The organism is Sandarakinorhabdus cyanobacteriorum, assembly GCF_002251755.1.
Taxonomy (GTDB): domain Bacteria; phylum Pseudomonadota; class Alphaproteobacteria; order Sphingomonadales; family Sphingomonadaceae; genus Sandarakinorhabdus; species Sandarakinorhabdus cyanobacteriorum.
In genome coordinates, this window is sequence record NZ_NOXT01000110.1 from 1 (window position 1) to 56,096 (window position 56,096).

50 protein-coding genes, 2 tRNA genes and 1 other RNA gene (1 of these 53 running past the window's edge) are annotated in these 56,096 nt (G+C 67.2%); 20 read left to right on the forward strand and 33 right to left on the reverse strand.

Translation table 11 applies throughout. The features are described from left to right. A partial coding sequence (locus tag CHU93_RS17740; RefSeq protein WP_207759258.1) for a hypothetical protein occupies positions 1-234 on the reverse strand: 234 nt, incomplete at its 3' end. Positions 235-360: 126 nt separating this feature from the next. After that, positions 361-445 (reverse strand) — tRNA-Leu (locus CHU93_RS09095). Positions 446-624: 179 nt separating this feature from the next. On the opposite strand from CHU93_RS09095, the gene CHU93_RS09100 reads away from it, so the two are divergent. The 3 genes from CHU93_RS09100 (at position 625) to rsmD (ending at position 5,425) form a co-directional block, all read left to right on the forward strand. After that, a complete protein-coding gene (locus CHU93_RS09100) occupies positions 625-3,699 on the forward strand; it encodes a TonB-dependent receptor domain-containing protein (RefSeq protein ID WP_165768674.1) in 3,075 nt (1,024 codons plus the stop codon). A gap of 110 nt (positions 3,700-3,809) precedes the next feature. Beyond that, complete coding sequence (locus CHU93_RS09105) at positions 3,810-4,892, forward strand: pseudouridine synthase (RefSeq protein WP_243375469.1); 1,083 nt, start codon at positions 3,810-3,812, stop codon at positions 4,890-4,892. After that, positions 4,892-5,425, forward strand: coding sequence for a 16S rRNA (guanine(966)-N(2))-methyltransferase RsmD (gene rsmD / locus CHU93_RS09110; RefSeq protein WP_094473775.1), 534 nt, complete (start codon positions 4,892-4,894; stop codon positions 5,423-5,425). Before CHU93_RS09105 ends, rsmD begins: the two co-directional genes overlap by 1 nt. A gap of 159 nt (positions 5,426-5,584) precedes the next feature. Here the strand turns inward: rsmD and CHU93_RS09115 are convergent, their stop codons facing one another. Beyond that, positions 5,585-6,481, reverse strand: a complete 897-nt coding sequence (locus CHU93_RS09115) for a prephenate dehydratase (protein ID WP_094473776.1) — start codon at positions 6,479-6,481, stop codon at positions 5,585-5,587. Positions 6,482-6,609: 128 nt separating this feature from the next. Between CHU93_RS09115 and CHU93_RS09120 the strand changes: the two genes are divergently transcribed. Beyond that, entirely contained in the window at positions 6,610-7,230 is a 621-nt protein-coding gene (locus tag CHU93_RS09120; RefSeq protein WP_243375473.1) for a c-type cytochrome, read from the forward strand. A 74-nt stretch (positions 7,231-7,304) separates the two neighbouring features. Here CHU93_RS09120 and CHU93_RS09125 read toward each other — a convergent pair whose 3' ends face one another. The 4 genes from CHU93_RS09125 to CHU93_RS09140 form a co-directional block, all read right to left on the reverse strand. Beyond that, complete coding sequence (locus CHU93_RS09125; protein ID WP_094473778.1) at positions 7,305-7,610, reverse strand: hypothetical protein; 306 nt, start codon at positions 7,608-7,610, stop codon at positions 7,305-7,307. A 104-nt stretch (positions 7,611-7,714) separates the two neighbouring features. Further along, entirely contained in the window at positions 7,715-8,593 is an 879-nt protein-coding gene (locus CHU93_RS09130; RefSeq protein ID WP_094473779.1) for an amidohydrolase family protein, read from the reverse strand. 45 nt (positions 8,594-8,638) lie between these two features. Beyond that, a complete protein-coding gene (locus CHU93_RS09135) occupies positions 8,639-9,490 on the reverse strand; it encodes an LOG family protein (protein WP_094473780.1) in 852 nt (283 codons plus the stop codon). Between the two features lie 55 nt (positions 9,491-9,545). Then, the gene (locus CHU93_RS09140) at positions 9,546-10,346 is read right to left on the reverse strand and encodes an SDR family NAD(P)-dependent oxidoreductase (RefSeq protein ID WP_094473781.1); all 801 of its coding nucleotides are present in this window, start codon (positions 10,344-10,346) and stop codon (positions 9,546-9,548) included. 60 nt (positions 10,347-10,406) lie between these two features. Between CHU93_RS09140 and CHU93_RS09145 the strand changes: the two genes are divergently transcribed. From CHU93_RS09145 to CHU93_RS09170, 6 genes are all read left to right on the forward strand, one after another. Further along, a complete protein-coding gene (locus CHU93_RS09145) occupies positions 10,407-11,741 on the forward strand; it encodes an APC family permease (protein WP_094473782.1) in 1,335 nt (444 codons plus the stop codon). Beyond that, on the forward strand, positions 11,734-12,588 hold the full coding sequence (bla, locus tag CHU93_RS09150; RefSeq protein ID WP_094473783.1) for a class A beta-lactamase: 855 nt from the start codon (positions 11,734-11,736) through the stop codon (positions 12,586-12,588). The genes CHU93_RS09145 and bla overlap by 8 nt, the downstream gene beginning before the upstream one ends. 117 nt (positions 12,589-12,705) lie before the next feature. Beyond that, entirely contained in the window at positions 12,706-13,827 is a 1,122-nt protein-coding gene (locus tag CHU93_RS09155; RefSeq protein WP_094473784.1) for a phosphoserine transaminase, read from the forward strand. Between the two features lie 127 nt (positions 13,828-13,954). After that, positions 13,955-15,535 carry a phosphoglycerate dehydrogenase gene (gene serA / locus CHU93_RS09160; protein ID WP_094473785.1) on the forward strand — a complete coding sequence of 527 codons (1,581 nt, stop codon included), beginning with the start codon at positions 13,955-13,957 and terminating at the stop codon, positions 15,533-15,535. Between the two features lie 126 nt (positions 15,536-15,661). Next, entirely contained in the window at positions 15,662-16,759 is a 1,098-nt protein-coding gene (locus CHU93_RS09165; RefSeq protein WP_094473786.1) for an ATP phosphoribosyltransferase regulatory subunit, read from the forward strand. Then, a complete protein-coding gene (locus CHU93_RS09170) occupies positions 16,756-17,646 on the forward strand; it encodes a 50S ribosomal protein L11 methyltransferase (protein ID WP_094473787.1) in 891 nt (296 codons plus the stop codon). Before CHU93_RS09165 ends, CHU93_RS09170 begins: the two co-directional genes overlap by 4 nt. A gap of 29 nt (positions 17,647-17,675) precedes the next feature. On the opposite strand, the gene CHU93_RS17550 is transcribed toward CHU93_RS09170, so the two are convergent. Both CHU93_RS17550 and ligA read right to left on the reverse strand, forming a co-directional pair. Next, positions 17,676-17,825: a hypothetical protein gene (locus CHU93_RS17550; RefSeq protein WP_165768675.1), complete on the reverse strand. Its 150-nt coding sequence runs from the start codon at positions 17,823-17,825 to the stop codon at positions 17,676-17,678. 130 nt (positions 17,826-17,955) lie between these two features. Then, complete coding sequence (ligA, locus tag CHU93_RS09175; RefSeq protein ID WP_165768676.1) at positions 17,956-20,016, reverse strand: NAD-dependent DNA ligase LigA; 2,061 nt, start codon at positions 20,014-20,016, stop codon at positions 17,956-17,958. Between the two features lie 79 nt (positions 20,017-20,095). On the opposite strand from ligA, the gene CHU93_RS09180 reads away from it, so the two are divergent. The 3 genes from CHU93_RS09180 to CHU93_RS09190 are packed head-to-tail and all read left to right on the forward strand — an operon-like array spanning position 20,096 to position 22,367. After that, a complete protein-coding gene (locus tag CHU93_RS09180) occupies positions 20,096-20,815 on the forward strand; it encodes a J domain-containing protein (RefSeq protein WP_086116656.1) in 720 nt (239 codons plus the stop codon). Then, positions 20,812-21,696 carry a DMT family transporter gene (locus tag CHU93_RS09185; RefSeq protein WP_094473788.1) on the forward strand — a complete coding sequence of 295 codons (885 nt, stop codon included), beginning with the start codon at positions 20,812-20,814 and terminating at the stop codon, positions 21,694-21,696. The genes CHU93_RS09180 and CHU93_RS09185 overlap by 4 nt, the downstream gene beginning before the upstream one ends. Further along, complete coding sequence (locus tag CHU93_RS09190; RefSeq protein ID WP_094473789.1) at positions 21,693-22,367, forward strand: N-acetylmuramoyl-L-alanine amidase; 675 nt, start codon at positions 21,693-21,695, stop codon at positions 22,365-22,367. Before CHU93_RS09185 ends, CHU93_RS09190 begins: the two co-directional genes overlap by 4 nt. Positions 22,368-22,587: 220 nt before the next feature. Here CHU93_RS09190 and CHU93_RS09195 read toward each other — a convergent pair whose 3' ends face one another. Continuing rightward, on the reverse strand, positions 22,588-22,881 hold the full coding sequence (locus CHU93_RS09195) for a DUF6522 family protein (RefSeq protein ID WP_133064362.1): 294 nt from the start codon (positions 22,879-22,881) through the stop codon (positions 22,588-22,590). 49 nt (positions 22,882-22,930) lie between these two features. Here CHU93_RS09195 and rnpB point away from each other — a divergent pair. Next, positions 22,931-23,338: RNase P RNA component class A (gene rnpB / locus CHU93_RS09200), an RNA gene on the forward strand. 1 nt (position 23,339) lies between these two features. Here the strand turns inward: rnpB and CHU93_RS09205 are convergent. The 9 genes from CHU93_RS09205 to CHU93_RS09240 form a co-directional block, all read right to left on the reverse strand. Then, a complete protein-coding gene (locus CHU93_RS09205) occupies positions 23,340-23,777 on the reverse strand; it encodes a cupin domain-containing protein (protein WP_094473791.1) in 438 nt (145 codons plus the stop codon). Between the two features lie 8 nt (positions 23,778-23,785). After that, positions 23,786-25,036: an ATP-dependent Clp protease ATP-binding subunit ClpX gene (gene clpX / locus CHU93_RS09210; RefSeq protein WP_094473792.1), complete on the reverse strand. Its 1,251-nt coding sequence runs from the start codon at positions 25,034-25,036 to the stop codon at positions 23,786-23,788. A gap of 184 nt (positions 25,037-25,220) precedes the next feature. Then, positions 25,221-25,850 carry an ATP-dependent Clp endopeptidase proteolytic subunit ClpP gene (gene clpP, locus CHU93_RS09215; RefSeq protein WP_094473828.1) on the reverse strand — a complete coding sequence of 210 codons (630 nt, stop codon included), beginning with the start codon at positions 25,848-25,850 and terminating at the stop codon, positions 25,221-25,223. Between the two features lie 155 nt (positions 25,851-26,005). Next, positions 26,006-27,580, reverse strand: a complete 1,575-nt coding sequence (tig, locus tag CHU93_RS09220) for a trigger factor (protein WP_094473793.1) — start codon at positions 27,578-27,580, stop codon at positions 26,006-26,008. A gap of 68 nt (positions 27,581-27,648) precedes the next feature. Further along, positions 27,649-27,733 (reverse strand) — tRNA-Leu (locus CHU93_RS09225). 134 nt (positions 27,734-27,867) lie between these two features. Beyond that, positions 27,868-28,191 carry a superinfection immunity protein gene (locus CHU93_RS09230; RefSeq protein ID WP_106408485.1) on the reverse strand — a complete coding sequence of 108 codons (324 nt, stop codon included), beginning with the start codon at positions 28,189-28,191 and terminating at the stop codon, positions 27,868-27,870. 172 nt (positions 28,192-28,363) lie between these two features. After that, the gene (locus CHU93_RS17745) at positions 28,364-28,477 is read right to left on the reverse strand and encodes a DUF2474 domain-containing protein (RefSeq protein WP_207759259.1); all 114 of its coding nucleotides are present in this window, start codon (positions 28,475-28,477) and stop codon (positions 28,364-28,366) included. Continuing rightward, entirely contained in the window at positions 28,470-29,486 is a 1,017-nt protein-coding gene (gene cydB / locus CHU93_RS09235) for a cytochrome d ubiquinol oxidase subunit II (protein WP_094473795.1), read from the reverse strand. Before cydB ends, CHU93_RS17745 begins: the two co-directional genes overlap by 8 nt. A gap of 4 nt (positions 29,487-29,490) precedes the next feature. Then, positions 29,491-30,912: a cytochrome ubiquinol oxidase subunit I gene (locus tag CHU93_RS09240; protein WP_094473796.1), complete on the reverse strand. Its 1,422-nt coding sequence runs from the start codon at positions 30,910-30,912 to the stop codon at positions 29,491-29,493. Positions 30,913-31,002: 90 nt separating this feature from the next. Between CHU93_RS09240 and CHU93_RS09245 the strand changes: the two genes are divergently transcribed. Then, positions 31,003-32,694 carry a formate--tetrahydrofolate ligase gene (locus CHU93_RS09245; RefSeq protein ID WP_094473797.1) on the forward strand — a complete coding sequence of 564 codons (1,692 nt, stop codon included), beginning with the start codon at positions 31,003-31,005 and terminating at the stop codon, positions 32,692-32,694. Between the two features lie 62 nt (positions 32,695-32,756). Further along, positions 32,757-33,110: a hypothetical protein gene (locus CHU93_RS09250; RefSeq protein WP_086116667.1), complete on the forward strand. Its 354-nt coding sequence runs from the start codon at positions 32,757-32,759 to the stop codon at positions 33,108-33,110. Positions 33,111-33,125: 15 nt separating this feature from the next. Here CHU93_RS09250 and CHU93_RS09255 read toward each other — a convergent pair whose 3' ends face one another. The 3 genes from CHU93_RS09255 to CHU93_RS09265 form a co-directional block, all read right to left on the reverse strand. After that, on the reverse strand, positions 33,126-34,871 hold the full coding sequence (locus tag CHU93_RS09255) for a tetratricopeptide repeat protein (RefSeq protein WP_243375475.1): 1,746 nt from the start codon (positions 34,869-34,871) through the stop codon (positions 33,126-33,128). Between the two features lie 73 nt (positions 34,872-34,944). Further along, the gene (locus CHU93_RS09260) at positions 34,945-36,315 is read right to left on the reverse strand and encodes a phospholipase D-like domain-containing protein (RefSeq protein WP_094473799.1); all 1,371 of its coding nucleotides are present in this window, start codon (positions 36,313-36,315) and stop codon (positions 34,945-34,947) included. Further along, the gene (locus CHU93_RS09265; protein WP_094473800.1) at positions 36,312-37,004 is read right to left on the reverse strand and encodes an endonuclease/exonuclease/phosphatase family protein; all 693 of its coding nucleotides are present in this window, start codon (positions 37,002-37,004) and stop codon (positions 36,312-36,314) included. The genes CHU93_RS09260 and CHU93_RS09265 overlap by 4 nt, the downstream gene beginning before the upstream one ends. A gap of 63 nt (positions 37,005-37,067) precedes the next feature. Here CHU93_RS09265 and CHU93_RS09270 point away from each other — a divergent pair, with 63 nt between their 5' ends. Continuing rightward, a complete protein-coding gene (locus CHU93_RS09270) occupies positions 37,068-40,499 on the forward strand; it encodes an indolepyruvate ferredoxin oxidoreductase family protein (protein WP_094473801.1) in 3,432 nt (1,143 codons plus the stop codon). A gap of 18 nt (positions 40,500-40,517) precedes the next feature. Here CHU93_RS09270 and CHU93_RS09275 read toward each other — a convergent pair whose 3' ends face one another. The 8 genes from CHU93_RS09275 to CHU93_RS09305 all read right to left on the reverse strand — a co-directional run bounded on the left by CHU93_RS09275 (position 40,518) and on the right by CHU93_RS09305 (position 49,530). Continuing rightward, positions 40,518-40,973 carry a BLUF domain-containing protein gene (locus tag CHU93_RS09275; protein ID WP_094473802.1) on the reverse strand — a complete coding sequence of 152 codons (456 nt, stop codon included), beginning with the start codon at positions 40,971-40,973 and terminating at the stop codon, positions 40,518-40,520. Continuing rightward, on the reverse strand, positions 40,970-42,358 hold the full coding sequence (locus CHU93_RS09280) for a putative bifunctional diguanylate cyclase/phosphodiesterase (protein WP_094473803.1): 1,389 nt from the start codon (positions 42,356-42,358) through the stop codon (positions 40,970-40,972). The genes CHU93_RS09275 and CHU93_RS09280 overlap by 4 nt, the downstream gene beginning before the upstream one ends. A gap of 333 nt (positions 42,359-42,691) precedes the next feature. Continuing rightward, positions 42,692-43,933 carry an SPOR domain-containing protein gene (locus CHU93_RS09285; RefSeq protein WP_165768677.1) on the reverse strand — a complete coding sequence of 414 codons (1,242 nt, stop codon included), beginning with the start codon at positions 43,931-43,933 and terminating at the stop codon, positions 42,692-42,694. A gap of 11 nt (positions 43,934-43,944) precedes the next feature. Beyond that, positions 43,945-45,177: a dihydroorotase gene (locus CHU93_RS09290; RefSeq protein WP_094473805.1), complete on the reverse strand. Its 1,233-nt coding sequence runs from the start codon at positions 45,175-45,177 to the stop codon at positions 43,945-43,947. After that, positions 45,174-46,160 (reverse strand): aspartate carbamoyltransferase catalytic subunit, encoded by a 987-nt coding sequence (locus tag CHU93_RS09295; RefSeq protein WP_094473806.1) that lies wholly within the window; start codon positions 46,158-46,160, stop codon positions 45,174-45,176. Before CHU93_RS09295 ends, CHU93_RS09290 begins: the two co-directional genes overlap by 4 nt. Positions 46,161-46,212: 52 nt before the next feature. Continuing rightward, positions 46,213-47,919 (reverse strand): spermidine synthase, encoded by a 1,707-nt coding sequence (locus CHU93_RS09300; RefSeq protein ID WP_341476574.1) that lies wholly within the window; start codon positions 47,917-47,919, stop codon positions 46,213-46,215. Between the two features lie 12 nt (positions 47,920-47,931). Then, the gene (locus tag CHU93_RS18170) at positions 47,932-48,255 is read right to left on the reverse strand and encodes a hypothetical protein (RefSeq protein WP_341476575.1); all 324 of its coding nucleotides are present in this window, start codon (positions 48,253-48,255) and stop codon (positions 47,932-47,934) included. 12 nt (positions 48,256-48,267) lie between these two features. Beyond that, the gene (locus CHU93_RS09305; RefSeq protein ID WP_165768678.1) at positions 48,268-49,530 is read right to left on the reverse strand and encodes an MgtC/SapB family protein; all 1,263 of its coding nucleotides are present in this window, start codon (positions 49,528-49,530) and stop codon (positions 48,268-48,270) included. Positions 49,531-49,592: 62 nt separating this feature from the next. Here CHU93_RS09305 and CHU93_RS09310 point away from each other — a divergent pair, with 62 nt between their 5' ends. Both CHU93_RS09310 and CHU93_RS09315 read left to right on the forward strand, forming a co-directional pair. Further along, complete coding sequence (locus CHU93_RS09310; RefSeq protein ID WP_094473808.1) at positions 49,593-50,393, forward strand: glycosyltransferase family 2 protein; 801 nt, start codon at positions 49,593-49,595, stop codon at positions 50,391-50,393. A 51-nt stretch (positions 50,394-50,444) separates the two neighbouring features. Continuing rightward, positions 50,445-51,653: an acyl-CoA dehydrogenase family protein gene (locus CHU93_RS09315; RefSeq protein WP_094473809.1), complete on the forward strand. Its 1,209-nt coding sequence runs from the start codon at positions 50,445-50,447 to the stop codon at positions 51,651-51,653. On the opposite strand, the gene CHU93_RS09320 is transcribed toward CHU93_RS09315, so the two are convergent. From CHU93_RS09320 to CHU93_RS09330, 3 genes are all read right to left on the reverse strand, one after another. Further along, on the reverse strand, positions 51,654-51,977 hold the full coding sequence (locus CHU93_RS09320; protein WP_094473810.1) for a hypothetical protein: 324 nt from the start codon (positions 51,975-51,977) through the stop codon (positions 51,654-51,656). Positions 51,978-52,045: 68 nt separating this feature from the next. Beyond that, positions 52,046-52,831 (reverse strand): enoyl-CoA hydratase/isomerase family protein, encoded by a 786-nt coding sequence (locus CHU93_RS09325; protein WP_094473811.1) that lies wholly within the window; start codon positions 52,829-52,831, stop codon positions 52,046-52,048. Between the two features lies 1 nt (position 52,832). Then, positions 52,833-54,173, reverse strand: coding sequence for an L-serine ammonia-lyase (locus CHU93_RS09330; protein ID WP_094473812.1), 1,341 nt, complete (start codon positions 54,171-54,173; stop codon positions 52,833-52,835). A gap of 137 nt (positions 54,174-54,310) precedes the next feature. On the opposite strand from CHU93_RS09330, the gene CHU93_RS09335 reads away from it, so the two are divergent. After that, on the forward strand, positions 54,311-56,096 hold the 5' portion of the coding sequence (locus CHU93_RS09335; protein WP_094473813.1) for an acyl-CoA dehydrogenase family protein. The gene runs 176 nt beyond the window's last position; the window shows 1,786 of its 1,962 coding nt (coding positions 1-1,786); the start codon lies at positions 54,311-54,313; its stop codon lies beyond the right edge, outside the window.

Below are 56,096 nucleotides of genomic sequence, written 5' to 3' on the forward strand. Positions count from 1 at the left end.
TGATCGTCGCGTAGTTCTCACCTTGATCGTCGCGCTACACCCATCTTTGCCCAGCGCATGGCGGATCGGCGCAATGAGGCCGAATCCCTCAAGACGCGGATTGCCCAACTCGAGCGGATCACAAAGAGCAAAGCCCCTCCAATCTCTGACGAATTGCTGGAGAGGTTTTCGACGGCGGTCCGGAACAAGCTGCGTGGCGACGACAAGCGACTGAAGGCGTTTTACGTCGAACAACTCGTCGCTGATGTGACGGTATCAGCGGCAGGCATCCGCATACGAGGTTCCAAGGCCGCACTTGAACATGCGGTTCTCGGTGCCGATGGAGGCACGAAGACCGCAGTTACCGGTTTTGACCGAGAGTGGTGCCCCTGGCCGGACTCGAACCAGCACGGATTGCTCCATCCGATTTTGAGTCGGACGCGTCTACCAATTTCACCACAGGGGCACGCGGTGCGGTTAGCTCAAGCTGTTGCGGTGGGCAATGGGGAAGCACAAAAGGCTGATGCATTTTCGCAACACTGGGGCGCTCCATTGTCGCAGGACTGTCATGACAGCGATTCTGCCCCTTTCCCTCGGCATTAAGTTTGGTCAATGAGGGCCCACAACCGCAATAGAGGGGCTCTCATGCGTTCAATCATCCTTGCTGGGGCGTCCGCGCTGGCCCTTGTCGCTGTTCCGGCCATCGCCGGCGAAGACCAAACCGACACCAAGGCCGCTGCCGCTGAAACCGCTGAAGACGAGATCATCCAGATCACCGGTTCGCGCATTCGCCGCACGGGTTTCGATACGCTGGAACCGGCGCTGGTTGTCAGCCAAGAATATCTGAACAAGCGCGGTCTGACCAACGTTGCCGATGCGCTGAACGAACTGCCGGGCTTCGGCGTCGGCGTCACGCCGGAAGGCGGCCAGTCGGGCTTCGGCGTCGGCCAGAACTTCGTCAACCGCTTCGGCCTTGGCTCGGCCCGCACGCTGACCGTGGTGAACGGCCGCCGCTTCGTCTCGTCCAACGCGGCCAGCATCTTCGGCCCGACCGGCGGCAACGGCCTGCAGGTTGACCTGAACGTCATCCCGCAGATCATGGTTGACCGCATCGAGAACGTCACCATCGGCGGCGCGCCGACCTATGGTTCCGACGCCATCGCGGGCACCGTGAACGTCGTGCTGAAGCGCAAGTTCGAAGGCATCGAAGTGCGCGGCGGCGTCGGCCTGGCCGAGCGCAACGACAACCTGCGCCTGAACCTGCAGGGCATGGCCGGCACCAGCTTCGGTCCGGACAAGCGCGGCAACGTCATGCTGGCGGTCGCCTATGACAAGGTGGACGGCGTGCTCGCCACCGAGCGTCCGCGCACCGCTGCAGCGCTGGGCGCCTTCACCAACCCGGTCGCCACCACCCAGCCGTCGACCCGCAACCCGGCCACCGACGGCCGTCTGTTCGGCACCCCGCTGCGCACGGGCGTTGCCGGCGACACCACCCCGGCCGCGGTCTTCATCCGCGATCGCCGCCTGTCGGGCCTGACCTTCGGCGGTCTGCTGTTCCCGTCCACCGGCGGCTTCAACCTGGCCGACGGCACGCCGCGCGGCTTTGGCACCACCGGCACCACCCGCTTTGCCTTTGGCAGCGATGGCCGCCTGTTCAACTATGATCCGGGTGTGCCTTTCGGCAACACCGACGCGTCGGGCGGCAACGGCCTGAACCTGCAGGAAACCGCCCCGATCACCGCCGATCTGGAGCGCATCACCGTCGCCGCCAACTTCGAATATGAAGTGTTCGATGGCGTGCGCGTGTTCGCCGAAGGCACCTACTACAAGGCGAAGTCGCTCGAAATCGTTGACCAGCCGATCTTCAACGCCTCGCTGTTCGGCGGCCTGTCGGCCCCGCTGCTGGTGCAGGCCACCGATCCGCGCATCAACGCCGCCGATCGCGCCACCCTGGCCAACCTGGGCGTGACCAGCTTCCGCCTCAGCCGCGCCTCGCGCGATATCGTCCAGAACAACGCCGATGGTGAAAACCACCTGTTCCGCATCGTGGCGGGCCTGGCCGGCGAGTTCCAGATCGGTGATCGCAGCTTCAACTGGGAAGCCAGCTACAACTACGGCAACTCCAAGGGCTTCTTTGGTGCCACCGTGCTGGACCAGCAGCGGTTCGTGAACGCCATCAACGTGACGACCAACGCCTCGGGCCAGATCGTCTGCAACACCAACGTCACCGCTGCCACCAACGTGGCGCCGGGCGGCGTGCTTCCGATCGCCGATCCGGCCTGCGTCCCGCTCGATCTGTTCGGCGAAGGCCGCGCCAGCGAAGCGGCCCGCGCCTATGTCACCACCCGCACCCGCACCCGGTCGATCCTCGATCAGGAAGTGTTCAACGTGAACTTCGGTGGTTCGCCGTTCGATCTGTTCGGCAACGCCGTCGGCTTCAACCTGGGTTATGAACGCCGCACCGAAAAGGCGCTGTTCGATCCCGACGCCTTCCAGCGCGCCGGCCGCGGCCGCGCCGTGCCGATCGGCGGCAACAAGGGCCAGTTCACCACGAACGAAGTGTTCGGCGAAGTCCTGATCCCGCTGGTCAGCCCCAAGAACGACGTGCCGTTCATCTACAAGGCCGAGTTCGAAGGCAAGGCGCGCTATGTGAACAACACCGTGAACGGTGGCTTCACCACCTACACGCTGGGTGGCCGCTATGCCCCGATCCGTGACGTGGAATTCCGCGGCAACTTCACCCGTTCGCTGCGCGCGCCGACCGTCACCGAACTGTTCACCCCGGTCTCGCCGGCGTTCAGCGCCGTGCCGGATCCGTGCGACAGCCGCAACATCAACCAGGGTGCCAAGCCGGCCACCCGCGCCGCCAACTGCGCCGCCTTCTTCACGGCGCTGGGCATCACCCCGCCGTTCCAGTCGAACGCGGTGACCGCCACCGTGCCGATCACCACCGGCGGCGACCCCAGCCTGGCCAACGAAGCGTCGAACAGCTGGTCGGTCGGCGTTGTGCTGACGCCGAGCTTCCTGCCCGGCTTCCGTGCGGCGATCGATTGGAACCAGATCAAGATCAAGGGCCCGATCTCCAACCTGAACACCACGCAGATCGCCAACGGCTGCTTCGACAACGATGTGTTCAACACCGCCGATGTGCTGAATGCCAACAGCTTCTGCTCGCGCATCACCCGCACCTCGAACGGCCAGATCTCCACCGACCCGCAGAACCCGGGCGTGCGTGGCGGTTTCGTCAACGGTCAGGAAATCAACTTCAAGGGCCTGACCGCCGAAGCCGGCTACAGCTGGGAATGGGCCAAGATCGGTCGCTTCGACATCAATGCCACCCTGTTCTACCTCGACACGCTGACCTTCAACATCACCGGCATCGTGCCCGATCCGCAGGCTGGCGAAGTGGGTGACAGCAAGTGGCAGGGCCAGCTGAACCTGGGCTGGACGTCGGGCAAGTGGGGCGTCGACCTGCAGGCCAACTTCCAGAGCGGCCCGATGATCAACGTGCTCGACACGCCCACCACCCGTGACCGTATCTTCTTCGATGATCACGTGGTCGTGAACACCAACATCACCTACCAGCTGAAGGAGCGCAGCTTCATCCGCCTGGCGGTGACCAACCTGCTGAACAAGCAGCCGCCGTACCCGCTGGGTGGCGTCGGCACCTACGACACGCTGCTGCGCCGGTATTTCCTGAGCTTCCAGACCGGCTTCTGATCCGTCAATCAGGCAGCAACCAACAGCAAGGGGCCGGTGGCAACACCGGCCCCTTCGCTTTTGCGCCCTTCCCTTTTGACAATCGCGCCGCCCGGCCGCATGGGGTGGCCATGCGCCCACCCCGCAAACCTGCCGGCCCCGGCCGTCCGCCCCGTGCCGATGGCCGTCCCGGCCAGCGCCCCCACGCGGCCGGCCGCCGCGCCGCCAGCGCCGATGCCCGTGGCAACCCGGATCGGCCGGAAGACGGCCGTTCCCGCGGCAACCGCACGCGCACCGACCGCCCGCGCGAAGATGCGCCCCGCAGCGAGCGTCCGCGTGGCGAGCGCCGGCCTGATCGCGCCGAGCGCCCGCCCCGCCCCGAACGCGCGCGCCCTGCTGGTGGACCGGGCCAACCCGCCCGCACCGAACAACCCCGCGTCAAGCGGGTCGCCCCGCCCGTGCGGCAGACCGAAATCGCCCCCCAGCGCATCGCCAAGGCGCTGGCCCGCGCCGGGGTCGGCTCCCGCCGTGATATCGAGCGGATGATCGGCGAGGGCCGCATCGCCATCGATGGCGAGAAACTCACCTCGCCTGCCCTCAACATCATCAGCCTGAAAGGCGTGACGGTGGATGGCGAGCCGGTGGCCGGCATCGCCCCGGCCAAGCTCTACCGCTTCCACAAGCCCGCCGGCTTCCTCACCGCCGCGCGCGATCCGGCCGGCCGCCCGACCATCATGGACATTTTGCCCGCCGGCCTGCCCCGCGTCGTCCCCGTCGGCCGGCTCGACATGAACACCGAAGGCCTGCTGCTGCTCACCACCGATGGCGAGTTGAAGCGCGCCCTCGAGCTGCCCTCCTCCAACGTGCCGCGCGTCTATCGCGTCCGCGCCTTTGGCGAGGTCAGCCAGAAGGCGCTGGAAAGCCTCGCCGATGGCATCAGCATCGATGGCATCCATTATGGCCCGGTGCTGGCCGATGTCGAACGCAAGACCGGCCACAATGTCTGGCTGATCGTCACCATCCGCGAGGGCAAGAACCGCGAGGTGCGCCGCATCCTCGAACATATCGGGCTGCAGGTGAACCGGCTGATCCGCGTCGCCTATGGCCCCATCGGCCTGGATGATCTGCCGCCACGCATGGCCGACGAGATCCCCGATGCCGATCTTGCCACGCTGAAAGCCATGCTGAAGGCGCCGAAACCGGGTTCCCGCTGATGCGCATCATTTCCGGGCGCTGGCGCGGCCGGGCGATCGCAGCGCCCGCCGGCCAGGCCACCCGCCCCACCAGCGACCGCGCCCGAGAAGCGATCTTCTCCATGCTCGCCAGCCGGCTGGGCAGCTTTGATGGGCTGGACGTGCTCGACGTGTTTGCCGGCACCGGCGCGCTCGGGCTGGAGGCGCTGTCGCGCGGCGCCGGCAGCGCCTGCTTCATCGACAATGATGCCGCCGCCGTGAAGGCGATAAAGGCCAATCTCGCCACGCTGGGCGCCATCGCCGCGGTGCGCCAGAGCCCGGTCACCAGCCTCGGCCCGGCCCCGCGCGGCCATCATCTGGTCTTCCTCGATCCGCCCTATGGCCAGGGGCTGGCCGGCCCGGCGCTGGCCCATCTCGCCGCGCACGGCTGGCTCGCCCCCGGCGCCATCATCAGCATCGAAACCGCCGCTGCCGACCCGCTTGACAGCCCGTTCGAACAACTGGTCGAACGCCGCTTCGGCAAGGCCCTCGTCCGCCTGCTGCGCGCCCCCTGATCCGTTCCTCCCCCTCTGGGGGAGGTGCCGACCATCGGGAGGCGGAGGGGGCCGCCAAGCACGGTCCCAGCAGCCCCCTCCGCCCTGCGGGCACCTCCCCCAGAGGGGGAGGATGTTCGCCCCCCTGTTGCGGAGACGTCAGACCATAGTCGGCCCGCTCTATGCCGCCCGATCCCGCGCGCGGGGATAGGTGCCGATGATCTTCACCCAGTTGGTGAAATAGGCCAGCTCCTCCAGCGCCCGCGCCACCGGCGGCTCGGCCGGCGAACCTTCGATCTCGGCATAAAATTCCGCCTGGGAAAATTTGCCGTCGCGCAAATAGCTTTCCAGCTTGGTCATGTTGACGCCGTTGGTGGCAAAGCCGCCCAGCGCCTTGAACAGCGCCGCCGGCACCGAACGCACCTCGAAATGGAAACTGGTCATCGCCGCCACGCCCGCAGGCGGCACCGCCGCCTCGCGCGCCAGCACCACGAACCGCGTGGTGTTGTGATCGGCATCCTCCACGCCTTCGGCCAGGATGTTGAGGCCATACAGCTCCGCCGCCAGCCGGCTGGCGATGGCGCCCATGGCAACATCGCCCTCGCCCGCCACCGCCGCGGCCGCCGCCGCCGTGTCGAAAAACTGCACCGGCGCGATACCCCATTCGCGCAAATGGCGCCGCACCTGGCCAAGCGCTTGTGGATGGCTCTTCACCTCCTTCAAGGCCGCCATGTCGCCCAGCGCCAGCAGGCAGTGGCGCACGCGCACGAAATGTTCGCCGACGATGTGAAGGCCAGATTCGGGCAGCAGGAAATGCATGTCGGCCACCCGGCCGTGCAGGCTGTTCTCGATCGGAATCACCGCACAGCCGGCGCGGCCGGCCTGCACCGCCTCGATCGCATCCTCGAAACTGGCGCAGGGCAGCGGCAACCGGTCGGGGAAAGTCTCGCGCACCGCCTGGTGGCTATAGGCGCCCGGTGCGCCCTGAAACGCCACCGCCTGCTCCGGCGCGGCGGCGGTAGCGGCCACCATGCGATCAACCAGGGTCTGGGCCAAGGGTGGATAGCTGCTCGTCATCCCCGTCCGTTAGGATAGTGCGCTGCAACAATCAAATGCTTGCGGGCAGCGTTCTAATTGCCTATCCCCTGCGACAGGAAGGCGCAGGCACAAGGTGCTGGGCAGACCCTGCGCGCATGGAGCGACACGTGGACAGTTTCGAGTGGAACAAGATTTTCGGTGGCCTGCTGGCCGGCCTGCTGGCCGTTCTGTGCGTTTCGATCGTCAGCGACATGATGTTCGCCCGCCACCTGCCGGAAAAGCCCGGCTATGAAGTGGCCGGCGTGGAAGAAGGCCCGGCCGAGGGTGCTCCCGCCGCCGAAGCCGAAAAGCCCGCTGCCTTCTATCTCGCCTCTGCCGATGTCGCCAAGGGCGAAGCCGTGTTCAAGAAATGCGCCGCCTGCCACAATGTCGATCCGGGCGGCGCCAACGGCACCGGCCCGGCGCTGCACGGCGTCGTTGGCCGCGGCATCGCCGCCGCCCCCGGCTTCGGCTATTCCGATGCGCTGGCCGGCATGAAGGGCAAGAGCTGGGATTGGGACGCGCTGTGGGGCTGGCTGAAGAGCCCGAAGGCCTATGCCGCCGGCAACAAGATGAGCTTTGCCGGCATCGCCAAACCCGAAGACCGCGCCGCCGTGATCGCCTATCTCAACAGCAAGAGCGCCAGCCCGCTGCCGCTGCCCGCCGCCCCGGCAGAAGAAGCAGCCCCGGCCGCCGAGGAAGCACCTGCCGCAGAAGCAGCCGCCCCGGCCGACGCCGCCGCCAAGTAAGCGCTGAACCAAACCGGAAAAAGGGCGGTTGCCAGCACGGCAGCCGCCCTTTTTCGTGGGCGGCCGCGCCCGGCCTATCGCGTCGCAATCACCAGCAGCTCGATCGCCACTGCCGCCACCGCCACCCACAGGATGATCCGCACCCGGCGATAGCGCTGCTGGAGATCAGCATCATAGGCCACCACATCCAGCCAATAGCGGTCGCTGCCTTCGGCCAGGATGATCCCGCGCGCCCGCATCGCCTCGAACTGGCGGGATTCGATGCCGCCCGCTGGCGCAAACGGCACCGCCCGGTCCGGCCGCACCGCATCGGCGGCAAAGAAATGATGCTGGATATCGCGCCTTGCCTTGGCAACAACGGCAGCAGCGGCAGTGGCCATGGCTTGCGTCCCCCTCCTCAACGGAAAATGCCGCTGCCCGCCGAAAACAGCAGCATAACGCAAAGGCTGGCACAGCAGCAGCGAATTGCCAAGCTGCAGCCGCCTCAGCGCGGCTGGGCCAGCAGCGCCGCCATATTGTCGTGGAACAACTGGCGTTGCTCCGCCGGTGCAAGCGGCAGCATGCGGGCTGCCCTTACGGCGCCGCCCACATCATAAGCCGGCCAGTCCGTGCCAAAGATCATCCGGTCCATGCCGATCTTGCGCATGGTGGCCACCAATTCCGGCGCCACCGGGGTGTCGGCATAGAGGGGCGCGATGGCCGACAGATCGAACCAGACGTTGCGCGCGGCGCCACGCTCCTTCAGCAGGCTCCACACCATCGTCTCGCGAAACCGCACATACCCCATGTGGGCAAGGATGAAGCGCGTGCCCGGCTGGCTCATCGTCAACTTCAGGAACTTCCCGATCTGGCCCGGATCGAAGGGATCATAGCTGTCAAACAGCACCGTCATGCCCAGCTTGCCGCAATGCGCGGCGATGCGCGCGACGGCCGGATCGGCCACATCAAATTCCTGGCTGTTGGGGTGCAGCTTGATGAAACGCACCCCCTGTGCGGCCAGCCGATCAAGCTCGGCCAGGGCCGCATCACCATCGGCCGGGTGCACCGAAGCAATGGCAAAATAGCGCTGGGGATTGGCCGCCACGGCTTGCAGCAAGGCATTGTTCTTGGCCTGCACCGCCGCGGGCCCGCCGCCGGCAATCACGATCAGGGCACTGCGGCTGATCCCGGCGGCGCCCTGCAAACGGCCCAACCCCTCGGTGCCCAGGCTGTGCCCGGGCCCCATGGCATCACCATCCCCGGTGCGCAGATGCGCGTGCCCGTCGATGATCGGCCCCGCATAGGGGGTCGCGTTCTGCGCCGTGCCGGGGCTGGCCTGCAGCACGGCAGCGGTGATGGCCACAGCCAGCATGATCCTGTTCATGCCAACTGTGTTATATCAATAATGCGGTTGGTCAAGTCCGGTGCGTCACAGCCCGTAATGCGCCTTCACGATGGCCCAGCCCTCCTCGGCGGTCTCGACGAAATGGAACAGGTCCAGATCGGCCTTGGCGATCACGCCTTCCTCGGCCAGCGCTTCGAAATTGACCACGCGGTTCCAGAAATCCCGGCCATAGAGCAGGATCGGCAGCGGCGCGACCTTGCCGGTCTGCACCAGGGTCAACAGCTCGAAAAACTCATCGAACGTGCCAAAACCGCCGGGGAACACCGCCACCGCCTTGGCGCGCATCAGGAAATGCATCTTCCTGAGCACGAAATAGTGGAACTGGAACGACAGGCCCGGCGTCACATAGGGGTTGGGCACCTGCTCGTGCGGCAACACGATGTTCAGGCCCACCGACGGCGCCCCGCTTTCCCATGCCCCACGGTTGGCCGCCTCCATGATCGACGGGCCACCACCGGAGCACACGGTGAAGCAGCGCTCACCCTCCTTGCAATAGGTGGAAACCTGCACCGCCAGCTGGCGCGCCACCTCATAATAACGCGCATTGGCCGCCAGCCGTTCCGCCACCGCCCGCCGTTCCGGCGTTTCAGCGGCATCGATCAGCGCCTGGGCCGTTTCCGGCGATGGAATCCGCGCCGAGCCATAGAAGACAAAGGTCGATTCAATCCCGGCCTCGGTCAGCAGCAGCTCCGGCTTCAACAGCTCCAGCTGGAAACGCACCGGCCGCAGATCCTCGCGCAGCAGGAACTCCGTGTCCTGGAACGCCATGCGATAGGCGGGATGCTCGGTCTGCGGCACGGCGGTGGGCGTGTTGCCCAGCTCGGCATCGGCCTTGGCGGTCGGGAAGATCCGGGGGGGCACCGGCGGTGTCATCATATTGTCATATTCTCCGCAAAACGGCCGAGGGCGATAATCCAGCCCGCCGCGCTTGTCACGCCTGTTTCGTCAGCCCCAGGGCCGCGGTTGCAGCCGCCACGCTGCCATGGCGCCAGCCCATGTCGTCAATCAGATGGGCGTGGGTCGGGATATGGAACAGCCCCAGGTCCAGCCCCTTCAGGCACAGTTCGGCCGCCCGTTCCGGCAGGATGATGCCCATGTCCGCCGGCCATTTCGCCGGATCGGGCCCCAGCCCGGCTGCCGTCAGCCCGGTGTAGACCCCACCGGGCAGCAGCACATGCACATCCAGCGGCTTGCCCCCGTTCCGGCATTCGGTCGCCAGCCACTCCGCCAGGATCAGCACGCCATGCTTGGCGGCGGCATAGAGCCCGTTGCCGAAATTCTGGATCGATGGCGGCAGCGACAGGCTGTTTTCCGACCCGGTGATCACCAGCCGCCCGCGCCAGCCGCCGGCCTCCGCCGCCGACACCAGCGCCTGCGCCAGCCTGGTCGGCCCCAACATGTTGATTTCCCACAAGCGGGAGAGGCCCGGATCATCCAGATCGGCCTTCAGCAGCCGCCGTGTGTAACCGATGCCGGCATTGGCAAACACCGCATCCAGCCGGCCGTGGCGGGCGACCAGCTGCTCCACGGCGCGGGGGCCAGCGGCGCCATCGGACAGATCGATCACCAGTGCATCGCCGCCGCACAGCCGGGCGGTTTCGGCCACCCCGTCGGCATTGATGTCGGCGGCAGCCACCTGTGCCCCGCGCTGCGCCAGCTGCACCGCCAGCGCCCGGCCAATGCCGCTCGCCGCCCCGGTGATCAGCACCCGCTGCCCGTTCCAGTCGATCATCCCCAGCTTCCTTTTCGTGTCTGCATTGACGAGAGCGCGTTCCCGGTGCCACGTCAACCGATGGACACTGCGGGTCTGGAACGGGCATTGAAACCCGGCGGCGTGTTGCTGCTGGTGCTGTCGGCGGTGTCGCCGGTGCTGTCGGTGTTCGTCGGTGGCTCCGCCGTGCTGCACCTGGCTGGCAGCGGCGCGGCGCTGGCGTTTCTCGCCGGCGGCCTCATCGCGGCGCTGTTCGCCCTGCTCTATGCCGAACTGGGTGCGCGCGTGCCGGGCGCCGGCGGCGTCTATCCCGGCCTTGCCGCCCTGATCGGCCCCGGCGTCGCCCACGGCTATATGTTCATGACCCTGGTCACCGCCATGCCGCTGATCGCCTTTTCGGCGCTCGGTCTGGCCGGTTACCTCAAGATCCTCTGGCCGTCCCTCCCCACCCTGCCGGTCGCGCTGGCCGGGCTGGCGGCGGCGGCGGCCATCGCCATGCTCAATATCCGCACCTCGGCGCTGGTCACCGGCCTGTTCCTCGGGGTGGAATTGCTGGCCCTCGCCATCCTTACCTGGGTTGCCGCCACCGCGCCGCAAGCCGCGCTCACCACCGTGCTGATGCCGCCCGAATTCCGCTGGAACAATTTCGGCATCGCCGCCCTGGGCGGCCTGTTCTGGTGTGGCGGCGCCGTCTATGCGCTTTATTTCGTTGAGGAAATGGATGGCGGCCATCGCGCGCTTGGCCCGGTGGTGGCGCAGGCCGGGGCAATCTCGGCGCTGGTTATCGCCGCGCCCATGCTGGTGCTGGTGCCAGCGATGGACGTGGTGCCCGGCCTCTATGCCGCCGAAACGCCGATCGCCGCCTTTCTGGAACGCCAGGCCAGCCCGGCGGTGGCCCAGGCGGTTTCTGCCGGCGTCATCGCCGCGGTGTTCAACGCCCTCATCGCCACCATCATGGCCTTTGCCCGGCTGGTGCTGGGCATGGGCCGCGATGGCGTGCTGCCCGGCGCGCTCGGCCGGCTCGCCACGCTGGTTTCCGCCCGCCAGCGCGCACCCTGGGGCGCCACGCTCATCGTCACCCTCGCTGCTGCCGCCGCCATCGGCCTTGGCGAACGCTGGCTGCTCATCCTCACCAGCGGCAATGTCGCCGATTATATCCTGATCGCGCTCGCCCTGCTGCTCGCCCGCCGCCGCGCCGAACCCACGGTGTGGGCCGCCCCCGCCCACCCGGCGCTGCCGCTGCTCGCCATTCTCGTCACCCTGTGGGCCATCCAGAGCTTCTGGTTCGATGCCGAAACCGGCCGGCCGTCGCTGTTGCTGATCGGCGGCACCTTCCTCGCCGCCTGGGCCGCCTGGCACCTGCGCCGCGCGGCTGGCACCGCCCCCGCCTTCAACCGGAGCAACCCCAATGCTTGACCGCCGCCAGTTCGTCGCCGCGCTGCCGCTGCTCACCGCCGCTGCGCCCGATCGCTTCGCCCCCTTGCGCCGCGCCATCGCGGCCATCGAACATGCTGCCGGCGGGCCCATCGGCGTTTCCCTGATCGACACGCACACAGGCGCCCGCTTCAGCCACCGCGCCAATGATCGCTTCCCGCTGTGCTCCACCTTCAAGCTGCTGCTGGCCGCACGGCTGCTGCACGGCGCTGAAACGAGTCTCTGGCAGCTCGGCGAACGCCTGCCCATCCGCCGGGAGGATATGCTCAACAACGCCCCGTTCAGCGAAACCCGCATCGGCGGCAGTGCGTCGCTGCTGGAAATGGCCGAAGCCATGTGTGTCCTCTCCGACAATCCGGCCGCCAATCTCGCGCTGGCCCGGCAAGGCGGCCCTGCCGCGCTCACCGCCTGGTTGCGCAGCATCGGCGACACCACCACAAGGCTCGACCGCATGGAGCCGGAAATGAACAACGAAACCCCCGGTGACCCGCGCGACACCACCACGCCCACCGCCATGCTCGCCACGTCGCGCGCGCTGGTCGAAGGCCGCATCCTCTCACCCGCCGCCCGCGCCCGCCTGTTCGGCTGGATGCAGGCCAGCCGCACCGCCGACACCATGATCCGCGCCGCGCTGCCGCCGGGTTGGGCGGAGGCGAACAAGACCGGTGCCGGATCGTGGCGCGCGCGCAACATCGTCTCGCACATCACGCCACCGGGCCGGCGTCCGATCTGGGTCGCCGCCTACCTGTTCGCCGCCAGGTCTGAATTGGCCGAACGCAACCGCCACTTCGTCCCGCTGGGCCGCGCCATCGTCGAGTCGCTGGCCTGAACCACCGCTGCGCTCCACGGTAAATCCGAAACAACTTGACCCCGCCCGGCATTCCACTAAGGCCGGCGGCGGGCCACGCCGTCCCAACGCGGCGCGCGCTCTCTGAGAGGAGAGAACATGACTGCCAAACCGACCACGCTGCCGCAGCGTGCGCATTTCTCGTCCGGTCCCTGCGCCAAGCGCCCGGGCTGGAGCCCCGAACAGCTCGACACCGCTTCGCTTGGCCGCTCGCACCGCTCCAAGCTGGGCAAGGCGCGCCTGAAGCACGCCATCGATCTCACCCGCAAGATTTTGGGCGTGCCCGACACGCACCGCATCGGCATCGTGCCCGCCAGCGACACCGGCGCCTATGAAATGGCGATGTGGACCATGCTGGGCGCCCGCCCGGTCACGGCGCTGGCCTGGGAATCGTTCGGCGAAGGCTGGGTCACCGATGCCGCCAAGCAGCTGAAATTGAACCCGACCGTCATCACCGCCCCCTATGGCGAGCTGCCCGATCTGGCCGCTGTGGACTTCACCAACGACGTGCTGTTCACCGCCAACGGCACAACATCGGGCGTGCGCGTGCCCGATTACGACTGGATCCCCGCCACCCGCGAAGGCCTGACCTTCGCCGATGCCACCTCCGCCGTGTTCGCGCAGGACGTGGATTGGGACAAGGTCGATGTCCTCACCTACAGCTGGCAGAAGGTGCTGGGCGGCGAAGGCGGCCACGGCGTGCTCATCCTCGGCCCCCGCGCCGTCGAACGGCTGGAAACCCACACCCCGGCCTGGCCGCTGCCCAAGATCTTCCGCCTCGTCTCCAAGGGCAAGCTGACCGAAAGCATCTTCGTCGGCGAAACCATCAACACGCCCTCCATGCTGGCGGTCGAGGATTATATCGACGCGCTGGAATGGGCCGACAGCCTGGGCGGCCTCGATGCCCTCAAGGCCCGCGCCAACGCCAACGCCGCCGCGCTCGACGCCTGGGTGCAGGCGACGCCCCATGTCGAGCATCTGGCCAAGGACCCGGCCTCGCGCTCCAACACCAGTGTCTGCCTCGTCCTCCCCGGCCTCGCCGAAGACAAGGTGAAGGCAATCGTGTCGCTCCTCGAAAAGGAAAAGGCCGCCTACGACATCGGCGCCTATCGCGACGCGCCGGCGGGCTTGCGCATCTGGTGCGGCGCCACCGTCGACACCGCCGACATCGTGGCGCTGACCCACTGGCTCGACTGGGCCTACGCGCAAGTCACGGCCTGACCTCAACTCCCCTCCCGTTCGCGGGAGGGGTCGGGGGTGGGAATAACCCGCCCAATCCCACACATATCGGGTGGCAAAACCCACCCCTAACCCCTCCCGCCAGAGGGAGGGGAACTGGAGACTCCCCATGCCTCGCGTTCTCATCTCCGATCAAATGTCCCCCAAGGCCGCCGAGATCTTCCGCGCCCGCGGCATCGAGGTCGATGAAATCACCGGCCTGTCGAAAGACGAGCTGATCAAGATCATCGGCCAATATGACGGCCTCGCCATCCGTTCCTCCACCAAGGTGACCAAGGATGTGCTCGCCGCCGCCACCAATCTGAAGGTCGTCGGCCGCGCCGGCATCGGGGTGGACAATGTCGATATCCCGGCCGCCTCGTCGCGCGGTGTCGTCGTGATGAACACGCCGTTTGGCAACTCGATCACCACCGCCGAACATGCCATCGCCCTGATGTTCGCGCTGGCCCGCCAGCTCCCCGAAGCCGATGCCTCCACCCAGGCCGGCAAGTGGGAAAAGAACCGCTTCATGGGCGTTGAAGTGACGGCGAAAACGCTGGGCCTGATCGGCGCCGGCAACATCGGCAGCATCGTTGCCGATCGCGCCCTCGGCCTCAAAATGAAGGTGATCGCCTATGATCCCTTCCTCACCCCGGAACGCGCCGAGCATATGGGCGTCACCAAGGTGACGCTCGATGAACTGCTCGCCCAAGCCGATTTCATCAGCCTGCACACGCCGCTGACCGACAGCACGCGCAACATCCTGTCCCGCGAAAATCTGCTGAAGTGCAAGCCCGGCATCCGCATCGTCAATTGCGCCCGTGGCGGCCTGATCGACGAAGCGGCGCTGAAGGAACTGCTCGACAGCGGCCACATCGCCGGCGCCGCCTTGGACGTGTTTGCCGAGGAACCTGCCAAGTCGAGCCCGCTGTTTGGCACGCCCAATTTCGTCTCGACGCCGCACCTTGGCGCCAGCACCGACGAAGCCCAGGTCAATGTCGCCATCCAGGTCGCCGAACAGCTGTCGGACTTCCTGCTCACCGGCGGCGTCACCAACGCGCTCAACATGCCGTCGCTCAGCGCCGAAGAGGCCCCGCGCCTCAAGCCCTACATGGCGCTGGCCGAACGGCTGGGCAGCCTCGTCGGCCAGCTCGACAAGGATGGCATCAAGTCCGTCCGCATCGAGGTGGAAGGCGCCGCCGCCCAGCTCAACATCAAGCCGATCACGGCAGCCGTGCTGGCCGGCCTGATGCGCGTGCACAGCGACACGGTGAACATGGTCAACGCCCCCTATCTCGCCCGCGAGCGCGAGATCGAGATCGCCGAAGTCCGCCACGAGCGTGACACCGATTACAACACGCTGCTGCGCGTGACGGTGCACACCGCCAATGGCCCGCGCACGGTGGCGGGCACCCTGTTCGGCATGTCGAAGCCGCGCCTGACCGAGATTTTCGGCATCACCGTCGAAGCCGATCTCGCCGGCGACATGCTCTACATCGTCAACGAAGACAAACCGGGCTTCATCGGCCGCCTCGGCAGCGCGCTGGGCAGCGCCGGGGTCAACATCGGCACCTTCCACCTCGGCCGCCGCGACGCCGGTGGCGAGGCGGTGCTGCTGCTCTCGGTCGACAATGCCATCCCCGATGCGCTGCTCACCGACATCCGGGCCCTGCCCGGCGTGAAGGTCGCCAGCGCCCTGCACTTCGTCTGAACGAACATCCTCCCCCTCTGGGGGAGGTGCCGAGCAGCGCGAGGCGGAGGGGGCCGCACCCGCGCCGCCACACCCAGCCACGCCCCCATCTTGCCCCCCCTCCCCCAACCGGCTAACCCCCACGCCATGAACATCCCCGGTCTCCTTCCCGAAGGCCTGCGCGATTCTCTGCCGCCCCAGGCGCAGGCGCTGGCCAGCCTGGTGCGCACCCTCACCGATGTCTGCGGCGCCCATGGCTATGAACGGGTGGCACCGCCGCTGATCGAATATGAGAGCAGCCTGGCCAGCGGCAGCAGCCGCGAACGGCTGCGCTTCACCGATCCGGTCAGCCAGCAAACGCTGGCGCTGCGGTCCGACATCACGGGCCAGGTCGGCCGCATCGCCGTCACCCGCCTCGCCCAGCAGGCCCGGCCGCTGCGGCTGATGTATGCCGGCCAGGTGCTGCGCGTGCGCGGCGATCAACTCTCCCCCGAACGCGAACGCACCCAGGCCGGCGCCGAACTCATCGGCAGCGATGGCCCCGCCGCGGCCGCCGAATTGCTGCAACTGGCCATCGCCGCGCTCGCCACCGCCGGCGTCACCGGCCTCAGCGTCGATCTCACCATGCCCACGCTGGTCGCCGATCTGGCCGCCGCCGGCTGGCCGCTTGGCCGCGCCAGCCTCGCCCAGGTGCAGGCGCTGCTCGACGGCAAGGATGTCGGCGCGCTGAAATCGCTGGGCGCCGATGCCTTCGTGCCGCTGATCGCCGCCGCCGGCCCGGCCCCGGCCGCCATCATCGCCTTGCGCCAGCTTGATCTGCCCGATGCCATATTGGCCCGCCTCGATGCCATCGCCGCGCTCGCCGCCGGGCTGGATGGCGTGGCCGTCACCCTCGATCCCACCGAACGCCACGGCTTTGAATATCAAACCTGGCTCGGCTTCTCGCTGTTTGGCGCTGGCCTTGCCGCCGAACTGGGCCGCGGCGGCGCCTATCTCGTGCCGCGCCCCGATGGCACCCAGGAACCGGCCATCGGCTTCTCGCTCTATGTTGATGGCCTGGTTGATCTCGGCCTCGGTGTCGAACTGCAGCGCCGCATCCTGCTGCCGCTTGGCACGCCGGCTGCCGAGGCTGCCGCCCTGCGCGGGGAAGGCTGGATCACGGTCGCCGCACTTGATGCCGAAACCGGCGCCGCCGCGCTCCATTGCAGCCACATCTGGCAATCCGGCCAGGCGGTCCCGGCATGAGCTGGACGCTCCAGTTCCGCGTCAACCGCGCCGAGGCCGAAAATCTGCCCGATCTCTTTGATCTGATGGATGATCCCCCCACGCTGAACGTGGAGGAACCCGATCCGGCCAAACCCGACGATTGGCTGCTCACCGCCTATTTTGCCGATCAGCCTGAGGCCGCGACGGTTGACCGGATCGTGGCGCTCTTCCCGTCGGCCAGCAGCGTTGCCCTCACCGAACTGGAAGAGGCGGACTGGGCAACCCTGTCCCAGCGCGGGCTGGAGCCGGTGCGCGCCGGCCGCTTCATCGTCCACACCGCCGATCATGCCGATGCCGTGCGCCTGGGCGATTGGGGTCTCAGGATCGAAGCCGGTCTCGCCTTTGGCACCGGCCAGCATGCCACCACCCACGGCTGCCTCAAGGCACTGGTGCGGCTGGGCAAGCAGCGGCGCTTTCACAACATCGCCGATATCGGCACCGGCACCGGTGTGCTGGCCATGGCCGCCCAGCGCCAGCACCGCAGCGCCCGCTGCATCGCCAGCGACATTGATCCCATTGCCATCGACGTCACCCGCGAGAATATGGCGCTGAACCATTTTGTCGCAGGTACATGCGCTGCACGCATGGCAACGGCCACAGCGCCGGGCCTTTCGGCCCCGGCGCTGCGGTCACGTGCTGCATATGATCTCGTGCTCGCCAACATATTGGCGCCGCCGCTGATTGCGCTTGCGCGCGATCTGTCGGCGGTTATTGCGCCCGGCGGGGTGCTGGTGATGGCGGGGCTGCTCTTGCCTCAGCAACGCGCCGTCGCCAACGCCTATCGCCGGCACGGGTTGGTGCCGGCGGGCGCTGTGGATTGGCAGGCCGAATGGCCCACACTGGTCCTGACGAAAAAACGGGTGTGATGCCCGCAGCTTCGCCGTTCCAACGCTGATTACAGCGCGTGGAACAGACGGGCTTCCACCACAGCCGGCGTCAACACTACGCGACGCTTGCGGATGGGCAGGGGGCGAACCGGGGCCAGAACATCCGACACCGGGACAGCGCGCACCTGCGGTTCAAATTCAGTCGATACGACCTTCATTGGTACGCTCCTGTTTGATCAACCGGGCCAATTCCCGGCTGACAGGAGCCGTAATAAGACTGTCACACGCCTTTGTGCAGTGCAGCAGATTCGGCATCAGCCATGCATTCAATGCATGGATTACAGCCGCTCAACCCTCCGCTTGCGCCGCCGCCACCAGCGCCAGCCAGCCATCCTCGTCAACCACCTGAATTCCAAGGGCTTGCGCCTTGGCCAGCTTGGAACCCGCCCCCGGCCCCGCCACCAGCAGGCTGGTCTTTGACGACACACTGCCCGATGTCTTCGCCCCCAACAGCTCGGCCTGCGCCTCGGCCTCCTCGCGGGTGAATTTCTCCAGGCTGCCGGTGAACACGATGGTCTTGCCGGAAAGCCCGGTCTGCTTCACCTCCGGCAACGGCTGCGGCGACACCTCGGCCAGCAGCGCCGCCAGCGTCGCCTGGTTGTGCGGCTCGGCAAAGAAATCGATCAGCGCCTCGGCCACCACCGCGCCGATGCCGTTCACCGCGGTCAGCCGGTTCACCGCCTCCGCATCCATCGCCGCCGCCTGCACCGCCTCGGCCGATTTGAATGCCCGCGCCAGATCGCGCGCCGTCACCTCCCCCACATGCCGGATGCCGAGCGCGAACAGGAAGCGGTCCAGGCTCACCTGCCGCCGCTCGTCAATGGCCGCCAGCAGCTTGTCGACCGATTTGTCCTTGAAGCCCGGCAGTGCCAGCAGCCGCTCCCGCTCCAGCCGGAACAGCGATGCCGGCCCATCGATCAGCCCTGCGGCTGCGAACAGCTCCAGCCGCTCCGTGCCCAGCCCCTCGATGTCAAAGGCGTTGCGGCTCACGAAATGCCGCAACCGCTCGTGCCGCTGCGCCGGGCAGGTCAACCCGCCGGTGCAGCGCCGCACCGCCTCATCCTCCTCACGCACCGCCGTCGATCCACATGCCGGGCAATGATCGGGAAACACGAAGGCCGGCCCACGCGGAGCGTCACCGGGCACCACCCCCAGCACCTGCGGGATCACGTCGCCGGCGCGCTGCACCCGCACCCGGTCGCCCACCCGCACGTCCAGCCGGGCAATCTCATCCTCATTGTGCAGCGTGGCGTTGGTCACCACCACGCCGCCCACCGTCACCGCCGCCAGCCGCGCCACCGGAGTCAGCGCGCCGGTGCGGCCCACCTGGATGTCGATCGCCTCCAGCGTGGTTTCGGCCTGTTCGGCCGGGAACTTGTGCGCGACCGCCCAGCGCGGAGACCGCGCCACCTGGCCCAGCCGCTCCTGCCAGTCCAGCCGCTCCACCTTGTAGACAACGCCGTCGATATCGAATGGCAACTCGGCCCGCCGCCGCTCCAGATCGGCAGTGAAGGCCAGACACTGCGCCATGCTGGCATCGCCCAGCGCATAGGCGCCGGTGTCAAAGCCCCAATCGCCAATCGCTGCCATCACCGCGCTCTGGGTCGCGCCCGGCAGGCTGGTCATCTCGCCCCAGCCGTGTACGATGAAAGCCAAGGGCCGCGCCGCTGACACGGCCGGATCGAGCTGCCGCAGGCTGCCCGCCGCCGCGTTCCTGGGGTTGGCAAAGATCTTCGCCCCGGCCTGCGCCTGCCGCTCGTTCAGCGCGGCAAAGCCGGCCTTGGTCATATAGACCTCGCCGCGGATTTCGGTCACCGCCGGCGCGGTTTCGGGCACGCGGTGCGCAAGGCCGGTCACCGCGGCCAGGTTGGCGGTCACCTCCTCGCCCACCGCGCCATCGCCGCGGGTCGCCCCGTGCACCAGCCGCCCGCCTTCAAACCGCAGCGCGCAGCTCAGCCCGTCAATCTTGGCCTCCGCCCGGAAGCGCACATCCGCATCATCGGGCAGGTTCAGGAACCGCCGCACGCGGGCGGCAAATTCCATCGCCTCGTCATCGCTGAACACATTGTCCAGGCTCAGCATCGGCCGGCTGTGGCTGATCTTGCCAAAGCCCGCCGCCGGCTTGGCGCCCACCCGGAAACTCGGCGAATCCGCCCGCACCAGATCGGGAAAGGCAGCCTCAATCGCCGCATTGCGCTGCACCAACGCATCATAGTCGGCGTCTGAAATCTTCGGCGCATCCTCTTGATAATAGGCCGCACTGTGCTGCGCGATGGCCTCGGCCAGGCGGGCCAGTTCGGCAGCGGCCTCAGCCTCGGTCAAGGCGGCAACGGGCAGATCGTGCGTCATGCCGCATCCTTATCAGCCCGGCGATGTGGCTGCATCCCCCCTTTCGCCGCTGCCGCTTATTGCCTAAGCGGTTGGGGTCATGAGTATCTGGGCAACCCTGGCCGGCACGGCGCTGGGCCTGATCGTCGGCGGCCCGCTGGGCGCGCTGGCCGGGGCAGCGGCTGGTGGTGCCGTGGATGGCCTGCGCGCCCGCCGGCCGGAACGGGTGCAGGAACGCCGCCGCGTCGCCTTCACCATCGCCGCCATCGCCCTCGCTGCCAAGATGGCCCGCGCCGATGGCGAAGCCACCGCCGCCGAATTCGCCACCTTCCAGCGCCTGTTCCATGTCGAGCCCAAGGAGGCCACCAACGCCCGCCGCTTCTATGACATGGCCAAGGCCTCCATCGCCGGTTTCGAAGCCTATGCCGCGCAAGCCGCCGATCTGCTCGGCCCCGGCTCGCCCACGCTGGAAGATCTGCTCGATGCGCTCTGGCTGATCGCGGCGGTCGATGGCTATCACGACGCCGAACTCGAATTTCTCGACACAGTCGGCCAGCGGCTGGGCTTTGACGATGCCGCCCGCGCCCGCATCCGCCGCCGCCATGTCAGCCCGGCCGCCGATGATCCCTGGGCCATCCTGGGCATCGAACCGGGCGTCGATGCCGCCGCCATCCGCGCCGCCTATCACGGCCTCGTCAAACGCTATCACCCCGATCGCGCGCTGGCCGAGGGCGTGCCGAATGAATTCATCCGGGTCGCCGAAACCCGCATGGCCGAAATCAACGCTGCCTATGATCAACTCACCGGGAGGCGCCGGTGAAACCGCTGCATCTGTTCATGATTCTGGCCATCGATGTGGTGTGGGGCTTCAACGTCGTCGCCGTGAAGGAAGGCGTGATGTCGGCCGGGCCGATGGTGGCGGTGCTGCTGCGCTACACGGTTTCCACCCTGGTCTGCCTGCCGTTCATCCGCTGGCTGCCGGGCCGCATGGGGCTGGTCCTGCTCACCGGCTTCATCGCCGGTGCGCTGTTCATGTCGCTGGGCGGTCTGTCGTTCGCGTTGGCCGACAATCTGTCGGCCCTGTCGATCGTCGGCCAGCTCGGCGTGCCGTTCAGCCTGATCCTGGCGGTGATCTTCATGAAGGAGGAAATCCGCTGGCCGCGCATCATCGCCATCGCCATCTGTTTCCTGGGCGTGGTGGTGATGGGCTTTGATCCGGCCATCGCCCACGAACGGGTCGGCATCCTGCTCACCGCCGGCGCTTCGCTGTGCTGGGCCATCGGCAATCTGCTGTTCCGCCATCTGAAGGGCGTTCCGGTGCTGGTCATCCACGGCTGGCTGGGCATCGTGTCCATCCCGATCATGCTGGCGCTGGCGGCCCTGTTCGAACCGGCAAAGCTCGCCGCCATCCCGGATCTGCCGCTCAGCACCTGGGGCTGGGTCGCCTATTCCGGCATCATGTCCAGCATCGTCGGCCATGGCGGCATGACCTGGCTGTTCCAGCGCTATCCGGTGGCCGTCGTCTCGCCGCTCACCCTGCCCACCCCATTGATTTCGGTGATGGTTGCCGTCGCCGTTTATGAAACACCAATCACCGGGCAGATGCTCGTCGGCGGCCTCCTCACCCTGGTGGGCGTCACCATCATCACCATCCGCACCGCCCAGCGGCGCGACAGCGACATGCCGGCTGAACCGCTATGACCATCATCGAACGCCCCAGCCCCAATTTCGGCGACCGGCTGCTGCCGATCGGTATCATCGTGCTGCATTACACCGGCATGCGCAGCGCCGCCGAAGCCATCGACTGGCTGGCCAACCCGGCCTCCGGCGTTTCGGCCCATTATGTCGTCGCCGAAGACGGCACAGTGCTGCGCATGGTCGATGAAGCCAAACGCGCCTGGCACGCCGGGCGCAGCTGGTGGCGCGGCATCACCGATGTCAACAGCGCCAGCATCGGGATCGAGATCGTCAACCCCGGCCATGAATTCGGCTATGTGCCCTTCCCCGCCGCCCAGATGGACGCGGTCCATGCCCTGGTGGCCGACATTGCCGCCCGCCACGCCATCGCGCCCGCCAACGTGATCGGCCACAGCGACATCGCCCCCACCCGCAAGGAGGATCCGGGCGAGCTGTTCGACTGGCCGCGCCTTGCCCGCGCCGGCCTGGTGGCCGCGCCCAGGCCGTGCATGGACCCCAACTGGACCGACCCCGGCTTTCTGGCCGCGCTGGGCCGCTATGGCTATGACATCACCGCGCCTCAGGAAGCCGTGATCGCCTTCCAGCGCCACCACCGCCCCGCCCGGTTTGACGGCGTGATCGATCCCGAAACCCGCACCATCCTCAAGGGCTTGCTGCTGGCGGAAGGCCTCTAAACAAAAAACCGGCCGGTGCCCGAGGGGGAGCACCGGCCGGAAGTGGTCCGCGGGTGGCCCAACAGGGGGGAAGGCCACCGCAATCAGCGGGATGCCGGCGGGTCCGCCGGCGGGCGAGACGACAAATGGGGGGCGTCGTCTCGACCCCGTCTTCATGGCAAGCCTTGACCAACATTGCAAGGATGTAATGTTTGGTGCGACAAATCTCGCCGGCCCGGAGTCACACGGCGCCGGGCCGGCGCGCGCCCAGCGGCAGATCATGGCCGCCGAAATCCAGAGTCGATTTCGAAATCACCTCGCCGAGCGCGTCGACAATCACCCGCAACCGCCGCTTGTCGGTGGCAAAGGTCAGGCGGAAGGTGCCGAAATCCTCGTCCACCCCGGCTTCCACCCACGACGTGATGAGGCGTCCGGCCAGCATCGGCTGCACCTGTTCGGGCAGCAGCTTCAGCCCTTCGGCAATCACTTCGGCTGGCACGGTGAACGCCTGGCCATTGGCTTCAATCTCGATCATGTCGCGGCGATGGCGCGAATCGCCGGGAAATGCCATGGGGCAAATGCGATCACGTCGTCGGGCGGCCGCGTCGGGAGCAATCCCGCCGAGGAAAGTCCGGGCTCCACGGAACGCGGTGCCGGGTAACACCCGGCGGCATTGGCTTTGGCCAGTGTCAGGGACAGTGCCACAGAGAAGAGACCGCCGATGGTCCCGGATCATATCCGGGAGACAGGCAAGGGTGAAACGGTGCGGCAAGAGCGCACCGCGCGATGGGCAACCAAAGCGGCACGGCAAACCCCACCGGGAGCAAGACCGAATAGGGATGGCGCGCAGGGCTTTGGCGCTGCAGGGCAGGAACCGGCCCAGCCATCCGGGTTGGTTGCTGGAGGCGGCGGGCAACCGCCGTCCGAGAGGAATGGTCGCCCAGGGGGCATGAGCCCCTGGACAGAACCCGGCTTACAGACGGCGTGATCGCATCACACAGGCCCACCCGGCGCCCAACCCGGCGGTGCCAGGGTGAAACCGGCAAAGTCAAAGCCCGGCGCCACAATGCAACTCACCAGCGCCCAGCCGTACGGCGCTTCGGCGGCCTGCCAATGGCCGGCGCCAATGCAGGCCTGCGGCGCGTGCCCGGCGGCAATCTCCGGGCCCAGCATCGTCCATGCCGGTGCCGCTGCGGCGTCGGCGGCCTCGCCCAGGCGCAACGGGCTGCCGGCGTGCCAGCACCAGAACTCGGTGGCATCCATCCGGTGCCAGTGCGATCGCTGGCCGGCCTCCAGCAGGAAATAGATGGCCGTCACCACGGCGCGGCCAGGCCCGGCCACCCGATGGGTCTCGCGATACCAGCCGCCTTCCGGATGAACGGAAAGGCCCAGCGCCTCGATCAGGCGCCGGGCCTCCGCATCATCCGTCATCGCAATGCTCAGGCGGCCTTGTTGGTCACCATCAGGCGCACGGGTTCCTTGGTGCCGGCAACGACATCCTTGTCCACCTGCACCTCTTCAACACCCTCAAGGCCGGGCAGATCGAACATGGTGTCGAGCAGGATGCCCTCCATGATCGAGCGCAGGCCACGCGCGCCGGTCTTGCGCTCGATGGCGCGCTTGGCCACGGCCGACAGCGCATCCGGGGTGAAGGTCAGCTTCACGCCCTCCATCTCGAACAGGCGGGCATATTGCTTCACCAGCGCGTTCTTCGGCTCGGTCAGGATCTTCACCAGCGCCGGCTCGTCCAGATCCTCAAGCGTGGCGATCACCGGCAGACGGCCGATGAATTCGGGGATCAGGCCAAAGCGCAGCAGATCTTCCGGCTCGCACTTGCGCAGCAATTCGCCCACGCGGCGCTCGTCGGGCGCGGCCACATGCGCGCCAAAGCCCATGCCGCGGCCCTGCATGCGGTCACCGATGATCCGGTCCAGCCCGCTGAAGGCGCCGCCACAGATGAACAGGATGTTGGTCGTGTCCACCTGCAGGAATTCCTGCTGTGGATGCTTGCGCCCGCCCTGCGGCGGCACGGAGGCGGTGGTGCCTTCCATGATCTTCAACAGAGCCTGCTGCACGCCTTCGCCCGACACGTCGCGGGTGATCGACGGGTTGTCGGCCTTGCGGGAAATCTTGTCGATTTCATCGATGTAAACGATGCCGCGCTGGGCCCGTTCCACATTGTAATCGCTGGCCTGCAACAGCTTCAGGATGATGTTCTCCACATCCTCGCCCACATAACCGGCTTCGGTCAGCGTGGTCGCATCGGCCATGGTGAACGGCACATCCAGGATGCGCGCCAGCGTCTGCGCCAGCAGCGTCTTGCCGCAACCGGTCGGGCCAACCAGCAGGATGTTGGACTTGGCCAGTTCCACTTCGGCACCCTTGCCGCCGTGGTTCAGCCGCTTGTAATGGTTGTGCACGGCCACCGACAGCACGCGCTTGGCGTGGAACTGGCCGATCACATAATCATCCAGCACCTTGCAGATCTCGCGCGGCGTCGGCACGTCGCCGGATTTCTTCACCAGCGCCGTCTTGGTCTCTTCGCGGATGATGTCGTTGCACAGCTCCACGCATTCATCGCAGATGAACACGGTCGGACCGGCAATCAGCTTCCTGACCTCATGCTGGCTCTTGCCGCAGAAGCTGCAGTAAAGCGTGCCCTTGCTGTCGCTGCCGCCCAGCTTGGTCATGACAATCCTTCCTCGTGCCGGCCCAGCCCACCGGCATCAACAAACCACCCGCCAGCACCGCCTGCACGGCCACCGGCCAATCAGTGTAGCGAGATTCGGGCCGTGCCCGCAAGGGCGAGCAACGGCTTTCTTGTCGCGTCTTGTTCGAAACCGATGCAATTGGCCGCGAAAACGGCGCAACTCATCAGGCGGCCAGCGAATCGCCCTCGGTCGGCACCGGGCGCTTTTCCATCACCGCATCCACCAGGCCGAACTCCATCGCCTCTTCCGCGCTCATGAACTTGTCGCGCTCCATGGCCCGCTCGATCGTCTCCAGATCCTTGCCGGTATGCTTCACATACAGGCCATTGAGGATGCTGCGGATGCGCAGGATCTCGCGCGCCTGGATCTCGATGTCGGTGGCCTGGCCCTGTGCCCCGCCCGACGGCTGGTGCACCATGATGCGGGCGTTCTTCAGCGCCACGCGCTTGCCGGGCGTGCCGGCGGCCAACAGGAAGCTGCCCATCGATGCCGCCTGGCCCACGCACACCGTCGCCACATCGGGGCGGATATATTGCATCGTGTCGTAAATCGCCATGCCGCTGGTGATCACCCCGCCCGGCGAGTTGATGTACATATAGATGTCCTTCTTCGGATTTTCCGATTCCAGGAACAGCAGCTGCGCCACGATCAGCGAGGCCATATTGTCTTCCACCGGCCCGTTCACGAACACGATGCGATCGCGCAGCAGGCGCGAATAAATGTCAAAGCTCCGCTCACCGCGGTTGGAGCTTTCGATAACAATGGGCACAAGAGCGGCGGTCGGATTGATCATGACATTCTCCTTCACATCGCCCTAGTTCGGACGTTTGCCGCCCAAGTTCAAGGGGGGCCGCCGGCGGCGCGGCAAAACAGCCGGGGATAAGCCCAAAGGCAAAGGGCCCCGCCGGTGCTGCCGGCGGGGCCCTTCGTGCATCGCAATCAAGCGGATCAGGCGCTCTTCTTGGTCGCCTTCTTCGGCTTGGCCGGGGCTTCGGCCTCGGCAGCCGGCTCGGCATCGGCCTTCTTGGCAGCCGCCTTCTTGGCCGGGGCCTTCTTCACCGGTTCGGCAGCGGCTTCGGCGGCCGGCTCTTCGGCCTTGGCCTTCTTGGCAGCGGCCTTCTTGGCCGGCTTGGCCGGGGCATGGTCATGATCATGTTCGCAATCCGGGCCATGCACATGACCGGCCGGCGATTCGTCTTCGCTGGCGATGGCGGCTTCCAGCTCTTCGCGGGTCACGGCGCGTTCAGTGATCGCGGCCTTGCCGATCAGATAATCCACCACCTTGTCTTCATAAAGCGGCGCGCGCAGCTGCATGGCGGCCATGGCGTTCTCCTGGAAGAACTTCACCACCTTCTGCTGTTCGGCCGGGGCATAGCGGGCGGCTTCCTGGCCGATCAGGCGGTTCATTTCCGCCTGGGACACGGTGACACCACCGCGCTGGCCGATCTCCGACAGCAGCAGGCCCAGGCGCACGCGGCGCACGGCAATGCGGCGATAATCCTCGCGCTCGGCTTCGATCTCGGCCTTGGCGGCGGCGGGATCGGCTTCACGGGCGGCTTCGGCTTCCAGCGTCTGCCAGATCTGGTCGAACTCGGCATCAACCATGGATACCGGCACGTCGAAATCATGGCGCGAAGCCAGCGTGTCGAGCAGCTTGCGCTTCAAATGGGTGCGCGACAGGCCGCCCAGCTCCGCATCCAGCTGATCCTTCAGGATTTCCTTCAGCGCGTCCAGGCTGTCGAGGCCAAAGCCCTTGGCGAATTCGTCATCGATCTTGGTCTCGGCCGGCACTTCCACGGCCTGCACGGTGATGGCGAATTCGGCCGGCTTACCGGCCAGGTTGGCGGCGCCATAATCTTCGGGGAAGGTCACCAGAATCGTGCGCTGTTCGTTGGCCTTGGCGCCCACCAGCTGGTCTTCAAAGCCGGGGATCAGCTGGCCGCTGCCGATCTTCACCCGCATGCCTTCGCCGGTGCCACCGTCAAATTTCACGCCGTCCACGGTGCCTTCATAATCGATCACCACCGTGTCGCCGGTCTTGGCCTTGTGCTTGGCCGGGGCCGGCTCGGTGCGCTGGGCCGATTCGGCCAGGCGGGCGAGCGCCGCGTCCATGGCGGCATCGTCGGCCGGCACCACCAGCTTTTCCAGCGCCAGATCATCGATCTTCACATCATCAATGGTCGGCAGGATTTCCAGGCTCACGGTGAAGCGGGCATCGCCATCATCCGGCAGCTCGCCATCCACATCCACCTGCGGCTGGGTCGCCGGGCGCAGGCCATTGCTGCTGATCACCTGGTTCACGCCATCGTTCAGCGCGTCCTGCAGGGCTTCGCCGCGCAGGGCGGCGCCGTGCATCTTCTTCACCAGATTGGCCGGCACCTTGCCCGGGCGGAAGCCCGGCATGCGGATCGTCTTCGACACTTCGGCCAGACGGGTTTCCACCCGCGCGGCAATCGCTTCGGCCGGGATCACCAGCGAATAAGCGCGGCGCAGGCCCTGGTTGGTGATTTCGGCAATCTGCATCGAACAACCCGTCTCTTCAAAGTTTGCGTTTGCGAAAATGGCGACGCCCCATCGCGGGCGGCAGCGGTTGGTGCGGGCGAAGGGACTCGAACCCCCACGTCTTGCGACACCGGAACCTAAATCCGGCGCGTCTACCAATTCCGCCACGCCCGCACCCGGGGCACGAAGCGCTGGCCTATAGCAGCCTGCCCGTGATGTGCAAGGCTGCACGCCCACAGGCCCAAATGCGAAGCGGGCGCCGGTGGTTTCGGCGCCCGCGCGGGAAACTCGGGTAACGGCAGCAACGGTCAGGCGCGTGCCACGGACCACACCGTGCCGGCAAAACTGGCGATCACCAGCGCCGTGACCGACAGCGCCAGCCGGGTGCGCTTCTGCGGCGTGCCGATGAAGCGCTGGATCATCGGATGATCGCTGCGGCCGGCCGTGGCCCAGGCCATCAGGGCAATCCACAGCGCGAAGGAAAACAGCGACACCACATTCAGCATGGCGAGCAGATGCTTGTCAGGGTGATGGTTCACATAAGCGATGGCGGCCGGCAAGAAATTGAAAACACACAGGAAGACAAAGCCTCCCCAAAACAGCCACATCGCAGTTGCCGAAGCAAACATCATAGCGTCCTCCCCCGCAGCAGGCACGGTCACTCGCTGGAACGGGCCGGGACCCCACCGACTCGTCTTGCAGGCGGATATTTAGCATCTGTTAACGAATTGGCAAGATAAATTTATGCCGTTTTGCAGTTTCAAAACGCGATTCCGTCGCATTTCGCAACCATAACGGATGGGTTCAGGGCATCAGCCAGGCGCGCAGCAACCACGCCACCGCACCCACCACGGCCACGCCGCCAACCCACAGGGCAACAAACCACATCAGGCGCTGGCGCAATACCGGTTCAGGCATAGCCTTCCGCCCCGACCTTGCCGCCGAACAGCCAATAGCCATAGGCGGTGTAACACAGGATCACCGGCAGCAGCACGCCCACGCCCACCAGCATGAAGGCCTGCGCATTGGCCGCTGTGGCCGCCTGCCAGATCGTCACCTGCCCCGGCACCGCCCAGGGAAAGATCGAGACGCCCAGGCCCATGAAGGTCAGCAGGAACAGCAGTTCGGCCAGCACGAACGGCGCCACCTCCGCCCTTCGCCGCAGCGCCCGGATGAACAGCAGCGCCGTCACCCCCACCAGCAGCGGCACCGGCGCCGAATAATAAAGGCCCGGCGCCTCGAACCAGCGGCTGAAATAATCATGGTTCAGGAACGGTGTCGCCAGGCTCACCGCGCCGATGGCGGCGATGCTGGCCGCGCCGGCCTGGCCTGCCATGCGATAGGCATGATCCTGCACGCCGCCTTCCGTCCGCCAGATCAGCCAGCACGCGCCCAGCAGGGCATAGGCTGCCACCACCGACACGCCGGTGAGCAGCGAGAAGGGCGACAGCCAATCCCACCAGCCGCCGGCATAGCTGCGGCCCGCCACCTTCACCCCCTGCAGCACCGCCCCCAGGATCACGCCCTGCGCAAAGGCCGCCAGGGTGGAGCCGGCGAAAAAGGCGAAATCCCACAGCCAGATGCGGCTGGTGCGCGCCCGGTATTTGAACGCCACGCCGCGAAAGATCAGGCCCAGCAGCATGGCAATCAGCGGCGCATACACCGCCGGCATCAGGATCGCATAGGCCAGCGGAAAGGCGGCAAACACCCCGCCACCGCCCAGCACCAGCCAGGTCTGGTTCGCGTCCCACACCGGCTTGATGGTGGCGATGGCGGTCTCGCGCTCGCCGCCCGGCGCCAGCACCGGAAACAGGATGCCAATGCCCAGATCAAAGCCATCGGTGACGACATAGATGAAGATGGCGATACCGATGATGCCGGCCCAGATAAGGGTCAGCGTCGGATCAGGCGCGATGCCGGGCACCATCAGTTCACTCCGCCAGCTGGAAGCCAAAGGGCGCATCGGGCGGCAGGCTGCCCACATCCACCGTCTGCTCCTTGCCGGGGCCCTTGTCCTCCGGGTTGGGCTCGGTGCCCATCAGCTTGATGATGAACCAGGTGCCGACGCCGAACACGAAGAAATAGACGATGATGAAGGCGATCAGCGATGCCGCCACCGCCGGCGCCGCCAGCGGCGAGGCGCTTTCGGCGGTGCGCAACAGGCCGAACACGGTGAACGGCTGCCGCCCGGTTTCGGTGGTGATCCAGCCGGCCAGCACGGCCACGAACCCGGCCGGCCCCATCGCCAGCGCCAGCCGCTGCTGCCACACGCCATCAAACAGACGGCCGCGCCACGCATTATAGGCCGCCCAGCCGCCGAGCAGCAGCATCAGCACACCGAGCCCCACCATCACCCGGAAGGCATAGAAGGGGAAGGCGACCTTGGCGCGGTTTTCCGGCGCCACCTTGTCCAGCCCCATCGTTGGCGCCTCGATGTCATGCTGCAGCACCAGGCTGCCCAGCGCCGGCACCTCCAGCTTGTAATGCATCACCTGATTGGCATCATCGGGCACGCCAAACAGGATCAGCGGCGCGGCGCGATCATGGCTTTCGTAATGGCCTTCCATCGCCGCGATCTTGGCCGGCTGGTGCTTGAGCGTGTTCACACCATGCTCATGGCCGGCCAGCACCTGCAGCGGCGCGGTGATCGCCACCATCCCCATCGCCATGGCAAACATGATCTTCGTCGCCGGCTGCGCGCTGCGGCCCAGCTTGCGATCCTTCAGCAGGTGATAGGCACCCACCGCCCCCACCACCAGCGCGGTCGTCAGATACGCCCCCAGCAACGTGTGGGCGAGGCGATAGGGCATGGACGGGTTCAGCACCACCGCCAGCCAGTCGGTCGCATAAAATTGGCCATTGTCAGCAATGGCATAGCCCTGCGGCGTCTGCATCCAGCTGTTCACGACGATGATCCAGAACGCCGAAATCGTCGTGCCGATGGCCACCAGGCAGGTGGCAAGGAAATGCAGCTTCTTGCCCACCCGGTCGAGCCCGAACAGCATCACCCCCAGGAAACCCGATTCCAGGAAAAACGCCGACAACACCTCATAGGCCATCAGCGGGCCAATGACGGGCCCTGCCTTGTCGGAAAAGGCCGCCCAGTTCGCCCCGAACTGATAGGCCATGACGATGCCCGAAACGACGCCCATGCCAAAAGCGATGGCAAAGATCTTCAGCCAATATCGGAACAGCTGCAGATACACATCGCGCCCGGTCTTCAGCCACAGCCCTTCCAGCACCGCCAGATAGCTGGCCAGCCCGATCGAAAAGGCCGGGAAGATGAAGTGGAACGACACGGTGAAGGCAAACTGGAACCGGGCCAGTGCCAGCGCGGAAACATCGTCGAACATAAGCGACCAACAGGCTCCTTCCCGGCGCGGCGCAAAGCCTGTAGGCGGCGGCACGGGGACCATTCAATAATGCCCTTATGGCGGGGAATCATGGCGTCGGACATTGAAATCGCACGCGCAGCGACATTGCGCCCCATCCGGGATGTGGCCGCCGGCATCGGCCTTGCCGAAGCCGCCATCGAACCGCATGGCCACCATATCGCCAAGCTCTCGGCCGCGACGCTGGCCGATCTGGCCGCCCGGCCCGCCGGCAAGCTGATCCTCGTCACCGCCGTCAACCCCACCCCGGCCGGCGAAGGCAAGACCACCACCACCATTGGCCTTGCCGATGCCCTCAATCGCATCGGCCGCCGCGCCGTCATCGCCCTGCGCGAACCCAGCCTGGGCCCGGTGTTCGGCCGCAAGGGCGGCGCCACCGGCGGCGGCCAGGCCCAGGTGCTGCCGATGGAGAAGATCAACCTCCACTTCACCGGCGATTTCCACGCCATCACCGCCGCCCACAATCTGCTGGCCGCGATGATCGACAACGCCATCCATTTCGCCACTGCCATGCCATCGGGCGCCACCATCAACCCGCGCACCGTCACCTGGCGGCGCGTGATGGACATGAACGACCGCGCCTTGCGCCAGATCGTGGCCGGAATGGGCACGGGCAACCATCCGCTGCGCGAAACCGGCTTCGACATCACGGTCGCCTCCGAAGTCATGGCCATCCTCTGCCTCGCCAGCGATCTGGCCGATCTCCAGGCCCGCCTCGCCCGCATCCGCGTCGCGAAAGACACGGCCGGCAACCCTGTCACCGCCGGCGATATCGGTGCCGCCGGCGCCATGGCCGCCCTGCTGGTCGATGCCATGCAGCCCAACCTCGTGCAGACCATTCACGGCAGCGCCGCCCTCATCCACGGCGGGCCGTTTGCCAATATCGCCCACGGCTGCAACTCGGTCATCGCCACCAGCGCCGCGCTGGCACTCGGCGAATTCGCCGTCACCGAAGCCGGCTTCGGCGCTGATCTTGGCGCCGAAAAATTCGCCCACATCAAATGCCGCCAGGCCGGCCTTGCCCCGGCCGCTGCCGTCGTTGTCGCCACCGTGCGCGCCTTGAAATATCACGGCGGCATGGCGCTGGCCGATCTTGGCACCAGCGATGCCGCGGCGCTCGATCGCGGCCTCGCTGTGCTGGCCCGCCACGTCGAAAATCTGCAATCGCTCGGCCTGCCCGTCGCTGTGGCCATCAACGCCTTTGCCAGCGACACCGAAGCCGAACAGGCCCAGGTGCTCCGCCACTGCCGGGGCACGCTCGGCATCCCTGCCCATCTGTGCCGCCACTGGGCCGATGGCCCGGCCGGCGCGGAGGACCTCGCCCGCAGCGTCGCCGCGCTGGCCGATGCCAATGCCGACCCGCACGCCCGCTTCACCCCGCTCTATGCCAGCGGCACCGATGTGCTCGAAGCGCTCACAATCGTGGCCACCCGCATCCACCGCGCCGGCACTGTCACCCTCTCTGCCGCCGCCCAGAAACAGCTCGCCAGCCTGCGCGCCGAAGGGCTGACCAACCTGCCTGTCTGCCTCGCCAAGACGCCTTACAGCTTCACCGCCGATGAAAGGCAGCGCGGCGCCGTGTCGGGCCATGATCTGCCCATTCGCGAGTTGCGCCTCGCCGCCGGCGCCGGCTTCATCGTCGCACTCGCCGGCGACATCGCCACCATGCCCGGGCTGCCGAAACAGCCCTCCGCCCTCGGCATCCATCTTGACGAACAGGGCCGCATCGAGGGCTTGAGCTGAGGCCATGGCTTGACACACGCGCAACAAGCGCGTGCCATCTGCCCAGCTTGATGGGGGTTGCCATGCTGACATTGCGTTATCCGGTGCTGGCCCTGGTCGTGGCGCTGACGGCGATGCCCGCGACAGCCGGCTTGCGCGTTTCGGTGCAGGCCTTCACGGCGCTGGGCGTGCCCGAAGCCAGGGCCCGCTGCATCGTCGCCCGGCTGGGCGAAGGCGCACAGCTTGATGAGGCCGGCGAAGAAGACAGCGAGGGGGAGCTCGACTCGGTGCTCGAAAAGCTGCGCTCGCGCCTCGGCAAGATGGCGGCCCTGGCGGATCGGGATTTTTACCGCACGGTCGCCGCCCAGGCCTTCCAGTCCCAGCAGAACCGCGACGCGTTCATCGATATCGCCACAAGGCAATGCGCGCCCGGCTGAACAGCCGCGTCTTGATCACAGCCGTTCCAGCTTCAGCCATGCCCGGTTGCCGGCCCAGGCCCGCCGGAAGGCGCTCTCGGCAGCCGCCGCCTCCACCTTGTGTCCGGCCGCCGCCTCGCTCATCGCCAACCCGTAAAGCGCCCAGCCATTGCCCGGTGTCTGCACCAGCGCCGCGCGAAATGCCTCGGTCGCGCCGGCCGCATCGCCGGCCAGCAGCCGCGCTGCCCCCAGCGACTGGTTCACCGGATAATGCCAGTAACTCGGTTCCATATAGGGGATGCTCGCCTCGATCCGGGCGGCAACGCGGAAATGCGCGGCGGCCACCACATGCAGGCCGCCCGCCATCGCCCAGCGCCCGCGTGCCACATTGTCGGCAATGCGGATCAGATCGGGCAGCGGCACCGATTGGGCCACCAGTTCGCGGGTGCCCGGATGATCCACCTGCGCCGCCATCGCCTGCAGTTCGGCATTGAATCCGGCCTTGTCGCGGGTTTGGGCAAAGGCGACGGCGCGCGCGAAATGGCGCATGGCGAGCGCATAGGGCAGGCGCGCATCAGGCGCCGGCATCGCCAGGATGGCCGCCGGATCGGCCACCATCGCCATCACCTGATAGGGCGCGGCCTCCACCGCCTGTGCCGCCGGCAGCCGCGCCGACAGATCGGCATCCAGCAACGTGCGCAGCCGCATCGCCTCACGCCGGGCGGTGGCAACATCCCCGGCCATCATGGCCGAGGTGACGATGAAATGGACATTGTGGGGATAATAGCCATAGCGCAGCATGCCCCGGTCCCCGGTGGCGGCGATCCAGGCCTCGTCCGCCCGCACGGCCGCAACATTGGCCGCAATCGAATCCAGATAGCGGCCGCGGCGATGCCAGATGTGGGATGGCATGTGAACCAGATGGCCGGCGCTGCGCGCGCCGGCCTGGGCCAACTGGTCGGCCGCCGCCTCGGCCCGGGCCGGATCAGGCATCTCCATCATGTGCACATAAAGATGGGCGGCCTGGATATGGCCGGGATTGCGGGCCAGCACGCCCTCCAGCAGGCGCACCGCCTCCCCGCTCTTGCCCACCGGCTTGCCATCGGCCAGCCAATAATTCCACGGGCTGGTGTCCATCACCGCCTCGGCCGCCAGCACCGCCACATCATCATCGCCGGCAAAGCGCGCGGCAACGGCCAGCATGGCATCGGCATAGGCCACATCAAGCGCGGCACGTTCCGCCCCGTCATCGCGGGAATAGCGCGTGGCCAGCGCCTCGATCAGCGCCCGCTCCATGGGGGAGGCCTGGTCCTTCAGGGCAACCGCGCGGTCGAGCGCGGCGAGCGCCGCGGGGCGGTCGCGCCCGTCCATCGGCGCGTTGATATTGGGGCCCAGCGCCATCGCCTCCCCCCACCAGCACAGCGCACAGCCCGGATCGAGCCGCTGGGCGCGGCGGAACGAGGCGACCGCACCGGCATGGTTGAAGCCATAGGTGAGCAGCAGGCCCTGGCTGAACCAGCGGCGCGCCTCGCCATTTTGGGTGGAAAGCGGGAAGGCCGAGCCTGTGAGATCGGGATAGAGCGGCACATCACCCGTGGCACTGGCCGGTGCCGCAACCGCAGCCGCTGCCAGCAAGGCGCGCACGGGGCCCATCGGCGCCCGCCCCGGCGCGCACAGGCCGGCGGCCAGCCGGGACGGGTCCAGCGCCGCGATCACCGCCGCCGATGGGCCGGCGGCGCTCTCCACCACGGGCGGCACCAGCATCGCTGCCAGCAGCAGCATGGCCCGTCCCGACAATCCTGCCCTGTTCATCCGCCTGCCCCCTGTTTTCGGCATGGTGCCAGATCGGCCGGCATCAGAACAGCCACGCCAGCGGCAGCCAGCCCAGGATTCGCAAGGCCAGGCGCTGCCACCAGGCGGTGCCGGGTTCGGGCCGCAGCCGCAGCGCCCCATCCCGCCAGGCCAGGCCATCCGCCATGGACTCCACCCGCCAGGCAAAGCGCGGCAGGCCGGCATCCAGCGCCGCCGCCAGCCGGCCCGCCAGCACCGGGGCGTCGATCAGAAAGCCCAGTTCGGTGTTCAACTGCAGCGACCGCGGATCCAGGTTCATCGATCCCACAAAGATCCAGCGGGCATCGGCAATGATGGTCTTGGCATGCAGGGCCGATGCGCTGCGCCGAAAGAAACTCGTGCCATCATCCATCCGCCGCAGCCGGCGCGGCACCAGGCCCAGCACCGCCCGGTCGCCGGCCGCGCCCCGCATTTCCCACAGCCCTACCCCCATGGCCAGCAGCCGCGCCCGCCACGGCGCATACCAGGCGTGCACCAGCGCGACATTGTTCGAAACCAGGCTGTTGGTCAGCACCTCCACGCGCACCCCCTGCCCGGCCAGCCCGGCCAGCAGCCGCGCCAATCCCGCTGTGGGAATGAAATAGGCTGAAACCAGCAAGAACCGCCGCGTGACCGGGCCCACCAGAGCCAGCAGCTGCGGCAGGATCAGCCCGTCTTCCGGCGCGGCGCCCGCGATCTTGTCGGGCGGGTCCGAAAGCATGTGCACATCGGCCCAGGTGAAATCATCGGCGGCATCGATCATCGCGGCCGTGGCCGGCGCATCGGCCGCCGCGCGATAGCCGGCCAGCCGCCCGGCATCGGCCGCCGCGTCGGCGCGTGGCTGCACCGGCACAGCCCGGGCCGCATCCCAGTAACGCTGGAAATCCGCCCCCAGCGCCGAGGCCACCGCACCAATCGCCAGCACATCCAGATCGGCCGCCAGCGCCGGATGCTCGGCGGCGAAATATTCATCGCCGATGTTGCGCCCGCCAATCACGCAGGCCAGGCCATCCACCACCAGGGCCTTGTTGTGCATGCGCCGGTTCAACCGGGCAAAATCCACCGGCAGGGTCAGCCAGCGCCACCGCCGCAGCCGCGCCGGGTTGAACAGGCGCAACTCCACCCCCGGCAGCGCCCAGCCATCCGCACCGGGGCTGCCGAAATCATCCAGCAACAGCCGCACGCGCACACCGCGCGCCGCCGCGGCCACCAGTTCGGCCCGCAGCAATTGGCCAGCGGCATCATCGCGCCAGATATAATATTGGGCATCGATGCTGGCCCGTGCCCGCCGCACCAGGGCGATGCGCAGCGCCAGCGCCGCCGGCCCGTCGGCCAGCAGCTGCACCCCACTCTGGCCCGGATGCGCGGCGCACAGGCGGGCCAGATCACTGGTCATGCCGCCAGCCGCACCAGTATGGGCAGATGATCCGATGCCACCCGGGCCAGCGCCGATGCGTGCACGCTGGCTTCGGCCACCGCCAGCCCATGGTGCACAAAGGCCCGATCCAGCCGGCCCAGCGGCAGCCGCGCCGGGAAACTGGGCGGCAGCACTAGTTCCCGCCAATGCCGGGCCAGCGCCGCCACCGCTGCGCCGCCGCGCCGCCACTCGTTGAAATCGCCCATCAACTGCTCCGGCGGCTGGCCCGGCGCCCGCGCCACCGCCGCGATGATCGCCTGCATCTGCCGCGCCCGGGTCAGGCCCGACAGATCCAGATGCGCCCCCACCAGCCGGATCATCCGATGGCCCAACGCAAGATCGCCCAGCACGGCGCCGCGTGGCTCCAGCGCCGGCAAGGTGATGCGCTGGCAGTGCGTCAGCCGCACAGCCCCGCGAAACAACAGCGCATTGCCGTGCCAACCGATCGCCCGCCCCTGTTCGGCCAACGGCGCCACCTGCCAGCCGCACGCCGCCAATTGGTCGGCCGGCAACACCGACGTCCGCACACCCAGCCGCGTGTCGGCTTCCTGGCACAGCGCCACATCGGCGCCGATCTCGTCCAGCACGTCCAGGGTCCGCGCCGGCACCCGGCGGCCATCGCTGCCCACGGCCTTGTGGATATTGTAACTGGCGATGGTCAGCGACACGGCTTGCGCTCCGCAAAAAAGGTCAGTATTATTGACCCAATTAACAGACATTGGGGAGCGGCCATGGTCGCAGGATTGCCACCGGTCAGCCTGGAAGACAAATATCGCTTTCGCGATGGCCGGGTGTTCATGTCGGGCGTGCAGGCCCTGGTCCGCCTGCCGCTGGTGCAGAAATGGCGCGATGCCGCCGCCGGGCTCAACACCGCCGGCTTCATTTCCGGTTATCGCGGCTCCCCGCTCGGCGGCTATGATCAGGAATTGTGGCGCGCCAAGAAGTGGCTGAAGGAACAGGATATCCACTTCGTTCCCGGCGTGAACGAGGAACTGGGCGCCACCGCCGTCTGGGGCACCCAGCATGTCGCATTGAGCCCCAAGGCCACGAAAGATGGCGTGTTCGGCATCTGGTATGGCAAGGGCCCCGGCCTCGATCGCGCCATGGACGTGCTGAAACACGCCAACGCTGCCGGCACCAGCCAGCACGGCGGCGTGCTCGCCATCGTCGGCGATGATCACGGCGCCAAATCCTCCACCCTGCCGCACCAGAGCGACCATAATTTCCTCGCCGCCTTCGTGCCCTTCCTCGCCCCGGCTTCGGTGCACGAATTTGTCGAATATGGCCTGCTGGGCCTTGCCATGAGCCGCTTTGCCGGCACCTGGGTTGGCTTCAAGGCCACGGCCGACACGGTGGAAACCTCGGCCACGGTTGATCTGGCCGGCGAAAACCGCAGCATCATCATCCCCGAATTCGAATTTCCCGATGGCGGTGTCCACATCCGCCCGGGTGACATCTGGCGGGAGGAAGACACCCGCCTGCAACGCTACAAGGGCTTTGCCGCCATGGCCTTCGCCAAGGCCAACCGCATCGACCGCGTGGTGTGGGACAGCCCCCGCCCCCGCATCGGCATCGTCTCCACCGGCAAGGCCTTTGCCGACACGATGGAGGCGCTGGCCGAACTCGGCATCGATGAACGCGTCGCCGCCAGCATCGGCCTCAAGGTCTACAAGGTCGGCATGCCCTGGCCGCTGGAACCGGATGGCATCCGCGCCTTTGCCGAGGGGCTGGAGGAAGTTCTCGTCATCGAGGAAAAGCGCGAGTTCATCGAGCATCAGCTGAAATGGCAGCTCTACAACTGGCGCGAGGCCGTGCGCCCCATCGTCGTCGGCAAACATGACGAAAGCGGCGAATGGCTGCTTTCCCCTGACAACGAGCTGTCCCCGGGCGTCATCGCCCATGTCATTGCCGCCCGCATCCAGCGTATCCATGATACCGACCGGATTCGCGCCACCCTCGCCTTCTTCCGCGACCAGTCCGCCAAGGCGGCCGCCCACGAAACCCCGGTCAAGCGCAGCCCCTATTTCTGCTCCGGCTGCCCGCACAACACCTCGACCAAGCCGCCCGAAGGTCAGCGCGCGCTGGCCGGGATCGGCTGCCACATCATGGCGATGTGGATGGACCGGGCCGAAACCTTCACCCAGATGGGCGGCGAAGGCGTCACCTGGGTGGGCGAAGCGCCCTTCACCGACGAGAATCACGTCTTCGCCAATCTCGGCGACGGCACCTATTTCCACTCCGGCCTGCTCGCCATCCGCCAGTCCATCGCGGCCGGCGTCAACATCACCTACAAGATCCTCTACAACGATGCCGTCGCCATGACCGGCGGGCAGAAACATGATGGCGAACTGGGCGTTGACCAGATCGCCGCCCAGATGCTGGCCGAGCATGCGAAAAAGGTCGCCGTCCTCACCGAGGATCTCGCCCGCTACAAGGGCGTCACCCTGCCCGCCGGCGTGCGGCTGCTCGATCGCGCCCTGCTGGATGAGGTGCAGAAGGAATTTGCCGCCACGCCCGGCTGCACAATCATCATCTTCGATCAGACCTGCGCCGCCGAAAAGCGCCGGCGCCGCAAACGCCAGCAGATGGTCGATCCCACCCGCCGCGTCTTCATCAACCCGGCCGTCTGCGAAGGCTGCGGCGATTGTTCGGTGCAATCCAACTGCGTCTCGGTGGAGCCCGTGGAAACCGAATTCGGCCGCAAGCGCCGCATCAATCAGTCCAGCTGCAACAAGGATTACAGCTGCGTCAAAGGCTTCTGCCCCAGCTTCGTCACCATCGATGATGCGCAGGTGAAGAAATCCAAGGCCGATTTCACCCTGGATGGCGTGGCCGATCCCACCGTGCCGGCGCCGGGCGATGGCTTCAACATCATGGTCACCGGCATTGGCGGCACCGGCGTGCTCACCGTGTCGGCCCTGCTCGGCACCGCCGCCCATATCGAAGGGCTGGCCAGCACCACGGCCGACATGGCCGGCCTCGCCCAGAAGGGCGGCGCGGTCTACAGCCATGTCCGCATCGCGCAATCCAACGATGATCTCCTGTCCCCGCGCATCATGGCCGGCAGCGCCGATCTGGTGCTGGCCTGCGATGCCGTCGTCGCCGCCGACAAGCCGACCCAAAGCCTGATGGTGCCCGAACGCACCGCCGTCATCGCCAATGCCGATGTTGCGCCCACCAGCGATTTCGTGCGCAACCGCGATTTCGATTTCCGCAGTGCCCAGGTCGAACGCGCCATCCGCAAGGCATCAAACCCCAATGCCTGCGACTTCATCGCGGCTGACACGGTGGCCACCGCGTTGTTGGGCGATGCCATCGGCAGCAATATCCTCTTGATGGGCTATGCTTGGCAAAAGGGCCTGATCCCGCTGAAACGGGAAAGCATCGAGGCCGCCATCGATCTGAACGGCGTCGCCATCCCCTTCAACAAGCGCGCCTTTGCGCTCGGCCGCCTGCTCGCCACCCGGCCCGACCAGGTGCTGGCCCTGGTGGAGGCAACCCGCGGCCCGCAGCCGGAACCGCCCGCCACCAATCTTGATGAGATGATCGCCCGCCGCGAGGCCGATCTCGTGCTCTATCAGGATGAAGCCTATGCGCGGCGCTTCCGGCAAACCGTGGACCAGGCCCGCACCGCCGGCGGCGATGCCTTCGCCGAAGCCGTGGCCAAGAGCCTTTACAAGCTGATGGCCTACAAGGACGAATATGAAGTCGCCCGCCTCTACAGCGATGGCCGCTTCCAGGCGGCCTATGATGCGCAATTCGCCGGCGGTGCCCCGCGTGTGCTGCTCGCCCCGCCGCTGCTCAGCCGCATCGATCCCGCCACCGGCCGCCCGAAAAAGATCAGCTTCGGCCCCTGGGTGTTCAAGGCCTTTGGCCTGCTCGCCCGGCTGAAGGGCCTGCGCGGCACCGCGCTCGACCTCTTCGGCTACAGTGAAGAACGCCGCCACGAACGCGCCGACATCGCCGCCTTCGAAGCCGACGTCGCCCGCCTCTGCGCCGAACTCAACCCCGGCAACATCGGCATGGCCATCGCCATCGCCAAACTGCCAATGGACGTGCGCGGCTTCGGCCCGGTCAAGGCCAAGGCCCGCGCCGAGATGCTGACCCGCCGCGAAGCCCTGTGGGCAAAATGGCCGGGCATGGCGGCCCAGGCGGCAGCCTGACCGCCGGCCGCCCGCCGCTCAGGTCGGCGGATTGGCCTGCTCTCTGCGGCGGATATAATCGGTCAGCACCGCCAGAAAGCCCTGCCCTTCGGCAACCGTGGCGATCTCGCCGGGCGAACCCAGCGCGCTGGCCGCAACGGCCTGGTCCCGCATGGCATCGGTCTGCCCGGCATAGGCCATCGACCACCCGTCAAAGCTGCGCGCCGAAATCGGGTGGAAATGCAGGATGGTCACATTGTCTTGGCGGGGATCATATTGGATCGTCTCGAACAAATCCTCCAGGGCCGCCTGCGGCCCTTCCAGCACCTGGGCAAAACAGCCGCCGCTGAACAACAGCGCGCCGGTGATGCCGGCCAGCCGGTTCTTGTCGCGGGCCACTTGCAGGATCGCGCCGATCCCGGCCTCGATCACGGCGGGCGGGCCCGTCATGGTGTTGCGGCTGAAATAGGCCAGGCTGTACAAATCATCGCTCATCGCCGCACACCCCAATAAGGGCTGGCCTGGTCAAGCCTGGCAATCAACGCCGGCACGGCATCGGCCGGAACCGGGGTGCTGACCAGATAGCCCTGCATTTCGGTCACGCCGGCTTCCCACACCAGGCTGGCCTGTGCGGCGGTTTCAACCCCTTCCGCAACCGTGGAAATGCCCAACCCGGTGCCCAGCGCGGCAATGGGGCGAATCATCCATGCCGCATTGCTCGGGGCCACGGGCCGGGCCGACCCGGCCGTGCCGCCCACAACCTGGACGAACGACCGATCGATCTTGATCCGGTCAAAGCTGAATTGGGCCAACCGGCTCAACGAGGAATAGCCGGTGCCAAAATCATCAATGGCCAGGCGCACGCCCAGGCGATGGATGTCGGCCAGGACCGATGCGCCCTGCTCCGCCATGGCATTCTCGGTGATCTCGATCTCCAATCGCTGAGCTGGCAGGCCGGCGCCCTGCAACGCCTCGGTGATGCCGGCGATCAGGGCCGGCCCTTCGCGCAGTTGCAAGGGCGAGACATTCACCGACAGCTGCAGCGGGGTGCCATGGGCCGGCAGCGGCCAGCGGGCGGCATCATGGCGCGCCCGCCGCAAGATCCAACTGCCCAGCGCGCCGATCAGGCCGATGCTTTCGGCCAGCGGAATGAAACCGTCGGGGTTGAGGGTGCCCCGGGTTGGGTGCTGCCAGCGCAGCAGCGCCTCGAAACCGGTCAGCTGGCCGGTCGCCAGATCCACGATCGGCTGATAATGCACCGCGAATTGATCAAGGGTCAGCGCTTCGCGCAGCTTCACCTGCTGCAACGCCAGTGCGGCGCGCAGGTCCGTCTCCAGCGCCAGCCGCAGCCGGGCCCGGTCCTGCATCGAGGGCTCGAACTTGCGTTGCCGGTTGCGGCCTTCGAGTTCGGCCTGGTGCAAGGCAATCGCGGCCGAACGCAGCAGGGCATCGGCATCAATGCCATCGCCCGGGGCCTGCGCGATGCCGATGCTGCCGCTGATGGTGATGGCATGGCCATTCACGGCATAAGGATGGCCAACCAGTTCGAGCAGCTTGTCGGCCAGGGCGCCAACGCCATCGCCCGTCGGCAGGAACACCGCAAATTCATCGCCGCTGGTCCGCGCCACGGTGGCATCGGGGCCAGCCGCGCGCCGGATGCGATGGGCCACCCGCTGCAGGACCGCGTCGCCGGTGTCATGGCCGGCGCTGTCGTTCACCGTCTTGAACCGGTCGAGATCAAGCAACAACAGGGTGGGCCTGGCCTCAGGCGCGGCCAACCCGGCCAGGCGATCCGCCACAATGGAACGAAAACCGCGCCGCTGCAGCAGCCCGGTCAACGGATCGATCATCCCGGATTCAATATCGGCGACATTTGCCATGGCCGGCAAATCACCATGGCAATGAAGATTTTGCAATGCTATCGCAAGAAATGGGTCATCCGGGCTTCGACCCCCATTCCCGCCTGGGCCACCCGGGGCCAGCGGCCTCGGCACGCTGTCCTACACGGCAAAATCCTGTCATCATGCCGTTCGGAGTCGTGGCAGGCCACTGATCAAATGTAAAATTTCGCTCTCACAAACACGCCAGATGTGTCAAATGCGTCAAAACTGAAGGCGCAAATGCAAAGCGAGGCCGGCCGGCCAACCAGTGCAACCAGCTCTTTCTCAGTCTGAACAAACAATGGCAGCAGCGGCCATCATGGCCGTCTGATCTCAGTCGCCGATATCAACCGCAAAACAGCCGTTCTTGCCGATCTCCAGCGTCTTGCAGCCCTTGCTGGCTTCGGCGCGGGTGTCGAACGGGCCAACCTGCAGGCGCCAGTTGCCACCGAATTTGCCGATGGTCGGGTGCAGGCCCTTCACATCGCGCTTGTTGGCGGCAGCGAGTTTCTTCCACGCGGCCATGGCGCTCTTCTGGTTGGGATAGGTGCCCAACTGGATGCGCCAGCCGGTTTCCTTTGGCGGCGGTGGTGGGGCGGCCTTCTTCTTCGGCTCCGGCTTGTCGGCCAGCTTCACCGGCGGCGCGCTGGGCGTGGACCGGGGCGACAAGACGCTGGCCTGGCGGGTTTCGGCCGGCGGCGCCGCAGTTGGCGTGACCGCGGGCACGGCCGTGGGGGAAGAGCCCTCCTCCTCGGCCTCGTCCTCGTTTGCCGGGGTCTCCGCACCGGCGGCCTTCAGGGCGGCGGCGTTCAGGGCGGCGGTGCTGGTCTCGGCGGCCGGGGCCGGCGCGCTGTTGCCGCTGGCGATCACGGTCACCGGCGGGGTCGGCGTCGTCACCGCCGTCATCGGCGGCGGCGCGATGCCGGGCTGGAATTGGGCCGGCACGCCGCTGCCATTGGCCAGCGCGGTGGCGATCTGCCAGCCGTTGGCGCGATCAAGCGGCTGGATGGCCTGGCTCAGCTCATTCAGGGCCTTGGTCGCTTCCGGCAGGCCCTGGGCTGCCGCCCGCACCAGATAGGCATAGGCCAGCGGCATGGATTTGGCCGCGCCATCGCCATTCCAGTGCACGATGCCCAGCACATATTGCGCCCGCATCTCGCCCCGGTCGGCCGCTGCCTTCAGCCAGCGCACCGCTTCGGCCTTTTCGGTGGCCTGGAACAACAGGATGCCCAGATTGGCCTGGGCCGGCAGATGGCCCTTCACGGCGGCGCGGCGATACCAGTCACGGGCAATCGCCTTGTCCATCGTCACGCCGCGGCCCAGCTTGTAGGCTTGGCCCATGTTGAACATGGCGTCGGGATCGCCATTTTCGGCAAATGGCTGCCACATCGAAACGGCTTCATCCCATTTGCCGGCGCGCCACAGCTCAACGCCCTGGCGCACCGATGGCGGCGGCGGCGTGGCGCGGGCCGGCGCTGCCGCTGCCGGGCGCGAGGCGCGGCTCTTCTTGCCCTTTTTCTTCTTGCGGGCCGCCAGCGCCGGATCGCCGGCAACCAGTGCCAGCACCAGCAACATGCCTATCGCCCTTACGCCCGCCAAACCACATCTCCGCCTTTTATCGTTGTGCGCACCCGTCCGGCGGTGGGCAGCCCGTTGAAGGGCGTGTTGCCCGCACCGTGGAATTGATCGCCGTCGATACGCCATGGCGCCGCTTCGTCAAAGACCACAAGGTCCGCCGGTGCGCCGAGTTGCAGGGTTCCGGCGACAAGCCCAAAGCGCCGGGCCGGATTGGTGCTGAGCAGGGCGATCAGACCGGGCAGATCGATGACGCCATCGCGCACCAGCCCAAGCCCCAGCGCCAGCAGCGTTTCGGCCCCCGCCATGCCGGCCCGCGCATCGGCAAAGGGCTGGCGCTTGTCTTCCTGGCTTTGCGGATCATGGCCAGAGGCGAGGATGGAAATCGTGCCATCGCGCACCCCTTCGATCACCGCCAGCCGGTCCGCCTCGCAGCGCAGCGGCGGTGACAGCCGGGCAAAGCTGCGGAACCCCGCCACCGCCATATCGTTCAGCAGCAGATGCGCCGGGGTGATCCCCGCTGTCACATCCACGCCACGGGCCCGCGCCGCCCGCACCGCCGCCAGCCCTTCCGCGGTCGTCACCTGGCGGATATGCAGGCGGGCGCCGGTGGCTTCGGCCAGGCGGCAATCGCGGATGATCGCCAGCGCTTCGGCAAAGGCCGGGGCGGCGGCCAGGCCCAGCCGCGTGGCATATTCGCCTTCGGTCGCCACCGTGCCGGCGGTCAGCGCCACATCCTCGGCATGGCTCACCACCACCAGGCCATGGCCATGGGCATAAGCCAGCAGCCGCTGCATCACCCGGGCATCGGCAATGGCGCGCCGGCCGGTCGCCACCCCCACGGCCCCCGCCGCCTGGGCCAGACCAATCTCGGCCAACTCCTCGCCCCTCAGCCCGCGGGTGGCGGCGGCGAGCGGGTGCACCCACACATCGGGTTTGCCCGATCCCTGTGCAAAGGCGACCAGTGCCGGATCGTCCAACGGCGGCGACTGATCCGGCATCAGGATCATGCGGGTAATGCCGCCGGCGTTGGCCGCCGCGGTATCGGCACGGAACACCCCGGCATCGATCAGGCCGGGGGCCACCACCAGGCCGGTGGCATCGATGATCTGGGCATCAGACGGCGGTTCCGCCTGGCCGATGCCGGCAATCTTGCGGTCCTTCAGCAGGATGGTGGCGATCCCGTCATGCCCGGTGGCGGGGCAGACGACACGGCCGCCGGTGATGGCGATGGCGGCGCTCATGCCCAGCCCTCCACTCCGCGCCGCCGCCGGGTCAACACGTCAAGGCAGGCCATGCGCACCGCCACGCCCATCTCCACCTGTTCGGTCACGGCGCTGCGGGCGATGTCGTCAGCAATGGCGCCATCGATTTCCACACCGCGGTTCATCGGGCCGGGATGCATCACTAACACATCGGGAGCGGCCTTGGCCAGCCGCGCCTCCGTCAACCCATAAAAACGGAAATACTCACGGGGCGACGGCACATAGGCCCCCTCCATCCGCTCCGTCTGCAGGCGCAGCATCATAACCACATCGGCGCCGGCCAGACCGGCATCCATGTCAGTAAAGCTTTCGACGCAATAGCCATCCAGCCCGGCCGGCAGCAGTGTCGGCGGCGCCACTGCCCGCACCTCGGCCCCCAGCGCGCCCAACAGCATGAAATTGGATCGCGCCACCCGGCTGTGCAGGATGTCGCCGCAGATCGCCACCTTCAGCCCGGCAATGCGACCCTTGCGCCGGCGAATGGTCAGGGCATCCAGCAGCGCCTGCGTGGGGTGCTCGTGACGGCCGTCGCCGGCGTTGAGCACCGGGCAATCGACCTTTTCGGAGATCAACTGGACCGCTCCCGACGATCCGTGGCGGATCACGATCATGTCAGGGTGCATGGCATTCAGGGTCAGCGCAGTGTCGAGCAGCGTCTCGCCCTTCTTCACGCTCGATCCCGACACGCCGAGGTTGACGACATCAGCCCCCAGCCGCTTGCCGGCGATCTCGAAACTCAGAAGCGTGCGGGTGCTGTTCTCGAAAAAGGCATTGATCTGGGTGAGGCCGGCCAACCGGTCGGCATGCTTGGAGGCACTGCGGTTCAGTTCAACCCACTGCTCCGCCTCGTCCAGCAGAAAGCAGATTTCCCACGGCTTCAGCTGGGCAATGCCCAACAGATGGGCATGCGGAAACGGATGCGCACCGTCTGCCAGTGCGGGGTGGGAGGGTGCGCGCGCCATGAGCCCTCTCCCTAATGACACTCACCGTGCCAGACAATGCGGGAATTGGCGTTTAATCCCGCCGCCAGCGTAAAACCGGCAAGACCGAGGCGAAATCATCGCTCCATACCGGCGCATCGTCGCCAGCAGGCAATGCGGCCCAGGGCCCGCCCGCCGCCGTGAGTGCCGCCAGTCGTGCCGGATTGCGCGACAGCGCCACCCAAGTTGACCGCGCCGAAACCAGTGCCGGACCACTTGTTTCACCTGGCCGGAAGCGCAAGACCCGCACCTGCCAGCCGCCATCGGCCGCCAACGCTGCCACCACGGGCTCCAGATCAAGAAAGCGGTTGGTGATGTGGATCAGCAACAGTCCGTCGCGGTCCAGCATCCGGCCATAAACGCCCAACGCCTCACGTGTCATCATGTGCAGCGGGATCGAGTCCGACGAAAAGGCATCGACCGCCAGCAGATCAAGACTGGCAGGGGCTTCGCCCTGCAACGTCAAGCGGGCATCGCCCACCACCATGCGGGCATCAGGTGCGCAATTCGCCAGATAGGTGAAGTCGCGACGGGCAATCGCCACAACAGCCGGATCAATTTCGAACATGGTCCAGCGCTGACCAGGCTTGGCGTAACAGGCCAGGGTACCTGCCCCCAACCCGACCACACCGATGCGGGCATCCGGGCCAAACAGCGCGGGCACGGCGAGCATCGCCCGGCCGACCCCGCTGCCGGGCACGTAATAGGTCATGGGCTCGCGAGCGAGCGCCGGCACCAGGGACTGCAAGCCATGTGCCGTGGTCCCGTGCCGAAGATAGCGCAGCGTGCCATCCCGTCCGTCATAAACACTGTAGACCCCGAAGAAGCTGCGCACATGCACCCGGGCGCGCACGGCCCTCACGCGGTCCAGTCCTCCCGTCGCTGCCATCACCACGAGCAGCAGCAGTGCCGGACCAAGACGCCGCAACGGGCTGGTGCCGGGCCATGGCAGCAGCAGCGCGGCGGCCAGCAGCAACAGGGGATGCTCCCACGGCCAGCTGAACAACATCGGCGCGAGCAGCGCGCAGAACAGCCCGCCAACGGCACCGCCCACCGACAGCCAGAGATAGAAGCTGGTCAGGCCTGCAGCCGGCGGCCGTTCCGTTGCCAGGGTGCCGTGCAAGGCAAGGGTCACCACCAGCAACAGGATCAATCCAGCCAGCGCCAGCGCCACACTGAACCCGGCCTCCTTGCCCGCCATGAACATTGGCCCACCCACAAGCAGCAGCAACCAGGGTGAAAGGCGCACGGCCAACGCGGTGATCCGCGGTCCGGCCTCGGAAAAGCCGATGACAAAGCTGAGCAGATAGATGGCCAGCGGCACCACCCACAGCAGCGGCATCGCCATCAGATCGGTGGTGAGCAACGTGGTGGTGGACAGCAGCAGACCTGACGCCACCGCCGCAAGCCCGGCCCAGCGCAGCCGTTCCCGCCAGCTGGTCGGATACGCCTGTATCGCCACAACCGCTGCCTCACCACGGGCACGCAGCCCACACCACAGCACCAGCCCGGCCAGCAGCACGAACCCGGCAGACCAGCCCCAGCGCTGCGCTGGCAGCCCGGCCAGCGGCTCGACCAGCAGCGGATAGGCAATCAACGCGGCAAAGCTGCCGAGGTTGGACGCAGCATAAAGAAAATAGGGGTTGCCCGCATCCGGATCACCGGTTCGGGCAAACCAGGCCTGCATCAGCGGCGCCTGTGCAGAGACGACGAAAAACACCGGTCCGATGGAGGCGGCCAACAATCCGATCAGCTAAAGCGCCGGGTCCCCTTCACCGGCGGACGGATACCAGGCTGCCATGCCGATGGGCAACAGCAATGCCGCGATGCCAAACAGCGCCAGGTGGATGGCCAATTGTTGCCGCACTGGCAAGCGCTGCAATCCATGGGCGTAAAGATAGCCGGCCAGCAACACGCCCTGATAGAAGAGCATGGCGATGTTCCACACGTTCGGCGACCCGCCCAGCACCGGAAGCACGATGCGGCCCATCAACGGCTGCACCAGGAACAGCAGGAAACTGCCGGTCAAAATGGTGACGACATAGATGGGGCGGGCGGATTGTGTGGTGATGCTCATGTCCCACCATGGCTAACCCAGCCATCCCAGGCTGACAACCAGTCCATATCCGGCCAGCATGGCCACCGCCGCCGCCGCCAGTGAGCCCGCCGCAGCCCCGCCAGCCCGCCCGGCGCTGACCAGGACCACCACCAGCTTGAGCAGCGTGTTGAGCAAAACCGGCAATGCCAGGATGGCACCGGCCAGCATGGGCGTGATGGCCTCCGCCGGCGCGCCGCGCAGTGCCACGATGGCCGCATCCACATCCAGCGCGCCGGCCAGCGCCAGCGTGACGGCCACCCCGGCATCGCCAAAGCGCAATTGCATCCATTTCACGGCCAGTTGCACCAGCGCCACCAGCAAGGCAAACCCAAGGGCCGGCAACAGGGCAAAGGGATTGCCAGCCGGCGCAGCGCTGGCCGGGGCCGCTCCAGCCTGCTGCCCCAACCAGAACACCATTGCCAGTGCCGCCAGCATCCCTGGAGCCACCACCGGCACAAAGCCGGACAGGGCAAAGGGCGCCAGCAGCGCCACAAGCAGCATGACCCGGGCAAACATCACCAGCGAGGCAAGCGCGATACCCGCTGCCAGCCTTGGTCTCGCCGCCGCCTCGGCGCCGATCCGCTGGGCCAGTGCCGCCGTGACAGCTGTCGAGCTGTAAATCGCCCCAACTGCGGCCGTTGCCAGCAGACCACGGCCCGGCCCCAACCGGCGTGACAAGGCATAGCCAGCAAAGCTGATGGCACAAACGAGCACGACCACGAGCCACAATTCCCGTGGGTTCCACGCGGCCATCGGCCCCATCGCTGCATCGGGCAACACCGGCCATAGCCCGCCAGCAATCACCGCAAAGCGCACGAAGGCCTGCAAATCTGCTTCGCCAAGCCCGCCGACAAAGCCATGGAGGCGGGCGCGCTGCGACAGAAGAAACGCTGTCACCGCGGCCAGCGCCAGGGCCGGCAACGGCCAGCCTTGCCCGGCCAGCCAGCCCAGCCCCAATGTGACCAGCGCCGCCGCCTCGGTGGTGGCACTGGGTGATCGGTCCCGGCGATAACCGATCACCACCAGTGCCGCACCCCCTAGCAGCAGCACCGCCGCAACCGCCCAGCCGCCCGTCACCGCGCCTGAAGCAAATCCGGCCAGCCCGCCAATCAAACCAAACAGGCCAAAGGTACGCAAACCGGCCACCCGGCTGCCTGGTGCTGCCCGGCGCTGTTGCCAGCCACGTTCAATCCCGATCAACAGGCCAATGGCCAGCGGCACCAACAGCCGCGCCAACGCACTCTCACCCAGCATCACCATCCCAACGTGGGCCGCCGCCGCTTGCCGGTCAACCGCCCTCGCCCTAATGCAAGACCATGATCAGCGGCTGGCGCCCGAAATGGGCCATCATCATCGCCTTCTACAATGAGGAGCGCTTCATCGCGCCCACCATTGCCGCTGCGCTGGCGCAGGATCGCGATGACATCCTGCTGATCTGCGTTGACAACGCCTCCACCGATGGCAGCCATGCCTTGGTCGCCGGGCTGATCGCCGGCAATCCGCGCGCCATGCTGGTAACGGAGACCGCCCAGGGCCACACCTTTGCCCTGCGGCGCGGCACGGCCATCGCGGCCGAGCAAGGCTGCGCCAACATCGCCTATTGGGATGCCGATACCCATTATCCGTCTCACTATATCAGCCGTGCCGATCAACTGCTCGGCGATGATCCCAAGACGATCTGTGTCCAGGCGTTCGACATCTATGGCCCCTACGACACCACGAAGAACCGCATCATTCGCCATCGCATGGCCATCACCGCCAGCCTGCTGTCCGGCCAGGGCCACACCGGCACCTTTGGCCAATGTTTCCGCATTGCCCCGCTGCTGGCGGCTGGCGGGCCCAAGAATGATGACTGGCCGTTCGTGCTCTATGATCACGAGTTGATGCACCGCATCCTGAAAGTCGGGCGCAGCACACATGCTGCCGATCATGTCTGCTGGCCGGCGCCGCGCCGCCAGGTGAAGGGCCATGTGCGCTGGAACCTGACCGAGCGGCTACTCTATGCCCTCACGCCCTATGCGGTGAAGGATTGGTTTTTCTATCGCTTCCTCGGGCCCCGTCTCAGGGCCAGAGGCATGTTTGAAGCCGGCTTGCGCATCCGCGACTGGGAACAATGACAGTGGCGCCGCTACCCCTTGCCCGCACAGTGGCGCAAAGGGAGAGCGGCGATGCAACTGGCCTGGAGCAGCGATGATCTGAGATTCCGCGACGAGGTTCGCGAATTTCTCGCCAGCGAACTCACGCCCGAACTGAAGGCCGCTGCCGCCGGCATGACCAGCGTCTATGCGCCGCCGCCGGTGGCCATCGCCTGGCAGAAGAAACTCCATGCCAAAGGCTGGGTGGCGCCCAGTTGGCCGGTGGAATGGGGGGGCTGCGACTGGTCGGTGGCCCGCCGCTACATCTTTGCCCGCGAAACCAGCGAAGCCGGCGCGCCGCCCTTGTCGCCGATGGGTCTGGGCATGTGTGGCCCGGTGCTGCTGCACTATGGCACCGAGGAGCAGAAGCGCCGTCACCTGCCGCCCATGCTGGCTGGCGACATTTTCTGGTGCCAGGGCTATTCTGAGCCCAATTCGGGCTCCGACCTCGCCTCCCTGCAGATGAAGGCGGAGCGCGATGGCGATCACTTCGTCTGCACCGGCCGCAAGATCTGGACGACCCATGCCCATTATGCCGACTGGATCTTTTGCCTGGTGCGCACCACCCGGCTCGAGAAACCGCAGCTCGGCATCAGCTTCCTGCTGATCGACACGAAATCCCCCGGCGTATCGGTGCGCCCGATCATCTCTCTGTCGGGAGAGCATGTGCAGAACGAAGTGATCTTCGACGACGTGCGCGTGCCGGTGGCCAATGTCGTCGGCCAGATCGATGATGGCTGGACGGTGGCCAAATATTTGATGGAGTTCGAACGTGGCGGCCATGCCTATGCCCCGTCGCTGATCAAGCGGGTTGATGTGCTGCGGCGTCACCTTGCCGAAACCGGCCAGGCCATGCCCGGGCGGCTGGCGGCCTTGCGCACCGAGATCGAGGCGCTGGACGCGCAGGAGCTGATCTTCAACGCCGGCCTGTCGAATGGAGCAGCCCCCGGCCCGATGGCATCGGCCCTGAAGATCATCGGCACCGAACTCAGCCAGCGCCTGACCGAGTTGGAGGTGGAGGCCGCCCTGCCCCATGCCATCATCTTCCAGCCGCACCGCACCCTGCCGGGCGGCGATGTGCCCGGCTATGTGCCGCCAACCGATGGCCTGGGCGTTGGCCCCGATTGGGCGGCGAGGGCCATCCCCAAATATTTCAACGACCGTGCCGGCTCCATCTATGCCGGCACCAACGAGATCCAGCGCGGCATCCTCTGGCAATATCTGGCGCGGCGGAACGGCTGATCATCCCACCAATATCTGGCGCACGTCGCCGCGACAGCGCACCGATTGCACCAGCAGATAGACGCTGAGGAAGCCGGCACCGCCCAGGAAGGCGAGCAACGCCAGCGCGCTGCCGCCGGCCGTCCAGCGATGGCGCCAGCCCACCCACAGGCCCGACAGGGTGAGCATGAACATGAAATCGAAATTGAACTGGCCCTGCCAGCCGCCAGCCTGGATGGCGCCGAAGAAGGGCGGAAACAGGTTGGGATCGGCCATGAACACCGGCGCGGTGTAGACCGACAGCGCGACAAAGCTCAGCACACACCAGATCCGGAACAGTATCATCGCCGGCACTCCCTTGTTGTTGCTGTCACGCTGGCAGGCGCACGGAAGCGCTGCAATTACGTGCCACGTCAATTTCCGGTGAAGCGCCCCGGCCGCCGTTCGCGGAAGGCCGCCACTGCTTCGGCAAAATCATCGCCCTGGGTCGCCAGCAGCCATTGATCGGCATCGGCATGCAGCACGGCAGCATCCAGCGCATGGGCAAGCGCGGTGATGCTGCGCTTGATCATCTGCACGGCCAGCGGCGGCAGCGCCGCCAGTTCGGCCGCCAGCGCCATCGCCCGGGCATCGGCGCCGCCATCGGGCACGATCTCGTCGATCAGGCCCCAGTCGGCCAGCTCTGCCGCCCCGTGCAGCGCTCCCATCATCACCAGCCGCTTGGCCCGCGCTGGCCCGACCAGCGCCACCACCGGCCCCAGCGCGTGCCACATCAGGTTGATGCCGATCTTCACCTCGCCATAACCCAGCCGGGCGCTCGCCCCGGCGATGCGGAAATCGCAGGCGGTGGCAAGGCAGGTCGCGCCGCCGGTGGCGATGCCTTCGATGGCACACACGGTCGGCTGGTCGATCCCCATGACAGCCCGCATCACCCGCGCGCCCAGTTGTGCCGCCCGCCGCGCCTCGGCCAGCGGTGCCGGGCTGGCCATCCGCGCCTCCATCTCGCCGATATCGGCACCGACGGAAAAATCCCGGCCGTCCCCGCGCAGCACGACGGCGCGCACATCACCGCGCCCCCGCATCCCGTCGGCCAGCTGCTCGATCTCGGCCAGCATGGCCTGGGTCAGCGCGTTGCGCCGTTCGGGCCGCGCCAGGCTGATGACCGCAATCCCGTCCGCCACCTCCAGCCGCACCGCCATCTCAGCACTCCACCACGTTGACCGCCAGCCCGCCCTGGCTGGTTTCCTTGTACTTGTGGCTCATGTCGATCCCGGTCTGCCGCATCGTCTCGATCACCTGGTCCAGGCTCACCCGGCCCTGCCCCGGCCGGTGCAGTGCCAGCCGCGCCGCATTGGCCGCCTTCACCGCGCCGATGGCGTTGCGTTCGATGCAGGGGATCTGCACCAGCCCGCCGACCGGATCGCAGGTCAGGCCCAGATTATGCTCCATGCCGATCTCGGCGGCGTTGGCGACCTGTTGCGGGCTGGCGTTCCACACCGCGGCCAGCCCGGCCGCTGCCATCGAGCAGGCGACGCCCACCTCGCCCTGGCAGCCCATTTCCGCGCCGGAGATGGAGGCGCGGCTCTTGTAGAGCAAGCCGATGGCGCCAGCCGTCAACAGGAAGCGCTGCCGCTGTTCCGGCGTTTCGCAATAATGGCGCATCACCGCCGGCAGCACGCCGGCCGCGCCATTGGTGGGCGCCGTCACGACCTGGCCGCCGGCGGCATTTTCCTCGTTCACCGCCATGGCAAACACGTTGAGCCAATCGAACAATCGCTCCGGCTCGTTGGCGCCCTGGCCCTTGCGCAGCTGCCGCCACAGCAGCGGCGCGCGCCGCTCCACCTTCAGGCCGCCGGGCAAAATGCCGTCTGTCTCCAGCCCGCGGGCGATGCAGGCCAGCATCACCTCGGCCACCTGGGTCAACCCGGCCAGGGTTTCGGCACGGGGGCGGATCGCATCCTCGTTGGCCAGCACGATGGCATCGAGGCTAAGGCCGTGTTGCGCCGCGATGGCCAGAAGCTCGGCAGCGCTGGTGAAGGGATAGGGCACATCATGTCCGGCAGCGACCCGGTCGGCAGGGGCCGGCGCTTCCAGCTGGCGGCGGCTGGCGATGAAGCCGCCGCCGGTGGAAAACCAATCCTCCCCGCGCCATTCCGCCCCATCTGCCCAGAGCGCCAGCCGCATGGCATTGGGGTGGAGGAGATCGCGGGTCACGTGATCGAGGTGAATGTCGGCCGCCGGATCAAAGCCCAAGCCCGGCGCCAGTTCGCCGCTGGCCGTCAGCGCCGCCAGATCGGCTTCGGCGCGGCCGCCGTCAAACGTCTCCGGTTCATGCCCCAACAGGCCCAGCGCGGCGGCGCGCAGCGTGCCATGGCCCAGCCCGGTGAAGGCGAGGCTGCCTTGCAGCGTCACCACCACCCGGGCACCGGCAGGCCAGTCACGCAGGCCGCGCCGCCAGCGCGCCGCGATGCGCATTGGCCCCACCGTGTGCGAACTGGATGGGCCCACCCCCACCCGAAACATGTCGAGCACCGAAAGCATGGCGGCAGGGTGTGGCACGGGTGGTGGCAATGTCCAGCCCTCTGCTGATCGGACCGATTTGACACAATTGACGAAAATTGCGGGATTCAGCGTTGATTTCCCGAGCGAAATGCCAAGACCGCCCGCCATTTGCGACCATGACAGATTTTGCCCCTGTAGGACAGGAGAGCTGGCAAAGCGCGCGCATCCGGTCCAGCGTGGCGGGCATGGACAATGTGCTGATCGATCAGATGGCCCGGCTGCTGGCGCGCGAGGCGACCGATGAGCGGCTGCGGCAGGCGCGCGCCGGCCACAATGAGGATGGCTGGCAGGCGCTGGTTGATGCCGGCCTGCCGCTGGCGCTGGCCAGCGAACCCCATGGCGGCCTGGCGCTGGACCCCTTGAGCGTGATGGCCATCACCCGCGCCCATGGCCGGGTTGGCGCGCCGTGGCGGCTGTCGGCCGCCATGCTGCTGCACGCGCCGCACTGCGATCCCAATTTGTGGACCCCGGCGCTGGCCAGCGCCAAGCTGGCCGGGCTGATGGACAGCGTGCTGGAAATGACGCTGGAATGGACGCAGACCCGCCAGCAGTTCGGCAAGCCGCTGGCGAAGAACCAGGCGGTGCAGCACAGCCTTTCCATCATGGCGGCCGAAACCGCTGCGGCCGGCGCGGCCGCCAACCTCGCCGCGCTGGCGCTGGCCCATCCGGCCAGTGCGGCGCTGGCCGTTGCCGCCGCCAAGGCGCGCGCCAGCGAGGCGGCGGGCATCGTGGCGGCGCTGGCCCACCAGCTGCACGGCGCCATCGGCGTGACGGCGGAGCATCGTCTGCACCTGTTCACCCGCGCGCTGTGGCAATGGCGGGACCGGGCCGGCGCCGAGCATCAGCATCACGCCACGCTGGGCGCCGCCGCGCTGGCCGGCGGCAGCGTGTGGGCCCTGGCAACGCGCGAAGCCACGGCGAGCAGCGGCCCGGCGGCCATCCCGCCCGGCGAGCGTTTTCGTTTTCCGGCCGTGGCCGAACAGCCGGCGCAGGCCGCACTGCGGGCCGAGGTGCGGGCCTTTCTGGCCGGGGCGCTGGCCGGCCTGCCGCCGGAAACCCGCGCCCACAGCTGGAACGGCCACAGCCCGGACTTCAGCCGCCAGCTGGGCCAGCGCGGCTGGCTGGGGATGACCTGGGCCAAGGCGGTTGGCGGGCATGAGAAGAGCGCGCTCGACCGGCTGGTGGTGATCGAGGAGCTGCTGGCTGCCGGTGCGCCGGTGGCGGCGCACTGGATCGCCGATCGGCAGACCGGGCCGCTGCTGCTCAAATATGGCACCCCCGAACAACAGGCGCGCCATCTGCCGGCCATCGCGCGCGGCGAACTTTTTGCCTGCATCGGCATGAGCGAACCCGGCGCGGGATCGGACCTGGCCGCCCTTTCCACCCGCGCCCGCCCCGTGGACGGCGGCTGGCGGATCAGCGGCACCAAGCTGTGGACCACCTATGCCCACAAGGCGCAGGTGATGCTGCTGCTCTGCCGCACGGGGGACGGCCAGCGGCACGAGGGGCTGAGCCAGCTGCTGGTGCCGATGGACTCGCCGGGCCTGAGCATCCGGCCAATCATCGATCTGATGGGCGAACATCATTTCAACGAAGTGCATTTCGATGATGTGTTCGTGGGCGCTGACGCGCTGGTGGGGGCCGAGGGCAATGGCTGGGCCCAGGTGATGAGCGAGCTGGCCTATGAACGCTCCGGCCCGGAACGCTTCCTGTCGACCCTTGTGCTGCTGGAGGAGCTGGTGCGGGCGCTGGGGCCCAAGGCGCCGGCCGCAGCGCATGCCCCGATCGGCCGCCTGACCGCGCATCTGATGGTGCTGCGCCAGATGGCGCGCGGGATGGCCGCCCTGCTGGAAGCCGGCGAGGATCCGGCGCTGGAAGCGGCGATGGTGAAGGATCTGGGCG

What these genes read in the sequence shown, in the direction of transcription:
- CHU93_RS09180 (WP_086116656.1), top strand. Translation starts at nt 20,096, where the DNA reads ATGAGTATCTGGGCAACCCTGGCCGGCACGGCGCTGGGCCTGATCGTC.
- CHU93_RS09275 (WP_094473802.1), bottom strand. Translation starts at nt 40,973, where the DNA reads ATGAGCGATGATTTGTACAGCCTGGCCTATTTCAGCCGCAACACCATG.
- CHU93_RS09100 (WP_165768674.1), top strand. Translation starts at nt 625, where the DNA reads ATGCGTTCAATCATCCTTGCTGGGGCGTCCGCGCTGGCCCTTGTCGCT.
- CHU93_RS09105 (WP_243375469.1), top strand. Translation starts at nt 3,810, where the DNA reads ATGCGCCCACCCCGCAAACCTGCCGGCCCCGGCCGTCCGCCCCGTGCC.
- CHU93_RS09135 (WP_094473780.1), bottom strand. Translation starts at nt 9,490, where the DNA reads ATGATGACACCGCCGGTGCCCCCCCGGATCTTCCCGACCGCCAAGGCC.
- CHU93_RS09195 (WP_133064362.1), bottom strand. Translation starts at nt 22,881, where the DNA reads ATGATCGAGATTGAAGCCAATGGCCAGGCGTTCACCGTGCCAGCCGAA.
- CHU93_RS09310 (WP_094473808.1), top strand. Translation starts at nt 49,593, where the DNA reads ATGATCAGCGGCTGGCGCCCGAAATGGGCCATCATCATCGCCTTCTAC.
- CHU93_RS09205 (WP_094473791.1), bottom strand. Translation starts at nt 23,777, where the DNA reads ATGACGGATGATGCGGAGGCCCGGCGCCTGATCGAGGCGCTGGGCCTT.
- serA (WP_094473785.1), top strand. Translation starts at nt 13,955, where the DNA reads ATGCCTCGCGTTCTCATCTCCGATCAAATGTCCCCCAAGGCCGCCGAG.
- CHU93_RS09190 (WP_094473789.1), top strand. Translation starts at nt 21,693, where the DNA reads ATGACCATCATCGAACGCCCCAGCCCCAATTTCGGCGACCGGCTGCTG.
- CHU93_RS09260 (WP_094473799.1), bottom strand. Translation starts at nt 36,315, where the DNA reads ATGACCAGTGATCTGGCCCGCCTGTGCGCCGCGCATCCGGGCCAGAGT.
- CHU93_RS09165 (WP_094473786.1), top strand. Translation starts at nt 15,662, where the DNA reads ATGAACATCCCCGGTCTCCTTCCCGAAGGCCTGCGCGATTCTCTGCCG.
- CHU93_RS09255 (WP_243375475.1), bottom strand. Translation starts at nt 34,871, where the DNA reads ATGCTGCTGCTGGCAGCGATGCTGGTGCCGCCCGTGGTGGAGAGCGCC.
- CHU93_RS09280 (WP_094473803.1), bottom strand. Translation starts at nt 42,358, where the DNA reads ATGGCAAATGTCGCCGATATTGAATCCGGGATGATCGATCCGTTGACC.
- CHU93_RS09330 (WP_094473812.1), bottom strand. Translation starts at nt 54,173, where the DNA reads ATGCTTTCGGTGCTCGACATGTTTCGGGTGGGGGTGGGCCCATCCAGT.
- CHU93_RS09155 (WP_094473784.1), top strand. Translation starts at nt 12,706, where the DNA reads ATGACTGCCAAACCGACCACGCTGCCGCAGCGTGCGCATTTCTCGTCC.
- rsmD (WP_094473775.1), top strand. Translation starts at nt 4,892, where the DNA reads ATGCGCATCATTTCCGGGCGCTGGCGCGGCCGGGCGATCGCAGCGCCC.
- CHU93_RS09285 (WP_165768677.1), bottom strand. Translation starts at nt 43,933, where the DNA reads ATGTTGCTGGTGCTGGCACTGGTTGCCGGCGATCCGGCGCTGGCGGCC.
- ligA (WP_165768676.1), bottom strand. Translation starts at nt 20,016, where the DNA reads ATGACGCACGATCTGCCCGTTGCCGCCTTGACCGAGGCTGAGGCCGCT.
- clpX (WP_094473792.1), bottom strand. Translation starts at nt 25,036, where the DNA reads ATGACCAAGCTGGGCGGCAGCGACAGCAAGGGCACGCTTTACTGCAGC.
- CHU93_RS09245 (WP_094473797.1), top strand. Translation starts at nt 31,003, where the DNA reads ATGGCGTCGGACATTGAAATCGCACGCGCAGCGACATTGCGCCCCATC.
- CHU93_RS09320 (WP_094473810.1), bottom strand. Translation starts at nt 51,977, where the DNA reads ATGATACTGTTCCGGATCTGGTGTGTGCTGAGCTTTGTCGCGCTGTCG.
- CHU93_RS09295 (WP_094473806.1), bottom strand. Translation starts at nt 46,160, where the DNA reads ATGGCGCGCGCACCCTCCCACCCCGCACTGGCAGACGGTGCGCATCCG.
- tig (WP_094473793.1), bottom strand. Translation starts at nt 27,580, where the DNA reads ATGCAGATTGCCGAAATCACCAACCAGGGCCTGCGCCGCGCTTATTCG.
- CHU93_RS09315 (WP_094473809.1), top strand. Translation starts at nt 50,445, where the DNA reads ATGCAACTGGCCTGGAGCAGCGATGATCTGAGATTCCGCGACGAGGTT.
- CHU93_RS09325 (WP_094473811.1), bottom strand. Translation starts at nt 52,831, where the DNA reads ATGGCGGTGCGGCTGGAGGTGGCGGACGGGATTGCGGTCATCAGCCTG.
- CHU93_RS09145 (WP_094473782.1), top strand. Translation starts at nt 10,407, where the DNA reads ATGGACACTGCGGGTCTGGAACGGGCATTGAAACCCGGCGGCGTGTTG.
- CHU93_RS09115 (WP_094473776.1), bottom strand. Translation starts at nt 6,481, where the DNA reads ATGACGAGCAGCTATCCACCCTTGGCCCAGACCCTGGTTGATCGCATG.
- CHU93_RS09170 (WP_094473787.1), top strand. Translation starts at nt 16,756, where the DNA reads ATGAGCTGGACGCTCCAGTTCCGCGTCAACCGCGCCGAGGCCGAAAAT.
- CHU93_RS09250 (WP_086116667.1), top strand. Translation starts at nt 32,757, where the DNA reads ATGCTGACATTGCGTTATCCGGTGCTGGCCCTGGTCGTGGCGCTGACG.
- bla (WP_094473783.1), top strand. Translation starts at nt 11,734, where the DNA reads ATGCTTGACCGCCGCCAGTTCGTCGCCGCGCTGCCGCTGCTCACCGCC.
- CHU93_RS17550 (WP_165768675.1), bottom strand. Translation starts at nt 17,825, where the DNA reads ATGAAGGTCGTATCGACTGAATTTGAACCGCAGGTGCGCGCTGTCCCG.
- CHU93_RS18170 (WP_341476575.1), bottom strand. Translation starts at nt 48,255, where the DNA reads ATGAGCATCACCACACAATCCGCCCGCCCCATCTATGTCGTCACCATT.
- CHU93_RS09290 (WP_094473805.1), bottom strand. Translation starts at nt 45,177, where the DNA reads ATGAGCGCCGCCATCGCCATCACCGGCGGCCGTGTCGTCTGCCCCGCC.
- CHU93_RS17745 (WP_207759259.1), bottom strand. Translation starts at nt 28,477, where the DNA reads ATGCCTGAACCGGTATTGCGCCAGCGCCTGATGTGGTTTGTTGCCCTG.
- CHU93_RS09240 (WP_094473796.1), bottom strand. Translation starts at nt 30,912, where the DNA reads ATGTTCGACGATGTTTCCGCGCTGGCACTGGCCCGGTTCCAGTTTGCC.
- CHU93_RS09130 (WP_094473779.1), bottom strand. Translation starts at nt 8,593, where the DNA reads ATGAACAGGATCATGCTGGCTGTGGCCATCACCGCTGCCGTGCTGCAG.
- cydB (WP_094473795.1), bottom strand. Translation starts at nt 29,486, where the DNA reads ATGGTGCCCGGCATCGCGCCTGATCCGACGCTGACCCTTATCTGGGCC.
- CHU93_RS09305 (WP_165768678.1), bottom strand. Translation starts at nt 49,530, where the DNA reads ATGCTGGGTGAGAGTGCGTTGGCGCGGCTGTTGGTGCCGCTGGCCATT.
- clpP (WP_094473828.1), bottom strand. Translation starts at nt 25,850, where the DNA reads ATGATCAATCCGACCGCCGCTCTTGTGCCCATTGTTATCGAAAGCTCC.
- CHU93_RS09140 (WP_094473781.1), bottom strand. Translation starts at nt 10,346, where the DNA reads ATGATCGACTGGAACGGGCAGCGGGTGCTGATCACCGGGGCGGCGAGC.
- CHU93_RS09125 (WP_094473778.1), bottom strand. Translation starts at nt 7,610, where the DNA reads ATGGCCACTGCCGCTGCTGCCGTTGTTGCCAAGGCAAGGCGCGATATC.
- CHU93_RS09270 (WP_094473801.1), top strand. Translation starts at nt 37,068, where the DNA reads ATGGTCGCAGGATTGCCACCGGTCAGCCTGGAAGACAAATATCGCTTT.
- CHU93_RS09230 (WP_106408485.1), bottom strand. Translation starts at nt 28,191, where the DNA reads ATGATGTTTGCTTCGGCAACTGCGATGTGGCTGTTTTGGGGAGGCTTT.